General features: G+C 61.1%; 56 protein-coding genes (2 of these 56 cut by a window edge). 34 read left to right on the forward strand and 22 right to left on the reverse strand.

The features are described 5' to 3' along the window. From K0H47_RS15770 to K0H47_RS15800, 7 genes are all read right to left on the reverse strand, one after another. Positions 1–223, reverse strand: partial view of an avidin/streptavidin family protein gene (locus K0H47_RS15770; protein ID WP_219273162.1) — the start only. It extends 1736 nt beyond the left edge of the window; the window shows 223 of its 1959 coding nt (coding positions 1–223); it begins with the start codon at positions 221–223; its stop codon lies beyond the left edge, outside the window. A gap of 168 nt (positions 224–391) precedes the next feature. After that, positions 392–1741: an MFS transporter gene (locus tag K0H47_RS15775; protein ID WP_242488204.1), complete on the reverse strand. Its 1350-nt coding sequence runs from the start codon at positions 1739–1741 to the stop codon at positions 392–394. Between the two features lie 25 nt (positions 1742–1766). After that, positions 1767–2588 carry an aspartate/glutamate racemase family protein gene (locus K0H47_RS15780; protein WP_177070095.1) on the reverse strand — a complete coding sequence of 274 codons (822 nt, stop codon included), beginning with the start codon at positions 2586–2588 and terminating at the stop codon, positions 1767–1769. Positions 2589–2620: 32 nt separating this feature from the next. After that, positions 2621–3511: a hypothetical protein gene (locus K0H47_RS15785; protein ID WP_219273164.1), complete on the reverse strand. Its 891-nt coding sequence runs from the start codon at positions 3509–3511 to the stop codon at positions 2621–2623. Between the two features lie 82 nt (positions 3512–3593). After that, entirely contained in the window at positions 3594–5252 is a 1659-nt protein-coding gene (locus K0H47_RS15790; RefSeq protein ID WP_219273166.1) for a hydantoinase B/oxoprolinase family protein, read from the reverse strand. 13 nt (positions 5253–5265) lie between these two features. Further along, positions 5266–7344: a hydantoinase/oxoprolinase family protein gene (locus K0H47_RS15795; RefSeq protein WP_257626679.1), complete on the reverse strand. Its 2079-nt coding sequence runs from the start codon at positions 7342–7344 to the stop codon at positions 5266–5268. A 171-nt stretch (positions 7345–7515) separates the two neighbouring features. Further along, positions 7516–10170, reverse strand: a complete 2655-nt coding sequence (locus K0H47_RS15800) for a LuxR C-terminal-related transcriptional regulator (RefSeq protein WP_374106759.1) — start codon at positions 10168–10170, stop codon at positions 7516–7518. A gap of 262 nt (positions 10171–10432) precedes the next feature. Here K0H47_RS15800 and K0H47_RS15805 point away from each other — a divergent pair, with 262 nt between their 5' ends. Next, positions 10433–10708 (forward strand): hypothetical protein, encoded by a 276-nt coding sequence (locus K0H47_RS15805; protein ID WP_017477108.1) that lies wholly within the window; start codon positions 10433–10435, stop codon positions 10706–10708. On the opposite strand, the gene K0H47_RS15810 is transcribed toward K0H47_RS15805, so the two are convergent. Continuing rightward, entirely contained in the window at positions 10699–12414 is a 1716-nt protein-coding gene (locus tag K0H47_RS15810; RefSeq protein ID WP_219273168.1) for an amidase, read from the reverse strand. The two genes, K0H47_RS15805 and K0H47_RS15810, sit on opposite strands and share 10 nt — an antisense overlap. Before the next feature lie 152 nt (positions 12415–12566). Here K0H47_RS15810 and K0H47_RS15815 point away from each other — a divergent pair, with 152 nt between their 5' ends. Then, entirely contained in the window at positions 12567–12872 is a 306-nt protein-coding gene (locus K0H47_RS15815; protein WP_177026306.1) for a putative quinol monooxygenase, read from the forward strand. Positions 12873–12958: 86 nt separating this feature from the next. Continuing rightward, a complete protein-coding gene (locus tag K0H47_RS15820; RefSeq protein WP_017477111.1) occupies positions 12959–13213 on the forward strand; it encodes a hypothetical protein in 255 nt (84 codons plus the stop codon). Between the two features lie 14 nt (positions 13214–13227). On the opposite strand, the gene K0H47_RS15825 is transcribed toward K0H47_RS15820, so the two are convergent. Then, positions 13228–14028, reverse strand: coding sequence for an SDR family oxidoreductase (locus K0H47_RS15825; RefSeq protein WP_219273169.1), 801 nt, complete (start codon positions 14026–14028; stop codon positions 13228–13230). Positions 14029–14148: 120 nt separating this feature from the next. On the opposite strand from K0H47_RS15825, the gene K0H47_RS15830 reads away from it, so the two are divergent. Next, entirely contained in the window at positions 14149–14673 is a 525-nt protein-coding gene (locus tag K0H47_RS15830) for a MarR family winged helix-turn-helix transcriptional regulator (RefSeq protein ID WP_177026303.1), read from the forward strand. A gap of 74 nt (positions 14674–14747) precedes the next feature. After that, a complete protein-coding gene (locus K0H47_RS15835; RefSeq protein ID WP_093198585.1) occupies positions 14748–16076 on the forward strand; it encodes an LLM class flavin-dependent oxidoreductase in 1329 nt (442 codons plus the stop codon). A 262-nt stretch (positions 16077–16338) separates the two neighbouring features. Here the strand turns inward: K0H47_RS15835 and K0H47_RS31310 are convergent, their stop codons facing one another. The 3 genes from K0H47_RS31310 to K0H47_RS15850 are packed head-to-tail and all read right to left on the reverse strand — an operon-like array spanning position 16339 to position 17722. After that, entirely contained in the window at positions 16339–16860 is a 522-nt protein-coding gene (locus K0H47_RS31310; RefSeq protein WP_177026302.1) for a hypothetical protein, read from the reverse strand. A gap of 60 nt (positions 16861–16920) precedes the next feature. Beyond that, positions 16921–17559 (reverse strand): helix-turn-helix domain-containing protein, encoded by a 639-nt coding sequence (locus K0H47_RS15845; RefSeq protein ID WP_017477116.1) that lies wholly within the window; start codon positions 17557–17559, stop codon positions 16921–16923. 4 nt (positions 17560–17563) lie between these two features. Further along, a complete protein-coding gene (locus tag K0H47_RS15850; RefSeq protein ID WP_177026301.1) occupies positions 17564–17722 on the reverse strand; it encodes a hypothetical protein in 159 nt (52 codons plus the stop codon). 217 nt (positions 17723–17939) lie between these two features. Between K0H47_RS15850 and K0H47_RS15855 the strand changes: the two genes are divergently transcribed. The 5 genes from K0H47_RS15855 to K0H47_RS15875 all read left to right on the forward strand — a co-directional run bounded on the left by K0H47_RS15855 (position 17940) and on the right by K0H47_RS15875 (position 25679). Next, positions 17940–20087 (forward strand): TonB-dependent receptor domain-containing protein, encoded by a 2148-nt coding sequence (locus tag K0H47_RS15855; RefSeq protein WP_219273171.1) that lies wholly within the window; start codon positions 17940–17942, stop codon positions 20085–20087. A 423-nt stretch (positions 20088–20510) separates the two neighbouring features. Further along, entirely contained in the window at positions 20511–21356 is an 846-nt protein-coding gene (locus K0H47_RS15860) for a DNA/RNA non-specific endonuclease (protein ID WP_219273172.1), read from the forward strand. Positions 21357–21613: 257 nt separating this feature from the next. Then, positions 21614–22159, forward strand: coding sequence for a sigma-70 family RNA polymerase sigma factor (locus K0H47_RS15865; RefSeq protein WP_063031339.1), 546 nt, complete (start codon positions 21614–21616; stop codon positions 22157–22159). Beyond that, the gene (locus K0H47_RS15870; protein ID WP_219273174.1) at positions 22156–23100 is read left to right on the forward strand and encodes a FecR family protein; all 945 of its coding nucleotides are present in this window, start codon (positions 22156–22158) and stop codon (positions 23098–23100) included. The genes K0H47_RS15865 and K0H47_RS15870 overlap by 4 nt, the downstream gene beginning before the upstream one ends. A gap of 89 nt (positions 23101–23189) precedes the next feature. Then, positions 23190–25679 carry a TonB-dependent siderophore receptor gene (locus tag K0H47_RS15875; protein WP_218263424.1) on the forward strand — a complete coding sequence of 830 codons (2490 nt, stop codon included), beginning with the start codon at positions 23190–23192 and terminating at the stop codon, positions 25677–25679. 55 nt (positions 25680–25734) lie between these two features. On the opposite strand, the gene K0H47_RS15880 is transcribed toward K0H47_RS15875, so the two are convergent. The 3 genes from K0H47_RS15880 to K0H47_RS15890 all read right to left on the reverse strand — a co-directional run bounded on the left by K0H47_RS15880 (position 25735) and on the right by K0H47_RS15890 (position 28444). Continuing rightward, positions 25735–26328: a TIGR00730 family Rossman fold protein gene (locus K0H47_RS15880; RefSeq protein ID WP_093198563.1), complete on the reverse strand. Its 594-nt coding sequence runs from the start codon at positions 26326–26328 to the stop codon at positions 25735–25737. Between the two features lie 83 nt (positions 26329–26411). Beyond that, positions 26412–27824, reverse strand: coding sequence for a PLP-dependent aminotransferase family protein (locus tag K0H47_RS15885; protein WP_219273175.1), 1413 nt, complete (start codon positions 27822–27824; stop codon positions 26412–26414). Positions 27825–27841: 17 nt separating this feature from the next. Next, positions 27842–28444, reverse strand: coding sequence for an FMN-dependent NADH-azoreductase (locus K0H47_RS15890; RefSeq protein ID WP_063031329.1), 603 nt, complete (start codon positions 28442–28444; stop codon positions 27842–27844). 195 nt (positions 28445–28639) lie between these two features. Between K0H47_RS15890 and K0H47_RS15895 the strand changes: the two genes are divergently transcribed. The 3 genes from K0H47_RS15895 to K0H47_RS15905 all read left to right on the forward strand — a co-directional run bounded on the left by K0H47_RS15895 (position 28640) and on the right by K0H47_RS15905 (position 30231). Continuing rightward, positions 28640–29086: a carboxymuconolactone decarboxylase family protein gene (locus K0H47_RS15895; RefSeq protein WP_093210093.1), complete on the forward strand. Its 447-nt coding sequence runs from the start codon at positions 28640–28642 to the stop codon at positions 29084–29086. Positions 29087–29154: 68 nt separating this feature from the next. Beyond that, positions 29155–29475: a multidrug efflux SMR transporter gene (locus tag K0H47_RS15900; protein WP_063031327.1), complete on the forward strand. Its 321-nt coding sequence runs from the start codon at positions 29155–29157 to the stop codon at positions 29473–29475. 117 nt (positions 29476–29592) lie between these two features. Next, positions 29593–30231, forward strand: a complete 639-nt coding sequence (locus K0H47_RS15905; RefSeq protein WP_063031325.1) for a hypothetical protein — start codon at positions 29593–29595, stop codon at positions 30229–30231. A gap of 62 nt (positions 30232–30293) precedes the next feature. Here K0H47_RS15905 and K0H47_RS15910 read toward each other — a convergent pair whose 3' ends face one another. Further along, complete coding sequence (locus tag K0H47_RS15910; RefSeq protein ID WP_093198553.1) at positions 30294–30839, reverse strand: hypothetical protein; 546 nt, start codon at positions 30837–30839, stop codon at positions 30294–30296. 213 nt (positions 30840–31052) lie between these two features. On the opposite strand from K0H47_RS15910, the gene K0H47_RS15915 reads away from it, so the two are divergent. From K0H47_RS15915 to K0H47_RS15935, 5 genes are all read left to right on the forward strand, one after another. After that, positions 31053–31382, forward strand: coding sequence for a hypothetical protein (locus K0H47_RS15915; protein WP_219273177.1), 330 nt, complete (start codon positions 31053–31055; stop codon positions 31380–31382). 95 nt (positions 31383–31477) lie between these two features. Continuing rightward, positions 31478–32173 (forward strand): fumarylacetoacetate hydrolase family protein, encoded by a 696-nt coding sequence (locus tag K0H47_RS15920; RefSeq protein WP_008435986.1) that lies wholly within the window; start codon positions 31478–31480, stop codon positions 32171–32173. A gap of 36 nt (positions 32174–32209) precedes the next feature. Further along, positions 32210–33109 carry an AraC family transcriptional regulator gene (locus K0H47_RS15925; RefSeq protein WP_063031321.1) on the forward strand — a complete coding sequence of 300 codons (900 nt, stop codon included), beginning with the start codon at positions 32210–32212 and terminating at the stop codon, positions 33107–33109. Positions 33110–33199: 90 nt separating this feature from the next. After that, entirely contained in the window at positions 33200–33646 is a 447-nt protein-coding gene (locus tag K0H47_RS15930) for a GNAT family N-acetyltransferase (protein ID WP_219273178.1), read from the forward strand. Between the two features lie 4 nt (positions 33647–33650). Next, a complete protein-coding gene (locus tag K0H47_RS15935; protein WP_017477129.1) occupies positions 33651–33911 on the forward strand; it encodes a hypothetical protein in 261 nt (86 codons plus the stop codon). A 287-nt stretch (positions 33912–34198) separates the two neighbouring features. Here K0H47_RS15935 and K0H47_RS15940 read toward each other — a convergent pair whose 3' ends face one another. Continuing rightward, complete coding sequence (locus K0H47_RS15940) at positions 34199–35143, reverse strand: diguanylate cyclase (RefSeq protein WP_063031317.1); 945 nt, start codon at positions 35141–35143, stop codon at positions 34199–34201. Between the two features lie 243 nt (positions 35144–35386). On the opposite strand from K0H47_RS15940, the gene K0H47_RS15945 reads away from it, so the two are divergent. Continuing rightward, positions 35387–35635, forward strand: coding sequence for a DUF1652 domain-containing protein (locus K0H47_RS15945; protein ID WP_017477131.1), 249 nt, complete (start codon positions 35387–35389; stop codon positions 35633–35635). Between the two features lie 4 nt (positions 35636–35639). Here K0H47_RS15945 and K0H47_RS15950 read toward each other — a convergent pair whose 3' ends face one another. Continuing rightward, the gene (locus tag K0H47_RS15950) at positions 35640–35783 is read right to left on the reverse strand and encodes a hypothetical protein (RefSeq protein ID WP_167410160.1); all 144 of its coding nucleotides are present in this window, start codon (positions 35781–35783) and stop codon (positions 35640–35642) included. Positions 35784–36053: 270 nt separating this feature from the next. On the opposite strand from K0H47_RS15950, the gene K0H47_RS15955 reads away from it, so the two are divergent. From K0H47_RS15955 to K0H47_RS15975, 5 genes are all read left to right on the forward strand, one after another. Next, the gene (locus tag K0H47_RS15955) at positions 36054–36374 is read left to right on the forward strand and encodes a YXWGXW repeat-containing protein (protein ID WP_063031313.1); all 321 of its coding nucleotides are present in this window, start codon (positions 36054–36056) and stop codon (positions 36372–36374) included. A 47-nt stretch (positions 36375–36421) separates the two neighbouring features. Continuing rightward, a complete protein-coding gene (locus K0H47_RS15960; protein WP_063031311.1) occupies positions 36422–37003 on the forward strand; it encodes an RNA polymerase sigma factor in 582 nt (193 codons plus the stop codon). After that, a complete protein-coding gene (locus K0H47_RS15965) occupies positions 37000–37431 on the forward strand; it encodes a hypothetical protein (RefSeq protein ID WP_093198538.1) in 432 nt (143 codons plus the stop codon). The genes K0H47_RS15960 and K0H47_RS15965 overlap by 4 nt, the downstream gene beginning before the upstream one ends. Further along, positions 37428–37904 carry a periplasmic heavy metal sensor gene (locus tag K0H47_RS15970; RefSeq protein ID WP_219273180.1) on the forward strand — a complete coding sequence of 159 codons (477 nt, stop codon included), beginning with the start codon at positions 37428–37430 and terminating at the stop codon, positions 37902–37904. The genes K0H47_RS15965 and K0H47_RS15970 overlap by 4 nt, the downstream gene beginning before the upstream one ends. A gap of 237 nt (positions 37905–38141) precedes the next feature. After that, on the forward strand, positions 38142–38351 hold the full coding sequence (locus tag K0H47_RS15975; protein WP_219273182.1) for a YXWGXW repeat-containing protein: 210 nt from the start codon (positions 38142–38144) through the stop codon (positions 38349–38351). 73 nt (positions 38352–38424) lie between these two features. Here K0H47_RS15975 and K0H47_RS15980 read toward each other — a convergent pair whose 3' ends face one another. Continuing rightward, on the reverse strand, positions 38425–39366 hold the full coding sequence (locus K0H47_RS15980) for a LysR substrate-binding domain-containing protein (RefSeq protein WP_063031305.1): 942 nt from the start codon (positions 39364–39366) through the stop codon (positions 38425–38427). Between the two features lie 118 nt (positions 39367–39484). Here K0H47_RS15980 and K0H47_RS15985 point away from each other — a divergent pair, with 118 nt between their 5' ends. Genes K0H47_RS15985 through K0H47_RS15995 form a run of 3 tightly spaced genes read left to right on the forward strand, consistent with a single transcriptional unit; the run spans position 39485 to position 41749 of the window. Then, positions 39485–40489 (forward strand): aldo/keto reductase, encoded by a 1005-nt coding sequence (locus K0H47_RS15985; RefSeq protein WP_063031303.1) that lies wholly within the window; start codon positions 39485–39487, stop codon positions 40487–40489. 16 nt (positions 40490–40505) lie between these two features. Continuing rightward, positions 40506–41303, forward strand: a complete 798-nt coding sequence (locus K0H47_RS15990) for an SDR family NAD(P)-dependent oxidoreductase (RefSeq protein WP_063031301.1) — start codon at positions 40506–40508, stop codon at positions 41301–41303. A gap of 29 nt (positions 41304–41332) precedes the next feature. After that, positions 41333–41749 (forward strand): SRPBCC family protein, encoded by a 417-nt coding sequence (locus K0H47_RS15995; RefSeq protein ID WP_177070124.1) that lies wholly within the window; start codon positions 41333–41335, stop codon positions 41747–41749. 132 nt (positions 41750–41881) lie between these two features. On the opposite strand, the gene K0H47_RS16000 is transcribed toward K0H47_RS15995, so the two are convergent. Together K0H47_RS16000 and K0H47_RS16005 are read right to left on the reverse strand one after the other, a co-directional pair. After that, positions 41882–43279, reverse strand: a complete 1398-nt coding sequence (locus K0H47_RS16000) for a cell wall metabolism sensor histidine kinase WalK (protein ID WP_017477141.1) — start codon at positions 43277–43279, stop codon at positions 41882–41884. After that, positions 43257–43940: a response regulator transcription factor gene (locus K0H47_RS16005; protein WP_003219726.1), complete on the reverse strand. Its 684-nt coding sequence runs from the start codon at positions 43938–43940 to the stop codon at positions 43257–43259. Before K0H47_RS16005 ends, K0H47_RS16000 begins: the two co-directional genes overlap by 23 nt. Before the next feature lie 368 nt (positions 43941–44308). Between K0H47_RS16005 and K0H47_RS16010 the strand changes: the two genes are divergently transcribed. From K0H47_RS16010 to K0H47_RS16030, 5 genes are all read left to right on the forward strand, one after another. Continuing rightward, on the forward strand, positions 44309–45214 hold the full coding sequence (locus K0H47_RS16010) for a hypothetical protein (RefSeq protein WP_003219728.1): 906 nt from the start codon (positions 44309–44311) through the stop codon (positions 45212–45214). Positions 45215–45513: 299 nt separating this feature from the next. Further along, the gene (locus tag K0H47_RS16015; protein WP_219273184.1) at positions 45514–45861 is read left to right on the forward strand and encodes a hypothetical protein; all 348 of its coding nucleotides are present in this window, start codon (positions 45514–45516) and stop codon (positions 45859–45861) included. Positions 45862–45957: 96 nt separating this feature from the next. Then, positions 45958–47196: a TolC family protein gene (locus K0H47_RS16020; protein WP_063031298.1), complete on the forward strand. Its 1239-nt coding sequence runs from the start codon at positions 45958–45960 to the stop codon at positions 47194–47196. Beyond that, positions 47189–48460 (forward strand): efflux RND transporter periplasmic adaptor subunit, encoded by a 1272-nt coding sequence (locus tag K0H47_RS16025; RefSeq protein ID WP_219273186.1) that lies wholly within the window; start codon positions 47189–47191, stop codon positions 48458–48460. Before K0H47_RS16020 ends, K0H47_RS16025 begins: the two co-directional genes overlap by 8 nt. Further along, positions 48457–51570 carry an efflux RND transporter permease subunit gene (locus tag K0H47_RS16030; protein WP_219273188.1) on the forward strand — a complete coding sequence of 1038 codons (3114 nt, stop codon included), beginning with the start codon at positions 48457–48459 and terminating at the stop codon, positions 51568–51570. Before K0H47_RS16025 ends, K0H47_RS16030 begins: the two co-directional genes overlap by 4 nt. Positions 51571–51706: 136 nt before the next feature. Here the strand turns inward: K0H47_RS16030 and K0H47_RS16035 are convergent, their stop codons facing one another. Then, a complete protein-coding gene (locus K0H47_RS16035) occupies positions 51707–52822 on the reverse strand; it encodes a Gfo/Idh/MocA family protein (protein WP_219273190.1) in 1116 nt (371 codons plus the stop codon). A gap of 342 nt (positions 52823–53164) precedes the next feature. Between K0H47_RS16035 and K0H47_RS16040 the strand changes: the two genes are divergently transcribed. Then, a complete protein-coding gene (locus K0H47_RS16040; RefSeq protein ID WP_063031293.1) occupies positions 53165–54205 on the forward strand; it encodes a YCF48-related protein in 1041 nt (346 codons plus the stop codon). A gap of 15 nt (positions 54206–54220) precedes the next feature. Continuing rightward, positions 54221–55647, forward strand: the 5' portion of a protein-coding gene (locus K0H47_RS16045; RefSeq protein WP_063031291.1) for an RND family transporter. The gene runs 949 nt beyond the window's last position; the window shows 1427 of its 2376 coding nt (coding positions 1–1427); the start codon lies at positions 54221–54223; its stop codon lies off the right edge, out of view.

A 55647-nucleotide genomic window follows, 5' to 3' on the forward strand; every position in this document is an offset into this window, starting at 1 on the left:
CTCGGTGGTCAAACCGGCCTGCGGCGAAATGAACGCATTGATCAGCTGGGCAAAGTGTTGAAGTCACCCAACTGATATTGGTGCCTGAATCGATTGCCAGCTTCAACGGTTGACCAGGGCTGCCCAGTGCGATTGTTGAGTACCATGGTGAAGCCCCGTTGTTCTGGAAGGGGCCCCGTTGCATTGGAAATACCAGCCCATTGGCCGGCGATTGTGTGTCCATGATGAATTCCGTTTCTGGGGTGATGTGCAGCGACGTCACGCAGTAATAGAGCTTCCCGGTTGTCCGGGAAGCTGATGCCAACGGCATGCATTCAAACCGACTTGTCTCGAGGCTGATGTCGGGCTGCTTCTTGCTGTCTTGTCCGAAACGGCGGCGACGGTTGGCGGTTCATTGCAAGGCCCTGCCTTCGGTCTCCGGAATAAATGCCACTAACATCACGGTAACCAGCATGAAGGCGTTGATGAGGGTGGTCGTAACATTGAAAGACGCGCCATAAGCCACCAGTGCACCGATCAGTGAGGGCGCCAGAACGTTGGCTACCCGCTGGGCGAAAATCGCCCAGCCGTAACCAATGGTGCGTAGTGGCGTCGGGTACAGTTCGGCGATCCAGGTGCCCCAGACACCCCAGGCGCCAAGGCTGAAAAAAGCCAGGGCAAAGTTGCTCAGGTAGAGCATTTCCAGGGTGTGTGCGTTGGCAAAACCGTAGCCGGCAACCACTGAGGCTCCGATAAAGCCGATGATGATTTTCTTGCGCCCGAAACGATGGGTCAGGAAGGACGCGGCGACGTAACCGGGGATCATGCACAGCGCCGACAGTGCAATGAAGCCGTAGCTTTGCGGCAAGCTCAGACCACGTTGCTGCAATAGGGTCGGTAGCCAAGTCTGCAAACCCCAATAGCCCCATGAGAACGTGAAGTTGACGAGGATTTGCAGGGCGCTGACTTTGAGTATGGCGCCTGCAAACAAATCGCGCTGGCAGCCTCGGGTGCTCTGGTCGACTTGCAGCTGGCAACTTTCAGCTATTTGCACGGCGCCGCGACTCAGTCGCTGGATCACCCTCTTGGCCTGAGCTTGCCTGCCCACACTCGCCAGCCAATAAGGCGATTCCGGAACCCAGAGCGCCACCACCAGCGCCCAGAGGCTTCCCATGGAACTCAGCACGATAATCGCGCGCCAGCCCCAGGGCATCAGCCATACCGAGGCTCCCAGCGCCAGTAGCATCCCGATCGGCCAGCCCGAGGCGAGGTACACCGTGAGCGCGCCGCGATGGCGCACCGGCAGCAGTTCCTGATAGTGGGCAAAGGTGACGACCATCATCCCCACTGCCGCTACGCCCGACAGCAGCCGCAGCACATAAAGGCTGAGGTAGTTCGGGGCGAACGCACTGGCCAGCGAAATCACGCCGTAGATCGCCAGGCTCCAGAGAATCGCGCGTTTGCGTCCAATTCGTTCGGCGACTTTGCCCCAAGCCAATGACCCCAGCAGCATGCCGATGAACATGGCACTGATCAGATTGCCGACTGCGAGCGCGTCGAGGGCCAGGTCTTCTGCTATCAGCGGCGCGGTGTAGACGATGATCATCATCTCCCACGCCTCGATGGCAAATACAAAGAACAACGCGAGGCAGCATTTCAGATGCTCGCGAGTCAAGGGAACATCTCTGAACACATCGCCCACCTGCTGGATGGACGCGTTGCTGCCCGGCGAGGGCGTCTCGGTGACGTTGCTCATACTCATGGAAGATCATCCAAGTGAGGGAGGGTTATGCCTTGACCCGATTGCCGATCGGCACCGGCCCCTGGAACAGGCCGAAGGCCTTGATCTCGGTTTCCGGTGGCGGTTCACAACTGCCAACCCGGCTGGGTGACCAGCCGAAGCGCCGTTTCATGCCTGCCATGGCCTCGGCCATCTTGAAGGCCGCAACCACGGGGTCGATTACCGGTACGCCGACTTCCCGCTGCACCTGCTCAAAGAAACCGAACTCGATGGTGCAGCCGAGCACGATGGCTTCCGCCCCGTCCTCTTCGACGGCCAGCATGGCTTGTTCGATGATTCGGCTGCGGGTGAGGGCGGGGTCCTTCTGGAATTCATCAACCCCCATGCCCAGTGGTCTCATCGATGCCAGCCGGTCCGCCGCGCCGTAGCTGCGAACCCGTTCATGCATCTGCTCCATCCACTTGTTGCGACCGACGATGATCGAGAACCGGTTGGCCAGATGCTCGACCACTTGCAGGCTTGCCTGGCAAGGGGCGACAACGATCGTCTCGCCGGAGATTTCCCGGGCATCTTCCAGCGCGGGATCGTAGAAGCAGCCTATCACCAGCGCATCAATATTCTGTTGCCCGCAGTCACGGGCGATACGGAGTGTGCGTTCATAAGTGAGTGCTTCGTACGCCCGATATTCCAGATGGGTCGGGCTGTGTGCCATGTCAAAGGACACGACTTCGATGTGCGTCGATGGTTGCTTGATGCCGCGGAGCAGGTCGGCGATGGGGGCGTCGAATGTGGAGCAACCAATTGGGTTCAGCCAGCGCACCGTTACGGGTACATCCTGCGGCTGGGGAGCGGGTGTTGTAGTGTGCATGCAATAGTCCTCGGAAATTTTCGCAGGCGCGATTAGAAGAACTTCACCAGTGCCATGGTCAGTTCATTGGCACGGGTCAGGTTGGCGCTGCGGTAGTACTCGAAGTTCATATTGGCGGAGAGGTAGAACCCCTGTTGGGCAAACCCGGTATAGGTCATGGACGGGCCGATCTTTGCAACGCGTGACTCGGCGAAGTCCGACGCGGCTTTGTTGTTGATGTGATAGACGTGATGCACGCCCAACCACAGGTCGTCGGTGACGAGGTACCCGGCGGCAACATTCGCCAGCCATAAGCTGACTCCGCCACGCAGGCGCTTGGGGTTGTCGGTGCCGAGGTCGGTGGTATTGCGATTGCGCGCGGCGTAATGGATGCCCGCCGGGGTAAAGGTCGCGGCAAAGTTCCCGACGCGCACGTAATTGGCGAGGCTGAAACTCACCGCATATCGATTGGCGAACGCGCCGTAGCCGGCGATGTCATCATTGCCATTGGGGAACTCGACCATCAGGGTCGGGTTGGTCCAGAACGTGGTGTAGTCAGCAGAGCCGGGTTCGCTGGTGGGCTCCACCACGTTGTAGTAGTAGGCAAAGCCCAGGTTGGGTGAAGCAACGCCCCAGGGGCTGGTGTCCCGTGCGCCATTGGTGCTGGCGTAACCGGGGACGGCGCCCACCCAGAACTGCAACTGATCACGGGTGGTGTCGGTAAAGCCCGTCTCGGAGAAGTACGCCAACACTGTATTGCCACCGGCGCGGGCGTTACCGTCTGCCGTGCGATTGAACACCGGGAATGACTCCAGTGCCCATTTGCCCGGGATGCCCGGCTGGCCAAAACCAATGAACTGCTCGGCGTTGGCTGATGCGCTGAATCCCAAAACCAAGGCAATCGCGGGCAACACCCAAGGACGTGAAGGGGTGTACGGTTTCATATCAGTTCTCGCTTTTTTGTTGTTGTTCTAAGTACTGAGGGCTGGTGCGTTCGGCGTAATCGTCGTCAGCAGCACCTGTAGGTCAAATCTGCACGCCGTATATCGTTCTGGCCGTTTCGGTATCGACATAGCCGTTCTTCAGGTCATCCAGCACGGCTTGTCGGTTGCGCTCAGAGGGTGACCCGTAACCACCACCGGCTCCGGTGCGCACGCGTACCAAATCGCCTGCGTCGAGGCTGATGCTGCTGGCCATGGCATAACGCTGTTGTGTGCCGTCGCAGCGGGAGACTTCGACATAGTTGGGCGTACCGTCCAGGCCTTGCTCAAGCCCCCACGGTGGTATGACGGCACGGGTGTAGCCGCAGGTCAGGAAGCTGGCATCGGAGCGTATGCGGTAGTCGATGAGCAGGCCTCGCCCGCCGCGGAACTGGCCGTGGCCACCGGGCTCGTCATTGAGTTCCATACGTTCGACGTACAGGCCATAGCGGGCTTCGCACACCTCAACCGGGCAGTTGTAGGTTTCCCCGTGAAGGCCCGAGTACACCGCGTTGTTGCCGTCGCGGCCGGGTTCGGCCCCCCAGCCGCCAATCTCGGGCTCCACCAGGGTGAATACGCGCCCGGTATCGGGATGCACACCACCGATGATGGTGGCGCACACCGAGGCAAAATTGCCGGCGGGCAAGCGATCGGGAAACCGCTGGGCCAGGCAGCGCAGGATCAGGTCGTGCACGCGGATCAGGTTTTCGAAATAGAACCCCTCGGCTGCGGGAGGCTGGGCATCAAACAGCGACCCGGGCCGGGTCAATACCCGGAGGGGGCGGAAGGTGCCTCCATTGGTGACGCCTTGTGGCGCGGTCAAGGCCTTGAAGGCCATCTGCGCCGCGACCACTGCGCCATCTCGGCTAAGATTGGTGGGCCCGGCACATTGGTCAGGGTTGTCGCGCAGGTCGATGATCAGATCGCGTTCGGATATCTGAATCGACACCTGGAAGAGGCTGCCGTCGTCCTGCACTTCTTCTTGATGAAGGTGAGTGGCAGGCAAGTTGCGCAGTGCGCCCAAGGAGATCTTTTCACCCAGGCTCATAAATTCCTGCATGGCCGTGAGGAATACCTCGATCCCGTACTTCGCGCTCAGTGCCTGCAGGCGCAGGGCGCCACTGCGTACTGCGGCGACACCTGCCCATAAATCCCCTTCCATGAAATCCGGCATGCGGGTATTGCAACGCAGGATCTGCAGCACTGAACGAATCGGCTGGCCCCGACTGATGAGTTTGACCGAGGCCAGGCGCAGGCCTTCCTGGAAAATCTCGGTTGCCTCCGTCGACAACGAACCCGGGACCATGCCGCTGATGTCGTTCCAGTGGGCGATGTTGGCGGTCCAGGCCAGTAAACGACCCTCGGCGAACACCGGCATCGCCAGCACCACATCGTTGAGGTGGGTGACGCCGCCACTGTGGGGATCATTGGTGATGAATACGTCACCGTCCTCGATCTCCCCGGGCGTGGGGTGCTGAATCAGAATCTGCTTGACGGCTTTGTCGAGCACACCGACAAACGCTGGAATACCCGCGCCCGAGCTGGCGATTTCGCCATGGGCATCGGTGATGCCGGTGCCCATGTCCAGAACCTCATAGATCACCGGGCTCATGGCAGCCTTGCGCATCGTCTCGAACATTTCATCGGCGATTGCCTGTAGCGAGTTCTGGATGATATCCAGGGTAAATATATCGATTTTGCTCATGGGGGCTGCTCCTTCAGGCGCCGAGGGTGATATGCAGGTTGCCGAGGCGGTCGACGAGTACCTGATTGCCGGGATGGACCACGACGGTGGAACCGGCATCCTCGATGATGGCTGGGCCGCTGAAACTCATCTGCGGCTCCAGGCGGGCGTAGTCGTAGATGGCCGTGTCGTGGATGCCTTCGAGGGCGAAATCCACCGGGCGTTGGCCTTTGTGGGCCTCTGCCAGCGTGCGACCGGTGACGGGCAGGGCTTGCAGGTTCAACTTGCCAATCTGCGCGACGGCCACCAGATGGAAACCGACAATTTCCAACGGCGCCTGTAGGCGGTAGGAGTACTGCTGCTGGTAAATATCGTGGAAACGTCGGGCTATCGCCGGCCAATGCTCTGAGAGGGATTCTTCATGATCCAAGGCGACCTCGACGGCGTGCTCCTGGTTCTGGTAACGCAGCTTGCAGGACACCCGCAAGTCGACCTGATCCGGAGCAATGGCTTCGTCGACAAATTGCTCCCGGGCGTTGTGCATCAGGTCCTGGAGAAATAGCTGGGTAAGTGCGAGCTCGCCTTCGCGTTCGGTTTCGACAAAGCGATTGATGAACAGGTCGCGGCGCAGGTCGGACATGGTCATGCCCCATGCGGAGAACACGGATGCACCTCGGGGCACAATGACTTTCTTGACCCCAAGCTCTTGAGCCAAGGCGACAGCATGCATGGCGCCGCCGCCGCCAAAGGCGATCAGGGTCAACTCCCGGGGATCATGGCCACGACTCAACGACACCAGTTTCAATGCGTTGACCATGTTGTCGTTGGCGATCCGAATGATGCCGCGGGCGATTTCACAGGCGGGTAGCTTCAGGCGCTCGCTCAGTGGGTCGAAGGCCTGCTCGACAGCCGCCATATCCGCGACCAGCTCGCCACCGCAGAAGTAGCCGGGGTTGATCCGGCCCAGGGCCAGGTTGGCATCCGTCGTTGTGACCTGCGTACCGCCGTTGCCATAGGCCGCAGGGCCGGGCAGGGCTCCGGCAGACTCGGGGCCGACGTGCATTTTGTCGAATTCGTCGACCCAGGCAATGGAACCACCGCCATTACCGATTTCCACCAGGTCCACCACCGGTACCATGATCGGGTAGCCCGCATTGAGCCGATTGCGTTCAATCCAATAGTCGGTCTTGATCGACACTTGGCCGTTACGTACCAGCGAGCATTTTGCGGTGGTACCGCCGATGTCCAATGCCAGCAGGTTCGGCTCGTCAAGCAGGCGACCGAGCTCGGCGGCGGCCCAAAAGCCGCTGGCAGGCCCCGACTCGACCATGGTGATGGGAATGTCCCGGGCATGGGTCACACTGTCGACGCCGCAGTTGGACTGCATGATGTACAGCGGTGCCTTGTAGCCACCTTCGCGCAGGCCGGTCTCCAGGTTATCGAGGTAGCGTGCGGCGATGGGTTGGACGTAGGCCGAGAGCACTGTGGTACTGGAGCGTTCGTATTCGCGCCACTCGCGAGTGATCTGATGTGAGGCAACGACCGAGACCTCGGGCCAGAGCCGCTGTACTTCTTTCAGTACCGCCTGCTCATGAACCGGGTTGGCGTAGGCGTGCAACAGGCAGATGGCAATGGCTTGAACCCCGTCGGCGCGAAACGCATCGAGTATGTCCACCAGGCCTGAAAGATCCAGCGGTTCACGCTCGCTGCCGTCGGTATGCAGGCGACCAGCTATCTCGCGCCTCAGGTAGCGAGCCACGAAGGGCGCTGGCTTGACCCATTTCAAGTTGAAGTAGTCCGGGCGATTGGCCCGGGCAATCTCGAGGATGTCGCGAAAGCCTTGAGTGGTGATCAAGGCCGTCTTTACGCCTCGACGCTCGGTCAAGGCGTTAATGACCACCGTGGTGCCATGGGCGAGAAAGTCGACGGTTTCCAGTGCGATGTTCGCTTTCTGGATGACGTTGAGCACACCCTTGGCGAAGTTCGGTGGTGTGGTATCGACCTTGGCGGTGCGAATGATTTGTTGGCCGGTGGCCGGGTTGCTTTCGAAATAGACCAGGTCGGTAAATGTCCCACCGACATCGGTCGCTACACGCACAGTTTTACCGTCCATATCCACAGGGCATCTCCTGATGTGATTGTTGTTATCGGAGCTGGCAGAGCGTTGGGGCTCTCGCTGTTTAGACGGATGCTAGAGGGCGGTGAGCGGGGGTTACTACCTGCGGCACGGGTAGTTCATGGCGCGATTTCCACAGCGCCTACCCGGATGGGTAGGCGGGTGGGCTCAGAGAGAGGAATCAAGAACACCGAGGCGCAACGCTGCACTGATGGCGGCCGTGCGATTGTCTACCGACAGCTTGGCGAAGATGTGTTTAAGATGAAATTTCACGGTGTTTTCAGAGATGTTCAACGCTTGCGCGATCGTCTTGTTTGGCTGGCCGCTGACGAGCAAGGTGAGGATCTGTGTCTCCTTGGCGCTGAATGGCATGCGGGCGCGCACCGGGTGTGCCCGCCAGCCTCGCAGCCGCGTAAGGATGGCTGCCTGACCAGGGAGTATTTCAGGGCAGGCTTCCAGCGCCGGCAGCAGACTTGGACCCACTTCCAGCAGCAGGCCCGGCAAGATCTGCTGAGGTATCGATGCCAGGATCGGTGTCAGATCGTTGGTTTCCAGCGTTGACTGGCCTTTGCCATAGGCGACTAACGCCAGCAGTTGCAGGCGCCACGCAGGGAGGCACAAACCTTTGTCTTGCAGCACTTTGCCTTCTTGATGCAAGCGGGTCAGCGCGGCGGCGGAACGTCCCGAGGCCAGTTGCAGGCGGGCCAGTGCCAAGGTGGCTGCTTCATGGGTACGCCAGTCATCGCGGTCACCTGCAATACGTTCAAGGTCGGCTTGCAATGCCTCCTCGCGAGCCTTTACCAGGGAGCCGCACTGCACCAGCAAATCGACCCGCCATGCGTTGACCAATCGTGTCAGCCGCAGCCATTCACGGGTGTCCGCCAACTGTGCCACCTGTTCCAGTTCTCGCAGCGCCACCTGCATGCCTTGACCGCGCAGCGTGGTGCGCCACGCGATTTCGGCTGTTGTGGCGGCGATATCCAACCAGCCATCCGTCTGTTCGAGGGATGCCCAGCCGTCCCGCCACCAGGTTGTTGCCTCGGACCATGCACCTTGCCAGTAACAGTGTTGCGCCTTAAGGCAGCCGACTAGCGCGTTGACTGAGCTTTCACGGCCAAACTGATCGCCTGAAATGGCCAGCGCCTCGTCGACCATGCGACTCGACTGGGTAATGTTGCCCATCAAGGAAAGTACTTGCGCCTCATGAATACGGCAGTAATTTTCACCGCGCGGAATGTCGACCAGGCGCATCTTGATGTGGGCTGTGCGGATGGTTTGCAGCGCAAGGGGCAGTTCTCCGCGAGTCATGGCGCTCAGGGCCTCTACACAGGCAAGGGTTGCCTGGGCCAGGACTTCTTCGCCCTGCAACTGTACTGGGTCGAACGGACTTGCATGGTTTTCTGCAAAGCGATCGACGTAGGCGTTGGCCAACGTTTGAATGACCTGGAAGTCTCGCTTCAGGCGCCTGTCGTCCTGGATGACGCCTTGCGCCAGCTGTAGCAGTTGAGTGGCTAACCTATGGTCTCCAAGCTTGGCGTGCAGGTACGCTTGGAGCAGCAAAAGGTCAGGCTCGCTGCGCCGTGTTGGCTCATCGAACTGCTGCAACAGGCTTTGTGCATAGCGGATCCCATGCCTCAGTACAGACTCCCATCCCCCTGCGCGCACCACCATATTCACCGCCAGCGCCGTGTCGCTGGCACGTAACGCATGTGACACCGCCTGGATCCAGTCCTTTTCTTGTGCCAACCATTGGGCCGCAGCGCGGTGAATGCGCTGGGCATTTTTGGTGTCACACCGCTTGCTCAGGAAGTCCCGCAGCAGACGGTGGTAGCGGAACCACTGACGCTTGGCGTCCAGCGGGACCAACAGGGCGTCAAGGTGGCTTAATTGTGCAAGCAACTGAGTGCTGTCGGTGCGCTCGCGTATCGCATCAGCGAACCCCGCGTTGAAACGCTCCAGCAATGCGGTATCCATCAGGAAGGATTGACACGCTGGTGGCAAGCGTCCCACGACTTGTTCCGTCAGATAGGCGGCGATATCGGTGACGTGCCCGGAAAACTCGTTCAGGTGGTACAGCGAGCCGTCTCCACTGGCTCGCCACAGCCGAGCCAGTTGCACAGCCACGGGCCAGCCTTCGGTTGTTTCATGTAGATGATGCAGGTCTGACGATGAGAGATCGGGCCCCAGGATCGCGTTGGTTTCGCTCGCTGAAAGTGTCAATTCGCGAGCGGTCACCTCGTGCACCCAGCCCATGGTTTTCCAGCGCGCCAAGGGCCATTGGGGACGAGTACGGCTGGCCACAACCCAATGCAGCCAGGGGGCAGCTTGTTCCAGCAATGCTTGCACAAGGGTATCGAGGTGCTCGTTGGCGGCTGTGTGGTAGTCATCGAGCAGTAGGGTGATGGAGCGGTTCTCCCGCGCCATGCCATGAAGCAAGGCACTGATGGTGCGTTGTGGTTGCGCATCCAGGGATTGAGCTTCTGCCAGCCGTGGCAGGTGCCCGAGATCAAGGCCTGCGTGGTCAAGCGCCAGAATCAGATAGGCCAGGAAACGGTTGGGTTCTGCGTCTGCTTCATCCAGCGATAGCCAGGCAACGATTGCCTGTGGAGAGGTGCGCAGTAGTTCCTGTCGCCACTGCATCAACAGTGTTGTTTTGCCGTATCCAGGGGGAGCCACAAGGAGAATCAATGGCCCATCAATCCTCGTCTTTAATGACGCCAACAAGTCTTGCCGGGGCGTTGAGGTGAGTAACGTCAGCGGCGGTGTCAGTTTGCCGATCCAACGCCAGGTGTACTGGGAGTTACGGGAAGGGTCATGAGTCACGGCAGGAAGGCTCGTGTCGATGGGGTGTGTCTGAACGCTTTATCAGTAATAGGAAAGTAACGTTGAGATGATGAGTAACGGAATGTTTAGATTATGCGGCAGGTTGCTGCTGTGACAGGAGACAGTGCCACTGAGGCCCTGTGAGATTTCGTAAGCCCTTTCCCTGTTTTCCGTAGGAGCAGGGCTTTCTCCCCATGCAGTGCTTGAAACACCACCCCCCGCGGCCATAGCCTCACGTTTTTCCTGACACTGAGGCCCGGCATTGGGTAAGCGAAAAACGGTATGGCCCACGGAGCGGGAAGTTCGACTGCGCTTTATCCTGCTGGCAATCATTGAAACCGCCTCCAATCGAGGCGTTCCCATCGAGCGACTTTTGCTTTCGTACATTCTGCTGCGCAACAAGCCGACCCAGGCGCAGCTGTGGGAGGCCATCAGCGACTGCCTGCTCCTCGATGAGATGAACGGCTTTCGATTTGAACCCGGGTCGGAAGCCGATCGGTTGATGCGCAAAATCAGCAGCGAAACCGATCAGGCCTGACGAACCACCAACACCGGCGTACGCGGCGGTACCAGACGCTTGCTCCCTGTCGACTCATACGCCGACGCCAATCGCAGCAACGCCGAGTCGTCATAAGCCCGTCCGGCAAAGGTCAGCCCCACCGGCATGCCGATGTCCGCCATGATACCCATGGGCACCGTCACTGTCGGCACGCCCAAATGGCGGATGGCGAGGTTACCGTTGGCCACCCATACACCGTTGCTCCACGCGATATCCGCCGACGCGGGATTCACATCCGCATCCGCCGGGCCTACGTCGGCGACGGTCGGGAAAATCACCGCATCCAGCCCCAGCTTATCCATCCAGTCTTCAAGGTCGATGCGCCGAGTTTGTTCCAGGCCGCGTAGGCCATCGGGCACGGTGCTGATCTTGTCCCACGGCGTGATACCGCGCTCGGCCATGCGCACGTATTCGTCCATGCCGGCGGCCAGGTCGTCTTCGCGGTTGGGCAGGGTGCCGGGGTCGTGGGGGAAGATGTTCGGGCCGTCGACATCGGCAAGGCGGTTCAACGCAGGGTCGTTGTTGGCGCGCAGGAAATCATCGAACGCCCAGGCCGACAGTTCCCACAATTCGTCGTGGAGGAATTCTTTCGACACCAGGCCTCGGGTAAACACTTTCGGCGCGCCCGGGCGATCGCCTTCGCAATTGGAAACCAGCGGGAAATCCACCTCGACCACTTCTGCACCGGCCGCTTCGAGTGCCATGCGCGCGGCTTCCCAGAGCTCAATCACCGAGGCGCAGGTTTTGATTTGCTGGCCAGTAGGGCCGCCGATTCCCGGCTCGTTGCTGGTGCCTGCCTCAGGGTCGGCGTTGATGTACATGCGTGGCACGCCGAAGCGTTTGCCGGCGAGTGCATCGCCGGTCGCGGCCAGGTCTGCGTAGGACTGCGGGCGTACCGAGGCGACGCTGGGGATCGGCACCCAGGGTTGCATCCGCCACAGGTCGCCGCGCGTGTCGGGGTCTTCTGCGACCACGACGTCGAGCACTTCAAGCAGGTCGGCCATGGTCCGGGCGTAGGGCACGACCACGTCCATGGTCGGGGTCAGCGGCCAGTTGCCGCGTACCGAGATCACGCCACGGGACGGGGTGTAGGCACACAGGCCATTGTTGGAGGCCGGGCCGCGCCCGCTGGACCAGGTCTCTTCCGCCAGGCCAAATGCCGCGAAACTCGCCGCAGTGGCCGTGCCGGCGCCGTTGGAGGAGCCCGACGCGAACGGCGCGGTCAGGTAGTCGGCGTTGTACGGGCTCTCGGCCCGGCCATATACACCGCGCTGCATACCACCATTGGCCATGGGCGGCATGTTGGTCTTGCCCAGGCAAATGGCGCCGGTGGCGCGTAGCCGCTCAATGGTGAACGCGTCGCGGTAGGCAATCAGGTTCGCGAAAGCCGGGCTGCCGGAGGCGGCGGTGAGGCCCTTGACCAGGTAGCTGTCTTTGGCGGTATAGGGAATGCCGTCGAGCGGGCCCAGGGTTTTGCCGCTGGCCCGACGTGCATCGCAAGCGCGCGCTTCCTCCAGTGCTTGAGGGTTGCGCACCACCACGGCGTTGAGGGCAGTGGCGGTGTTGGGGGCGTCGTAGGCGTCGATCCTGGCGAGGTAGGCCTCTACCAACTCAACTGCCGTGGTCTGGCCGGACTCGAGCGCAGCGCGCAGTTGGGCAATGGAAACTTCGGTTACTTCGATCACGTGGTTATCGCCGGGTGCAGAAAAGGGGGAGGGGTTGAGTGCTGACTCAATCCATTCAGTGAAAGTAGCTTACTGATAGATTTTTCATAGCGCCAGAGAATGGCATCCCTTACTGTGGCCCCTCAATTTCCTTATCGATAACGGTGCGGTTTATGTCCGATGAAGTGCGGCTTGTCGTCATCATTAATACCCAGCCTGGGCGGGGTGCGGACCAGTTGGCCGCGTTTGCCAGACTGGCGCCGCTGGTGCGGGCTGAAGCGGGTTGCATCCAGTACGACCTGCATCCTGTTGAGGGTAAAAGCGACAGTTTTGTGTTGATCGAGACGTGGGCTTCAAAGGCGGCGCTTAAGGATCACCACGCCGCTCCTCACATGCTGGAAGCCGCCAAGCACAACCCGACATTCCGTGCGGGCCCCTCCAACGTATTGGTGCTGGAGCCGCCGGTCCAGGTACGTTGACTTCAACCCGGCGGCTCTAGGGTTTATCATTGGCCCTTCATTTTTTGCTGCCCGGAAAGATTTCGATGTTGTTTACAAGGACTGTCATGGCGAGCGCACTGCTCGCCGTTCTGGCCACCCCGGCCCACGCGTCCAACCTGGACCTGACCTACGAGGCACCGATCCTCAGCGCTGTACCCCTCACGCCGCAGGCTGAGCCGAAGCCGCGTTTCCCGGTCAAAAGCGTTGCGCCCGTGACCGTGGAAAACAGCTGCACCGGCCGCGAGTGCACCTACGAAGGCGACATCAGCCTGCCCCGCGAGGAGCAGACTGTGCGGCGTTTTTCCATCGGTATTCAATAAAACCAACGGGCGCCTCAGACAATCCCATACCGGGGCGCCGGCTTACCCGTCTGCGTTGCCGCAAACAACGCACCACGCGCCACGTCATAGGTGTCCCACAACGAACCATCGGCCACCGATGGCCAGGTGATCGTCTCGCCCTGATCCAGCCCGGCCAGTGCCGCGTCCACCAGGTTTTCGGTGGTCATGACCGACTCCTGTTGCAGTGCCGAAAGCGGAATGCCTGAGGCGTCCCAGATCTCGGTAGCGGTAGACCCCGGCAACACAATCTGCACCTTCACCCCGGTTTCCGCCAGTTCCGCTTGCAGGCCACGGCTGAACGCCAGGACATAGCTTTTGGTGCCGCTGTACACGGAACTGACCGGCAGCGAATGCACGCTCAACACTGACGCCACGTTGATGATCACACCCTCATTGCGCACGAGCATGCCCGGCAGCGCCGCGTGGGTCAGGCGGGTGAGGGCGGTGATGTTCAGGGCGATCTGGGTCGTGGAATCTTCGACCGAGGATTGAGCCAGCGGGTGCAGGCGGGCCAGGCCGGCGTTATTCACCAGCACGTGGATTGCCGGGTTGCTGGCGAGCAGGCTTTCGACACGGGCGAGGTCGGCGGGGTTAACCAGGTCGGCGCCGAGGGTCTGGACCTGGCGCCCGTGGGCTTGAGTGATCTTCGCCGCCAGGGCTTTGAGGCGGTCTTCACGACGGGCGCCCAGGATCAAATCGTAGCCGCGAGCCGCCAATCGGTCGGCATACACAGCGCCAATACCGGAAGACGCGCCAGTGATGAGGGCAATTTTTGTGGAAGCGGGGGTCGACATGAACGGCTCCAATAGATGAGTACTCAACCAATATTGTTGAGGGCTCAAGTTATAGGCTTGGCGTTTGTCCTTGTCAATGGTTTAGTACTCAATCATTCTAGGGGCATGGAGGAGCTGAAAATGCCCATTGAGAAGACTGACAAGCCTGATGATCGCGCCGACCTTTTGAGTCTGCTCGGCGATGTGGCGTGCACCAACAACGCACTGCGCCGTGCCGCCAGGCGACTGGGCCAACTGTATGACGAAGCACTGGCACCGATTGGCCTGAAGGCCACACAGGTCGGCTTGCTGGGTGAAATCACCCGGCTGTCTGCGGTTGACGAGCAGGCGGGGCCGACGTTGCAGGAGCTGGCCGGACGCCTGGCGATCCTGATGTCGGCGCTGACCCACGCCATGAAGCCGCTGGTGCGCGACGGGATCGTCGAGCTACGTCCGGACGCCCTGGACAAGCGCACCAAACGCTGTGTGCTCACGCCCAAGGGCGAAGCGCTGTTCAATGAGGCGCTGGTGTTCTGGGCGTCTGCCAACAACCGGGTGGAGGAGGTGCTGGGGCATGATTCGGCCGCGCAGTTGCGCGGCATGGCAGACCATATCGCCTCCGACGCGTTTTTGGCGGACTACAACAGCCAGTCCGCGCAGGCATAAGCCAGATCCTTTCGTTATTAGACAGACGCCGTTCGCGCATCCGATGCTGAGCCCCTCTCGATCAGGGGCTTTCCATGACCACTCCACGCCAACTGAAACTGGGCGCGTTCATGCGCCCGGTCAGCATTCACACCGGCGCCTGGCGCTATCCCGGCGCTTACCGTGACGCCAACTTCAACTTCACGCACCTCAAGGCTTTTGCCCAAACCCTGGAGAAGGCACGTTTCGATGCCTTCTTCATGGCCGACCACCTGGCCTTGCTCAACATGCCCATCGACGCGTTGAAACGCAGCCACACCGCCACGTCATTCGAACCGTTCACCTTGTTGTCGGCCCTCAGCCAGGCCACCGAGCACATCGGCCTGGTGGCCACGGCCTCGACCACCTACGACGAACCGTTCCACATTGCCCGTCGCTTTGCGTCCCTGGATCACTTGAGCAATGGTCGCGCGGGTTGGAATATCGTCACCACCGCCAACCCGGATGCCGCGCAGAATTTCGGCCTGGAACAGGCCTACGCTCACGACGAGCGTTACGCCCGTGCGCGGGAGTTCTACGATGTGGTGACCGGGCTCTGGGACAGTTGGGCCGATGATGCCTTCATCCGCGATGCCGACAGCGGCGTGTACTTCGACCCGGACAAACTGCACACCCTCAACCATCACGGTCGCTACCTCAACGTGCGCGGCCCGCTGCACATTGCGCGGCCAGTGCAGGGCTGGCCGGTGATCGTGCAGGCCGGTGCCTCGGAGCCAGGCCGGCAATTGGCGGCGGAAACCGCCGAGGTGATTTTTGTCGCGCCGGGCACCCTGGAAGAAGGGCGCAAGTTCTATGGGGATATCAAGCGCCGGATGCTGGCGGTGGGGCGGCATCCCGACCACCTGAAGATTCTGCCCGGGGCGTTTGTGGTGGTCGGCGATACGCGGGAAGACGCGCGGCGGATTCGTGCGCACCTCGACAGCCTGGTGCATTACGAAAGCGCGATTGCCTCGCTGTCGATAGCGCTGGGTACCGACGCGACCAAGTTTGATCCCGACCAATACCTCCCGGCGATTCCCCAAACCAACGCCAGCCAAAGCTCCCGCGAACGAGTACTGGCGCTGGCTGACCGCGAGCAGTTGACGGTGCGCCAATTGGCCCAACGCCTTGGCGGGTATGCGGGCTTGTCGTTTGTCGGCACGGCCCGCAGCATTGCCGATGAGATGCAGCAGTGGCTGGAAGAAGAGGGCAGCGATGGCTTCAACATCATGTTCCCGTGGCTGCCCGGCGGGCTTGATGATTTTGTCGCCAAGGTGGTGCCCGAGTTACAGGGACGCGGGATTTTCCGGCGGGAGTACGAAGGCTCTACCCTGCGGGAAAACCTCGGACTGCCGCGTCCGGCGAACCGCTTCTTCGCCGAATGAGCGGGTATTTTCAGCGTGGTTAGATCGTTTATTTCCTTCTGATTGGAGCCCATTCCCCAATCGCATATCCATCACGCCGGTTCGGCCCTGATAACGGAGCGGGTCGGCGTGATCGCTTCATTAACGCTGTCATCACGGAGTTATCGGCTGTCTCGCTCCGATAAACCCCCATGCAACGTCTATTTCTGCTGCTGGGCCAGCGCCTTGCGCCGTTGCGCCGCATCTCTAGAATCGGCCCCAGAACTTACTCATTTCCTGTCGATTACGGAGTTTCGAACATGATGAACGCCATGCAGATGCCAATGAACAACGCGATGCCAATGATGCCGATGATGGGCATGCCGATGATGATGGCCACCATGACCTGCACGATGACCGACGAGGCCATGATGTGCACCATGAAGCCGGCCGCCGGCATGGACATGGCGATGTTCAAGAACAACGCCGAAATGATGGCGATGATGATGAACTGCGGCATGCCGATGATGATGCAGTGCGCCAACATGTCGATGATGTGCATGTCGAAAGACGGCATGGCGATGATGAACAGCATGTCCACCCTGAACATGCCGATGATGATGCCGATGGGCATGCCCATGCCGATGATGAAGTGCGTCATGGAATGCAAGATGGAAGCCGACTGCATGACCTGCACCATGATGCCGATGCCAGGCATGAGCATGGACATGATGAACAACTGCTGCATGCTGATGATGAAGATGATGAACGACTGCGCCATGCCGATGATGATGAGCTGCAACGGCATGCCGATGATGTGCTGCACCTGCTGATTCGTTTGGCGTGAAACCAGAAAGCCCCGGCGAGTGCCGGGGCTTTTTGCGTTTCAGTCCAGGCGTTCCGGGTAGGTGATTACCAGGAACGCCACCGCCTCACTGTCCGCCGGGTTTCGATAGCGGTGGGGCTGGTCGGCGTAGAACAGGATCGAATCACCGGTGGACAGCAGGTAGCGTTCGTCGTTGACGCTGACTTCCAGCACGCCCTGGGCCACAACCAGATTTTCTTGAATCCCCGGCCCGTGACCTTCAGAAACTTCTTCGCCGAGTGCCTTCAGGCGTATCTCGTAGAACTCCGACTGGCGTGCCATATCGTAGGGAAACAGCGCACGGCTGATGAAACTGCCGTCGGCACTCACCAAGCGTTTGCTCTGTTGTGCCGGCAGCAGTTCAACCCCTTCGAACGCACGGTTTTCCAGGAAGGCGGCCACCGAGACTTTCAAGCCTTTGGCAATCTTGCACAGCACTTTGATCGACGGCACGCTGCGCCCGGATTCAATCTGCGCCAGCATCGCCCGGCTCACGCCGCAATTGCGCGCCAGGGCGTCCAGCGACAGGTAGCGTTTACTGCGCAGGCGTTGCAGGTTCTGCGCGACGCACTGGCCGATGGCGTCATCGTCGCCGCTGTTGCAGTCTTTGGGTTTGGAGGGGAGGTCGGGCACTTCGGGAAGCGCGTGCAGGAAATTCATTGCCTCACGCCCGGCGGGTATCGCTGGAGGTGGTGACTTGTGCGGTAAACACCGCGACCCCGGCCCGTGCCGCGTACATCGCCCACATCAGTTCAGCCGCTGCGCGAGCCTGGCGGCGTTTGCGGTGGAGGGTGAAATCGATGACGGTGGCGGATGTTTGCATGACGTAAATCTCTGGGGACTCAATGGCCCTACAGTAATCCGTGGCGCTTATTTCCATAAATACTGAGTTTGCATTTGGTAATTCGATTTCGGACTTAACGCCGATTGGGGCCTGTACGTCCATCAGTGGTGACCCGTCGGGCTTCACAGGCTTCCCACCACAGACCTTGTGCCGGACCGAGCCCGTCGCAAAAACGAATTCCAAGGATTTACCCCCCATGCCCCCCGCGTTTCCGTTCCCCGCACGAAAAGCCTGGCCCTTGCTGGGCTTTGGCGCCGCCCTGAGCTTCAGCCCTGTCACCCAGGCCGACGACACGCTGCAACTGGCTCCCGTCGAAGTCAGCAGCGCTGAACTCAGCGCCGATGAACTGGCCCAGATCCAGCTCAAGAGCGTTCCCGGCGCCACCAACTACATCGACATGGGCAGCGTCGAGCAAGGGCGGATGAGCACCAACGAGGACGTGTTCAAGTACCAGGCCGGCGTGTACGCCAAGGCCGCGAACAACGAAGGGGTGAAGCTTTCCATCCGTGGCTCGGGCATCAACCGGGGCCCCGGCGCCCATGCGTCCGGCCTGTACGAAACCTTCGACGGCCTGCCGCTGACCGGCCCGGGCGGCACGCCCTACGAACTCAAGGACCCGTTGTGGCTCAGCCGGGTTGAAGTGCTGCGCGGCGCCAATGGTTTTGACCAGGGCGCATTGGCCCTCGGTGGTGCGGTCAACTACGTCACCCACACCGGCTACGACGCCCCAAAATTGCAAGTGCGCTACGAAGCCGGCAGCCATGGCTACGCCCAACGGGAAATCAGCTCGGGGCAGGTGCTGGGGGATGCCGACTACTACATCAGCCTCACCGACTCGCACTACGATGGTTTCCAGAACCACAGCGCCGGCAGCGGCAAAGGCATGGCGGCCAACTTCGGCTACCGCTTCAACCCCGACCTGGAAACCCGCTTCTACTTCCGCTACCGCGAAACCGATAACGATTCCCCCGGCAAGCTGACCCGCGACCAGATCAGCCACGACCCACGCGCCGCCGCCAGCCTCAACGTGACGCGCGACTCCAAGCGCCTGCAACCGGGCTCGACCTGGATCGCCAACAAAACCACCCTGCGCCTGGACGACAGCGCCCGGGTCGAGGTCGGGCTGGCGTATCACGACTATCCGATGGACCTGCGTGAAGGCACCAACCGTCTCAAGGTCGCCTACACCGACGTCAGCGGCACTCTGAACTACATCCGCCAGGACACGTTGTTCGGGCTCGACAGCAAGACCACTATCGGTTTGCGCACGACTCAGGCGATGCCTAACAACGGCGGCTCGGAATTCGTGCGGATCCCGACCGGCAATACGACGGGCTACGCGCCCGGTACCAAGACCCGCGACTACAGCTACCTGGGTTCCGACAGCGTGCTGCATATCGGCAACGACCTGGAGTTGGTGCCGGACCTTTGGCTGACCACCGGGTTGGCGGCGATCTACACCCGCCGTGAAACCGAAGTCAGCTATCCGGAAACCCACACACCGGTCAGCCAGCACGATTGGGATTACGCGCCACGGGTTGGCTTGCGTTATGACTTCAGCCCGCAACTGCAGGTGTATGGCAACCTGAGCCGCTCGGTTGAGCCGCCCCATGCATGGTCGATGATCTGGGGTTCCAACAAGTATTTCCCTAAGGGCAGTGGCCCGGCTGCCGGGCTGCAACGTGAAGGCGTGAAGCTGAAAAACCAGACTGCAACCACCCTGGAAATCGGCGGCCGCGGTGAAGAATGGTTCGGCCAGTGGGACCTGGCGCTGTACCGTTCCGAGGTGCGCCACGAACTGCTCAGCGTCGAAACCCAAGCCGCGACCTCCACCACCTCTGCAATCATCGCCGAATCCAACGCCAGCCCCACGGTGCACCAAGGCGTGGAACTGAGCCTGATCAGCCCGCTGTGGGATGGCGGCCGCACCGGCCAACTCGCCTTGCGCCAGGCCTACACCTACAGCGACTTCCACTACCGCAACGACGACCGCTTCGGCGACAACACCTTGCCCGGCATTCCCAAGCACTACTATCAGGCGCAATTGCGCTACAGCCATCCCAGCGGTTTCTACACCAGCCTCAATGGCGAGCACTCATCGCGGGTGGCAGTGGACTACGCCAATTCCTACTACGCGGCGGCCTACACGCTGCTCGGCGCGACGGTCGGGTATGACGCGCCGAAGCACGACTGGCAAGCCTGGGTCGACCTGCGCAACCTGACCAACCAGCGCTACGCCAATACGGTCACGCCGGGTTATGACGACAAGGGGCTGGACGTAGCGCGGTCCACGCCGGGAGATGGCATGGGCGTGTACACCGGGGTTTCCTGGAGCTGGCGTTAATCAGCCAAGCAAAGATCAACTGTGGGAGCTGGCTTGCCTGCGATAGCATCACCTCGGTGTAACTGAAACACCGAGTCGCGTGCATCGCGGGCAAGCCCGGCTCCCACATTGGATCGGGTTTACGGGCTGATTTTTTTGTTTTTAACGCTGGTTTTTTTGTAACAATTACGTGTATAAGATAAAGCCTGCTCAACCGAAAGATGATTTTTCATGAGCAGTTAGTTGCTTGCGCCACTGGCGTGGGTAATTAAGTGTGTACGCACATGGAATGTCGCGTTACGCGCAAATACAGTTATCCAACTGTCAGCAATCAACTTGATAGCGTAGTCATCTCATCACGAAGTGGCTTTTGCACTGTCGGGACCCGTTGCGCCTGTTTTATCGCCTTAAACTTAATTAATCTGCTGTAAATGGAGTACTACCATGCAAAGGAAAGCACCGTTCAAATACCTGGCATTGTTGTGGGTGCCGCTGATGGCAGGCTGTATCAGCACCCAGCCTTCACGTTCACCGGAGCGCGCCGTCCAGGCGCCGCTCGAACAGGCCGTCACGGTCGATAATTGTTCCCAGGGCTGCCCTTCGGGCGGTGGGCCGCTGACGTTGAATCGCCAGGCCTACAGCCTCAATAACAATGCGTCGACCAAGTTCGCCAACTGGGTGGCTTACCGGATCACCAAGTCCACACCGGCCAGCGGGCGCCCGCGTAACTGGCAGACGGACCCGGCGATTCCGGCGGGTGAAACCCTTGACCCTGTTGACTATAACGGTGCCAACGTGGCGCTCAAGGTCGACCGTGGACACCAGGCGAACCTGGCGTCGATGGCGGGCGTCTCCGATTGGCAGACCCTCAATTACCTGTCCAACATCACCCCGCAAAAGTCCGATTTGAACCAGGGCCCTTGGGCACGCCTGGAGGATCAGGAGCGCAACCTGAGCCAGGACGCGGCGGTGGATGAGGTGTATGTGATGACTGGCCCGCTGTATGAGAAATTTATCGGCACCTTGCCGGGGACCAACAAGGTCCACACGATTCCCAGCGGCTACTGGAAGATTGTTTCCGTGGGCAAGTCGCCGCAAGACGGTCTTTATGCCTCGTTCATCATGAATCAGGAAACTACTAAGGGTGCGAACTTCTGTGATTACCGCGCGACGGTCGAACAGATTGAACAGCGTTCCGGGCTGACATTCTGGAATGAGTTGCCCCAAGCGGTACAAACTGCACTTAAGTCGAAGCAAGGGCAACTTCCGCAGAGGATTGGCTGCAAGTAACCGTCGCACTTTAGACGTTCGTCATTAATTGTCATGCGTCCATTAAGTTGGCAGGTACGCAAGTGCCTGTCGACTTTTGCTGTTTCTAACTAAGTGCAGTGTTAATACTTCAGTTAAAAGGTAGTTGCCCTCTACCTGCATCCCGTTAACCACCCATCACCGTGACGGCTTCGATCGGCGAGCCCCTTGCTCCCCCTCCGTTTTACTGTCATCGTTTGCGCAATTGGTAATCTTTCTTGTTTGAGAAATTTTTGCGCATGCATGACTTTCCTGTAGCCAAGGCTGATACAGCCCGTCGCCAGCAGACCCTCACCGCCCTCTACAGCGACCACCATTCCTGGTTGCACGGTTGGCTGCGCAAGAAACTCGGCTGCTCACAACATGCCGCCGACCTGGCCCACGACGCGTTTATCCGCATCCTGCTGCTGGCCGAACCCCACACCATCAAGGAACCCCGGGCTTTCCTGGCAACGACGGCGGGGCGCTTGATGATTGATGGCGCGCGTCGGCGGCGGATCGAGAAGGCCTACATGGAAGCCCTGGCGATTCAGAGCGAGGACGCCGGTATGCCGGATCCGGCGGCAATTCATGTGGCACTCCAGGCCCTGGAACGAATCGCCGACATGCTCACCGGCTTGCCCGCCAAGGCCCGCGAAGCCTTTCTGCTCAGCCGCCTCGACGGGCTGACCTACAGCGAAATCGCCGCACAACTTCAGGTGTCACCCAGCACCGTGAAGAACTACATCTCCAGCGCGCTGGTGCACTGCTATCACACCCTGCACGGGGCGGACCCGCTGTCGTGAGTTCCGAGCAGATCATCAGTGAAGCCGCCCGTTGGCTGACGTTGTTGCACGACGATCACGTGACTGAAGCCGACCGTGCCGCATTCGATGCTTGGTGCCAGGCCGACCCACGGCATGCTGTCGCAATCGAACGGATGCGCAGCCTATGGGGCAGCCTCGACGCATTGCCCGCCGCTCCGGCGCGCCTTGCCCTGAACCGCGCGTTTGCCCCGCAAAAACCAAGGTTTGCCGCCCGTGGTACCCAGGCCGTTGCGCTGTTGGGTGTATTGCTGTGCGGTTGGGCCGGGATTGAGCGGCTGCCGGTATGGATGGCCGACCAACGCACCAGCGTTGGCGAACGGCGTCAGGTGGCACTGACCGACGGCAGCCAGGTGCAGCTCAACAGCAACTCTGCCCTGGACGTGAAGTTCGACGGCCACCAACGGGTGATCGAACTGTTGCAGGGCGAGATGTGGGTCGAGGTGGCCAAGGACGCGCAACGGCCGTTCGTGGTGCATACCGACCAGGGCACGGCCACGGCGTTGGGCACGCGGTTCCTGGTGCGCAAGGCCGAGAACGGCTCGACCGTAGTCACCGTGATCGAGTCTACCGTGGCCGTCAAAGGCGATAGTGCAGGCGACGTGAAAGTGCCGGCAGGGCAGAAGTCCACACTCAAGGACGGACACGCCAGCGACCCGCAACCCATCGGCAATGCCGACCCGGACGACTGGACCCGTGGCCTGCTCAAGGTCGACGACCAACCCCTGAGCGAGGTGCTGCAAACCCTCGCTGGTTACCGCCACGGGCTGGTGCGCTTTGATCCGCAGGCACTGCAAGGGATGCGCGTGTCGGGAGTATTCAAGCTCGACGACACCCGCGCGGCCCTGGCTTCACTGGCGGATAACCTGCCGATCAAGGTGGAGTACTTCACCGATTTGGTGGTGGTGATCAAGCCTCGGTAAAAAGTCTGAATAAAAACTGCTCTCATTCATACCCGATTTTCCGACATGGCCGTCATGACTAATAGAACCCCCATTTCCCAGGACTTCTCATGTCGCGCCTTGCTCGTCCCTTACAGCCACTGGCCCTTTCAGTGGCGATGGCTTTTGCCGCCGTACCCCTGCTGACCGTTCAAGCGTCCTTCGCGGCTGAAAGCGCCGCGTTTTACATTCCGGCCGGTGACCTGAGCCAGGCCCTCAACAGCCTCGCCGAACAGGCGGGCCTGGTATTGGCCTTTGATTCGAGCCTGACCCGCGGCAAACGCAGCAATGGCCTGAACGGGCAGTACAGCACCGACGCCGCCCTGGCCCAATTGTTGGCTGGCAGCGGCTTGCAAGCCCTGAAGATTGCCGACGACCGCTACCGCCTCGAAGCCATCCCGCACACCGACGGCGCCATGGAGCTGCAGGCCACCACCATCAGCGGTGCGTATCAGTTGGAAAGTCCCACCGGCCCGGTGTCGGGTTACGTGGCCACCCGCAGCCTGTCGGGCACCAAGACCGACACCGCGCTGATCGAAACCCCGCAGTCGATATCCGTGGTCACCAAAGACCAGATGCGCGCGCAGAACGCCGAGAGCCTCAACCAGATCCTGCGCTACAGCGCCGCCGTGATCCCGGAAACCCGTGGCTCCACCGCCTCGCGCCTCGATCAGTTGACCATCCGTGGCTTTGCCCCGGCGACCTACCTCGATGGCCTGCGCATGCCCTCGAGCCGGGATGCCTTGCCGCAAAAAGACGCCTTCGACCTGGAGCGCGTCGAAGTGCTGCGTGGGCCGGCGTCGGTGCTGTACGGGCAGGGCACCCCCAGCGGCGTGATCAACATGGTCAGCAAGCGCCCGCTGGATACGCCGTTCCATGAAGTCGGCGTCGAGTACGGCACCTTCAACAAGAAGCGCACCACCTTTGACTTGAGCGGCCCGCTGGACGATCAAGGCGTGTATTCCTACCGTGTCGCCGGCCTGTTTGACGATGCCGACGGCCAGATCGACCACACCGAAACCCGTCGCCAATCCCTGTCCACCGCCTTCACCTGGAGCCCGGACGACAACACGTCGCTGACCTTGCTTGGGCATTTCCAGAAGGATCCCAAAGGCGCGTCCTACGGTTCAATGCCGGCTTGGGGCTCGGTGCTGCACAGCCCAACCGGGCGCAAGATCGACGTGGATTTCTACGACGGCGAGAAAAGCTTCGAGAAGAGTGACCGCGAGTATTACTCCATCGGCTACGCCTTCGAGCATCACTTCAACGATGTCTGGACCGTGCGTCAGAATGCCCGCTATCTGCGCAGCGAAGGGCAATACCGCAGCCTCTACAGCAACTACCTGGAGAGCGATTACCGCACCATCCGCCGCTCGACCATCGCCAGCGACGTGAACATCGACGCCTATGCCCTCGACAACCAGTTGCAGGCCAAATTCGACACCGGCCCGCTGCAGCACACCGTGCTGATGGGCGCCGACTACCAGAACACCAGCACCGATACCAAGTCGGGCAGTGGCGTGTACACGGCAGGGCCTACGCTGGATATTTTCGACCCGGTCTACGGCGCGGCCGTGCCGGTACCGGCCTACACCAGCGACGCCACCTCGCGCAGCGAGCAAACCGGCGTGTACTTGCAAGAGCAGATGAAGTGGGACAAATGGGTGCTGTTGATGGGCGGGCGTTATGACTGGGCCAGCACCGACAACAGCACCCTGGCCATGACGACCCAGAAGAAGACCAAATCCAGCCAGGACAGCAAAGCCTTCACCGGCCGCCTGGGCCTGGTCTATCTGTTCGATAATGGCTTGGCGCCGTATGTCAGCTACTCGGAATCTTTCCAGCCGCAATCCGGCACGGGCTATGGCGGCTCAACGTTCCAACCGACTGAAGGCAAGCAGACCGAAATCGGCATCAAGTACCAGCCGCCGGGCAGCAACAGCTTCATCACGGCGGCCATCTTCGACCTGCGCCAGACCAACGTGCCGACACTGGACCCGGACGCTTCCCACCTGTGCAACGGCTCGCGCTGCCAGATCCAGGACGGTGAAGTGCAATCCCGAGGGTTTGAACTCGAAGGCAAGGCCAGCCTGAACGACAACCTGGATATCACGGCGGCCTATGCCTACCTGGATAACCGCATCAGCAAGTCCAACAACACCGTGCGCTATGCGCCCATCAGTGACATCGGCGTCGGCCCGGCCGTGGCTGCCGAAGGCACTACCACCTATGCCGTACCGCGTCATACCGCATCGGCCTGGGCGGATTACACCCTGCATGACGGCACGTTGAAGGGCTTCGGTGTGGGGGCCGGTGCGCGGTATGTCGGTTCGTCATGGGGCGATACCGCCAACACCTTGAAGGTACCGGGCTACACCTTGTTCGATGCAGCGGTGCACTACGACATCCCGCATATTAATCGCCAGGGTGACAACCTGCGCCTGGCGGTGAACGCTACCAACCTGGCGAATAAAGAGTACGTCGCGTCCTGCTATTCCTACTCGTGGTGCTGGTATGGCTCACAGCGCACCGTGCAGGCCAGCGCGACGTATCAGTGGTAAATAAAAAAGCCTTGGCGAAAGGATTCGGGAGCAGCATCGCCAAGGCCAAAAACAGTTAGTTCGCCATCGGCCCAATCAGTTTGGAAACCACCGGCGCCTGCCACTGCTCCAGGGCATCAATCAGGGCGCCGGGGTCTTCGTTGAAGATCAGCATCTGGCTGTGCTCGACCTTCATGAAGCCTTCCTTCACGGTGTGATCCAACAGGGCGCGCACCGGGTTGAAGAACCCCTCCGTATTCAGGCACGCCACGCCCTTTTGGTGTTCGCCTACCTGGGTCAGCGTGGCTGCTTCAAACAATTCTTCCAGTGTTCCCAGCCCGCCGGGCAAGGCAATGAACGCGTCGGCGCAGTCGCTCATACGTGTCTTGCGGCTGCGCATGTCGTGGGTCACTTCATGATGGGTGAGCCCGGCGTGGGAGTGGCCGCGCTCATGCAGCAGCCGGGTGATGATGCCGACGACCTCGCCACCTTCCGCCAACACCGCATCCGCCATCACGCCCATCAAGCCTTTGTGGGTGCCGCCGTAGACCAGGCGAATGCCGCGCCGGGCGATTTCCCGGCCCAGGGCCTGGGCGCCTTCCGCGTACTGCGGGTTGAAGCCGAAATTGGTACCGCAGAAAACCGCAAGGCTGCGCAGGGGAGTGGGCATGGAGATTCCAGGCTGGTGAGTACAAGCCGTCCAGCATGGCGGCCCCGTCTTGAGGGCGAAAGAGCCAAGAACCGGCTTGCGGATCAGGCCATGAGTGCCTCCAGGATGCGTTTTCCAAGGACCTCGGCGACGGTCTCCGATTCGATATTGGCAAAGCCCAGCAGCAGGCCGGGGCCGGTCTGGCCCTGAATATTCCAGTCGCTCAAGGCTTCGGCATAAATGCCGGCCTGTGCCAGTCGCTCCACGCACAGGCGGTCGGACTGGTGCGCGTTGAGTCGCAGGATCAAATGCATCCCGCCCGGTTGGGCATCAATCGAAATACGCTCGCCCAGCGCTTTGCGCAGGCCCCTGGCCGTGGCTTCCCGACGCTCGCCGTAGAGTTTGCGCATGCGTTGGATATGCCGCGCAAAATGCCCTTCGGCCATAAACGTCGCGACGATCGCCTGGGTCAGTTCCGGGCAACCACCGAGGAAGGTCTGGCTGACGTGTTCGAAGCGTGCCACTTGAGCCGCAGGCACCACCAGATATGCGAGGCGGATGCCGGGAAACAACACTTTGCTGAAAGTCCCGGCATAGAGCACCCGGCCGACGCGGTCCAGACTCTTGAGGGCCGGCAGTGGGCGGCTGACGTAACGGTATTCGCCGTCATAGTCGTCCTCGACGATCCAGGCCTGCTGGCGGCTCGCCCAATCCAGCAGTTCCAGGCGCCTGGGCAAGGACAGCGAGACACACAGCGGGCTTTGATGGGCCGGCGTGACCACCACGGCGCGGGCGCCTTTGCCCTGTTGCACGGCTCGGGACACCTGCATGCCGTCCTGATCCACGGGTACCGGTATGGCCTTGATATTCAGGTAATCCAGCAATGGCCGGGTGAACAGGTAGCCCGGGTCCTCCACCAGCACCCGATCGCCCGGTTCCAGCAGTGCGTGGGCGATCAGCCCCAGCGTGTTGCGGTAGCCCGAGGTGACGAAGACTTGTGCCGGCGAGCAGTGAATACCCCGGGCAACCTGCAAGTAGCTGGCAATCGCCGTGCGCAGCGAGTGCAGGCCGAACACGCAGGGGTTGGCCATGTCGGCGACCTGGGTGGCCCGCACGCAACGGGCGGCGATTTTCGACCAGATCTTGCGCGGGAACGCATCCAGCGCCGGCAGGCCCATTTGAAACGGCAACACGGCGGCCTTGTGCCGGACGGCATTGTGGTCGCTGGCCGTCATGGGGCGTTCCGGCAGGCTGGACTTGATCCCTTCCGCCACCACGGTGCCGGCCTGGCCACGGGCCTGGATATAACCTTCGGCCGCCAGCAGCGAGTACGTTGTGTCGATGGTGCCTCTGGCCAGCCCAAGTTCCTTGGCCAGGGCCCGGGCTGCGGGTATGCGTTCCCCCGGTTTGAGCAAACCTTCGGCAATCGCGCTGCGGAAGCGCCAGTAAAGTTGCCGGTAAATCGGCTCGGCAGCGCCGGCGTCCAGCGGTGAAAAGGCCTTGATCGAGGTGCTCATCCGGCGGCGGGTCCTGTTCAGGTGGCGAAATAGTCGTGCAGCGCCTGGTCGGTCTGGCGGCGCGTCTGGGCCAGTGCCTCCGGGCGTGAAGCGGTGCCTTCAACGGTGAAGAAGGTCACGTCATGCAGGCCGATCATGCCGAGTAGGGTTTTCAGGTACGGCGTCAGGAAATCCGGCTGATGCGCACGCTCCCCGGAAAACCGTCCGCCCGAGGCGATGGCGACAAACACCGGGCGGTCCTGCAACAGGCCGATCTTGCCCTGGGCCGAGATATCGAAGGTGCGGCGTACCCGCGCAATATGATCAAGCCATAGCTTGAGGGCTGCGGGTACCGAGTAGTTATGCATGGGGGTGGCGATCACCACAATGTCGGCCATCTCCAATTCCCGCACAAGCCGCTCGGACTGGGCCATCGAACCTTCGGACGAGACATCCATGAGGGACTGCTGGGACGTCGCATAAGGCTCGTCCAACGGTGCCAGGGCGTTCCCGGCGATGCCGCGCTGGATCACCTCGGCGGCCGGGTTCCGCTGGCGCAGGCATTCAATGATCTTGAGGGAGAGGGCGTTGCTTTCTGACGCTGGCCCGCGAGGGCTGGCACTGACATGGAGGATATTCATGGTGCGCTGCTTCCTGGATGGATGGCCTTCAGTCTACGAACCTCATGACCCAGGCCAAAGAGCCAAGAATCAAGATTCAGAGTAGGCCATGTCCGCGCATTCATGGTCTGGTGTTCAAGCCAGATCATGGATCTTTTGGGGTAGGCCATGGCGTCGCAAGATGGCGGCTTCATCCAACCGCTACAGGACTTCACCATGACAACGCGTCTCGACTACTCCAAAGCTTCCCCTGAAGGTTACAAGGCGTTCGGCGGGGTTTACGTCTACCTGCAGAACAGCGGCCTGTCCAAGGAACTGATCGACCTGGTCTACCTGCGGGTTTCGCAAATCAACGGCTGCGCCTTTTGCATCGATATGCACTCGCGGGACTTGCTCAAGCAAGGCCTGGCCGTGGGCAAGCTGGTGCTGGTGCCCGTATGGCATGACGCTGGCGCGGTCTTCACCCAGCGTGAGCGCGTGGCACTGGCGTTTGCTGAAGCAGTGACCGCCAGTGATGTTTCGGACGCTGACTACGCGGCAGCGACCGGCGAGTTCAGTGACAAGGAACTGGCCGATCTCACCTACGGCATCGCACTGATGAATGCCTTCAACCGCCTGGGCATCACCTTCCGCACCACGCCGGCGGCGGCCGCCAAGGCATAAGCCAACGCGGATTCGTTGTGGCGGGTCTCCTCGCCACACACCCACTGTATTTCCTGAGGGTTCACCCCATGGCATGGCTACTGCTCGGCTTGGCCGGCATTCTTGAAATCGCTTTCGCGTTCGCGATGAAGGCTTCGGATGGCTTCACCCGATTCACCCCCGGATTGCTCACCGTCGTGACCGGCGTCTCCAGCGTCATCCTGCTGTCGACGGCGTTGCGCACGCTGCCGGTGGGCAGCGCCTACGCAGTGTGGACCGGAATCGGCGCAGCGGGCACCGCAATCCTCGGCATGGTGTTGCTGGGCGATTCCACCGCACCGTTACGAGTGCTGTGCATCGTACTGATCCTGGCCGGCGTGATCGGCCTGAAACTGGTCTCCGCCAACTAGTGCTGCCTGCGAGCGGGTATTTCTCGGAGATGGCCTTTTAACATTGTTGCTCACTCTTTATCATCCGCCCCCAGCAACTCCGGCCATGGAGACGCTCCATTCACTAAGGAAGTCGTAATGCACATTGGAAAAATGCTGGGGTTGGCCCTGATCACGTTGTCGATGGGCGGCTGCGCCAGCTTCACGAAGGACGAAGTCGCACCTGTCACGCTGCCATCGAAGGCCAGCTACGCCAACAAACCGAACGTCTACGTAGACTTCAAGTTCTACCAGGGCGAGCCGACAAACGCCGCCGCTACGGAATTCCCACAAGCGCGGGACATGCTCAAGCCACAGCTGCAGAAAGTCCTGACCGACTCCGGCCTGTTTGGTCGTGTGACCCTGGATGAGTTCCAGAAACAGCCCGGCGATTACAGCCTGCGCCTGAAGGTCTACAACCATCCACCGGGTGGCGGCCAACTGGCACTGGCCTTTATCAGCGGCTTTACCTTCACCATCATCCCGGCGCTGGGCACTGATCAATACACCATGAAGCTGGAGTCGGTGGACCCGCAAGGCCAGGCGCTGAGCACCGGCACCAACCACGACTCGATCAATACCTGGATGGGCATCTGGTTTATCCCGTTGATGGCCAACACGCCGAAAGAGGCGGTGACCGATACCTTCACCCGTCAGGTCAATGCCCTGCTCAAGCAAATGGTCGACGGCAATAACCTGAAGTATTCGGCACTGGATGCCGGCGTGCCACGGGCGTGACACGTAACTGAAGGTTTGAAACAGCTGCGAGGGCAGGGCGACCCGCCCTCGCAGCCTGGGCCTTACTTAAGCGCCTTGATGAACAGCGGGTCGCTGTACAACGACTTGAGCAAATCCCGCACCATCGGGTTGTAGGCGTTGGCGGCGTTCGGGATCGCAATGAACCCGAAGAACGAACTGGACCAGGTGTGATTCACTTCCTTGGTCGCGTCGTACACCACGTCATTGCCCTTGAGCAGGGTAAACCGCGCGGCCAGCGTGCCGTTGCCGGAGCCCATGCCTGCCGACAGCGAATTCTTCACCACCAGCACTTGTAGATGACGTTCCGCTTGCGGGTTCAGCAGGCCTGCGAGTTGCAGTTCTTGGGTGATCGCAGCCTGGATATGCGCCGGGATGCTGCCACTGGGCGAGCGGATCGGGTTGGCACGTACGGACAACGAGCCTTCGCCCGACGCAGCCGTCACCTGGGCATTGCTGACGGGTTGCAGCGGCGCTGCGCGCTTGAGGACCTGGACGTTGTCGAAGTTCGGCTCGTATTGCGTCATGGTGACGCCGCAACCTTGCAACAGCAGCGCGAGTAATGGGGTCAACAGTAGAAGCTTTTTCACGGCGTTTCCTTGCGTGAGTGTGGGAGAGCGCGGCGATTATCGTCAGACGCTGGCAGGTCGGCAACAAATAGTGGCAAAAGGCCTTAGGGGATGCGTAGCTTTTTGCCTCTGGTACCTGTCGGAAAAATCATCAAGAAGGCAATTTGCTGGCCCCTTTGTAACAAAATTATCGCCAAAATCACTTTTATTTTCAGGTGGTTAGGCGGGATGCAAATGCGCAATGTTGGAATCATGCTGATCGCCTGCGCAATAGCGGGTGGGGCGGTTTCGGTTGAGGCACGGGAGCTGCGGGATAACGACAAGTACATGTGCAGCTGGGGCGCGGGCACCGCGGCCCGGGCCCAGGAGTTGAAGCTGTCGGGCGTCTCGCTGTACGCCGCGCGTCAGAAGCTCAAGACCTACCAGTTCAAGAAGCCCTGGATGCACATGATGGCCATGGGCATCACCGAGCAGACCTACGACAGCCGCTCGCGGGTCAAGCCCGAGGTGATTCGCCAGAGTTTTTATCAGGACTGTTTGCGCTACAAGCTGGCGCGTAAATGATTGCACCGCCCAGTACAAAATCTGCGTAAGCCTGTCCAACTTCGCCCCGGAGCCCGTCCGCATACTGGCCCCAGGTAATCGAAGAGGCACATGCCATGACCCGCTACGTCATCACCCCCAACGAAACCCCGTCCCTTGCCATCCACGGTGACGACGCTCGCTTCCCGCTGCGCCGTGTGTTCTGTGTCGGGCGCAACTACAGCGAACATGCCCGCGAAATGGGCCACGACCCTGACCGCGAGCCGCCGTTCTTTTTCATGAAGCCGGCGGATGCCGTGGTGCCTGCCGAGGGCGTGATCGCCTATCCGCCATTGACCGCCGACCTGCACCATGAAGTCGAGTTGGTGGTGGCCATCGGCAAGGGCGGCGTGGACATCGCCCCGGAAGATGCGTTTGCGCATATCTGGGGTTACGGTTTGGGCATCGACCTGACCCGCCGCGACCTCCAGGCCCAGGCGAAAAAGCTGTCGCGGCCGTGGGAATGGGCCAAGGCCTTTGATGAGTCGGCACCTTGCACTCCGCTGCGGCCGGTGAGTGCCGTCGGCCATCCGGTCAGCGGGCGTATCTGGCTCAAGGTCAATGGCGAGCAACGCCAAGTGGGCGACCTGGCGGACCAGATCTGGTCGGTCAGCGAAGTGATCAGCCATGCTTCCAAATCGGTGGCATTGAAGGCCGGCGACCTGATCTTCACCGGCACCCCGGCAGGTGTCGGCGCCTTGCAGCCGGGCGATGTGGTGACCGCCGGAATCGACGGTCTGGCGGAGCTGAGCTTCACCCTCGGCCAGGGTTGACGCTACAGTGGTGCCCAGGCCCTCCGAGAAGTACGTATGCCCGGCACCCGCATTACCACCTATGGCATGGAACAACGCAGCGACCGCTCCGACTTCTACATCCGCGACAAGCGGGGCAGGGCGGCGCTGACCAGTCCCCATCGCCACGAATACTTCCAGATTCAGATCAACCTGGGCGGCGACACCGTGCAGCACATCGGCGGTGCGGTGCGCCCGTTTCCGAAAAAGGCCCTGGCCTTTATCCTGCCCCATCGCCTGCACGTGATTCCCCATCCCGAAGACGGCGACTTCATGCTGATCAATTTCAGCCAGGGCTTTTTCCTGCCGCAACTGACCTGCGACCCGCTGGACCTGGAAGACATCCCCATCGGCCAGGCCCCGGAGCTGTCGCCGTTCCGCTTCCAGGAGCAGCTGGATTTCATCCTCGACGACGCGGCCTTCGAAGAAGTCAAAACCTGGCTGGAACACATGCGCAGCCTGGACGCCCACCGTAGCTTCGGCGCCCGGGAGCGGCTCAAGGGTTATCTGTTCCAGTTGATCGGGCTGGTGTGCCAACAGTACGCCGAACCGCTCCAGGCCTTCGCCGCCAACAACGCCACCCGCCGTGGCCGCAAGGACGCCCTGGCTCGGGTGCAAGGCTACATCCGTGAGCATTTGCACGAGCCGTCGCTGAACCTGACCGATGCGGCGGCGGCAGCCTTTCTGTCACCTAACTACCTGACCCACCTGTTGCGCAAGGAAACCGGCAAACCCTTCTCGCAACTGGTGCTCGACCGGCGCATGCAACTGGCGCGCACGCTGCTGCTCAACAGCCCGCAGATGATCGGCGCAATTGCGCACCGCTGCGGGTTTACCGACGAGGCCTATTTTTCCCGGTGTTTTCGCAAGGCCCACGGGCTCGCGCCGGGGCAGTTCAGGCGGCGTGAGCAGAATTAACGCGCAATCCGGTGAGTGTTTTACAAATCCAACACAACCGATGTGTTTCAATTTACATACAATTGAGCGTCTCACCGGGAGGCGGTGCACATGGGTACGGTTATACGGTTGGCAACGCCGGGCGATATCAATGCTATTTTCGATATTCGCACCGCGGTGGTGCAAAACCATCTAAGCCGCGAGCAGATGGCTGAGCTGGGGATTACCCCGCATTTCGTCGCTGACTGCATGGGTGAAGCGCCCTGTGTGTGGCTGGCCGAAGTGGACGGTGCGCCTGTGGGGTTTTCAATGGTCGATCTTGCCGAAGGCGAGGTGTTCGCGCTGTTTGTGTTGCCGTCCCACGAAAACCTCGGGTTGGGCCGCCAACTGATGGCGGTGGCGGAGGCGGCGCTGTTCGAACGCCACGACACACTCTGCCTGACCACTGACGGGCGGGAACAGATCCGGGCCAATGGCTTTTACCAACGGCTTGGCTGGTCGGTGGTCGGCGCGGCTGAGGGCGACGACGTTCGCTATCAGAAACACAAGGTGCAATGAGTGTATGAGTGAGCTGGAACCCCCTCAATCCAACGCCTTCCGCTATTTTGTCGTCGGGGTTCTGTGTGTCGCAGTGTTGTTGGGGGCCTATTTCGTTCGGCTCAATGCCCAGGTAGACCGGCAGCGGGAAGAGGCGGCGGAGCGCCTGGCGTTATGCCGCCAGGCAGCCAGCGTTTCGCGCGGCACGGCTCAGAACGAACTTGTGCTGGTGGATCCCTGCAAGCACCTGTTTGAGCATTATTTGAAGAAGCCCACGCACTTCTAATCAATAACCTTATTTTTATCGCGGAATTAAACCGAGCAAGTGTGTTTAATGCAGGGCGTTATTGCACCAAAAAGTGGCACTTTCAATAATCGGATCCATTAAAAATGTGTGGTTATTGAATGACTTAGCGCTGTTTTAATCCGACGAAAGGTTGAAAATTATCTTGTTACAAGTTTTGCCGCTCGGTAATATAGCCGGGCGTTCACCTCCCACGGTTTATGCATTTTTAAATCCCAAGTTTCCATCAGCTACTTGGGATTTTTTTTGCCCGCGATTTGAGGGATGTATCAATCCTCTACGTCGGCAAACTCTGCGCGCATCCGGCCATTGCGCTTGGCCTGGTACAGCAACTTGTCGACGTCTTCGACAAAGGCCAGCGCCGCGCTGCCCGGCTTTACCGTGCAAGTGCCCACCCCCAGGCTCAATGTCAGCAGGTTCGACACCGCCGAATGCCCGTGCTCGATCTGCTGCTGGCGGATCAGGTGCAGGCAGCGTTCTGCCACACGGCGGGCGGATTCGGCATCGGTTTCCGGCAGCAACCACACAAACTCCTCACCGCCGATACGCGCGATGAAGTCCCGTGGCCGGTTGGCCGCCCGGGAGAGCGTATGCGCCACTTGCCGCAGGCATTCATCACCCTTGATATGCCCGTAGAGGTCGTTGTACTGCTTGAAATAGTCGATATCCAACAGGATCAACGACAGCGGCAACTGGCTGCGCTGGGCACTGGTCCATTCCCGCGCCAGCACGGTGTCGAACATGCGCCGGTTGGCGATACCGGTGAGGCCGTCCTGGAACGAATATTCCTCCAACTGTTTTTGCAGACGGATCAGGTGTTCCTCGGTCTTCTTGCGCTCGCTGATATCGAACATGAAGCCGATCAGCGCCTGCACCTCGCCGTCCTTGCGCTCCACGTGCACCACGTCGCGAATCCACACGTACTCGCCGCTGGCGGTCAGCGCCCGGTAATCGGCTTCGTGGTCGACCCCGGCCCGGGACTGGGAGACGCAGAAGTTGACCACATACTCGCGGTCGTCCGGGTGCATGCGTTCCACCCAGTCATCGACGGTGGCCCAGCTCTGCGGCGTCCAGCCCAGCAGCGCCTCGATCTGCGGGCCGATGTAGCTGAAAGTCATGGTTGCCCAGTCGATACGCCAGGGAATGGCCTTGGTCGATTCCAGCAACGTCTTGTACACAGCACTGTCGGGTTCGATCAAAGGTTCGATGCTCATGCGGAGTGCTCTCGGTGTCGGAAAAAACCAGAGCATCTGGCCATCATCACCAGGAAGCAAGCCCTTCGCGCGGCATCGGATAAGAGGGTGTCGGTGTGGTTTTTTTGGCGTCAGCCGGCCAGCGGTTTTAGCCGAAATGCGCACCAAGTATCACTTTTGCATTAATTCCCGGGCAGTTTGAAAAAGCTCATCTACCCTAGACGGATCACGTCCTCCGAGCCCCGTACAGGGAAGGGTGCCCGCATGGTTTCGATCGCCGAGTTTCGCCACATCATGGAGTCCGGCTTCCTGCCGCTCGCCTGCGACTGCTCGCTGAACAGCGATGGTTCGCTGCGCATCAACATCTTCGACCCGGCGTCCGGGCGCGTCGACCTGCTGCTGACCCGCGTGTCCCCCCAAGGTCTGGACAGCATCCGTTCCATCTCAAACCTGATTGGCGAACTGCGCACCGAGATCAAGGCCGGGCGCAGAGGGTTTGCGGCGGTCAGCTAGAGGCTCAGGAAATGGCCTGTGCTGTCGGGGTCGTTACCACCCCGTAACCGCGCCAGCAGCAGTGATCACGGTGGCCCGGCAGGAACACGCAACCGCCAAGGTTCATGAGCAGGACTGCGGCAACCAGCAGTGAAATTCGACGAGTCATGGTGATTTCCTCAAGGTAGTGAACGTTGCCAATCGACAAAAAGTGCTTGCCGATTGCCAACGGTTAACCCTTGAACGCGACCGCCTGGCCAAATCCGTCGCAGCTTTTTGCATATTTCATCAATCCCCCGTAAACCCTGGGCAATACTGGCCCTGTCTGCTGTCCTGAACGGTCGCGAAAAAAGTTGATGTTGACGCGACGGATTATTCGGACACCCGCCGTTCAACCCTACAGCTGCGATCACTGGCGATCGCCGATGAAGGAGTTGTCATGAGACTTGCACGACCGCTGGCCAAATTACGTTATGCCCTGTTGATCCCGCTGGCACTGGCCGCCCTGGTCAGCACGCCGACCTTTGCCCAGACCGAAGTGATCATCCGCGAAGCGCCACCGCCGATGCGCGTCGAGGCCGTTCCCGTCGAACGCCCTGGCTATGTGTGGGACCGCGGGCACTGGCGCTACGAAGGGCGCGGTTATGCCTGGGTGCCGGGCCACTGGCAGCCGGTGATGCGCAACGCCCGTTGGGAACCTGGCCACTGGGAGTCGCGCGGCCCCAACTGGTACTGGATCGAAGGGCACTGGGTCCGCTGACCATCCCGTCAACCTGACCCTTAGCCACCGGACCGAGACTTGCCCTATTGAAAGACACTGATCCGGACGTTGAGCTGTTGGCCCGCATCGGAAACAACGAACCGGCGGCCATCAACGAAATGGTGACGCGCAAACTGCCGCGTTTGCTCGCGCTCGCCAGTCGGATTCTCGGGGATGCCGACGAGGCCAGGGACGTGGCCCAGGAAAGCTTCCTGCGTATCTGGCGCCAGGCTGCGAGCTGGCGCAGCGGCGAAGCGCGTTTCGACACCTGGTTGCACCGCGTGGTGCTCAACCTGTGCCATGACCATTTGCGTCGGCGCAAGGAGCGCCCGTTGAACGATGAGGAGGCCATGAGCGAAGTGGTCGACACGGCGCCTGCGCCCGATGAACAACTGGAAGCCGCCGCCCGCAGTGAGCATATGGCGGCGGCGCTGGCGTCGCTGCCCGAACGCCAGCGCGAGGCGATTGTGTTGCAGTATTACCAAGAGCTGTCGAATATCGACGCTGCGGCGCTGATGAACATCAGCGTCGAGGCACTGGAGAGCTTGCTGTCACGGGCCCGGCGCAACCTGCGCAGTTACCTTGACGACACACCCGGGCCCGCCCGCCCAGGAAGGGGAAAACCATGACGCCTGAACGATTTGCCCAACTGGCCGAGGCTTACGGCGGCCACCTGCACCGTTGGCCCCGTGCCGAACAGGCGCAGGCCCAGGCACTGCTGGACGCAGGCGAGGCCGGCGTACGTGAGGTGCTGCACCAGGCGCGATGGCTCGATGGCCAGTTGGACGCCTATCAACTGGCGCCCGTCGACCCGGCGCTGGCGCGGCAGATTCGCCAGTCGTTCCCCCAGCGCCAGTCCTTTTGGGCACGCTACGCCGGCTGGCTATCGCCCGCCGGCTTCGTCGGCGTGGGCATCGCCGGGATTGCCGCCGGCATCCTGGTAGCGTCCTTGAGCGTCCCGCTGCCCACGCTCGGTCCTGAAGTACTGCCCAGTGTCTTCGACCAGGGCGACGCCGAAGTCGTCTTCACCGTCAACGCCGAGGAAAGCGAGCAATGACCCCGTCACCCAAGTACCTGAAGCCGCTGCTGGTTGTGTCGGTGTTGTTCAACGTGTTTTTGATCGGTGGTGTCGGCGGTGGCCTGTACCACTGGCTGGCGAATACCAAGCCCGCCGAAGCGGTGGTGAACCAACATGGCCTGCGCCAGGCGATGGTCAAGCTGCCGCCGGAACGGCGCAAGGAACTGCGCCAGTTGCTGCGCCAGAACCGCGCCGACAGCCAGCCGCTGGTGCTTGCCGGGCGTGAGGCGCGGCTGGATGTGATCAAGCAACTGGAAGCGCCGACCCTGGATCATGCGGCGCTGGTGACGGATCTGGGCAAGGCCCGGGAGGCGGACATGGCGCTCCGGGCGCTGGTGGACAACACCCTGGCGCAGTTCGCCAACACCTTGCCCCGGGATGAACGCCAGCGGCTGGTGGAAGCGTTGTATATGAAGGGGCAGACGAAGGGCAAGGCCGCCAAGAGCCACTGATGATCGTTCCCCCGCTCTGCGTGGGGAAGCCGCCCCGGACGCTCTGCGTCGAGTTGGCGATGCAAGGTTCAAGTCTTGCACAGTGGTGACGCGGATCGTCGCGGGATGCGTGCCCACGCAGAGCGTGGGAACGAGCATTAATCACCGAGACGGGCGACGGATTTTCCCGGTTGGCCGCGTTTAACCCGGGTAGGCCCGCCACTCAGGCGAAGGCCAGTCTCATTGGGGAACCGTGCCATGTTCCGCATATTCAAGGCCACGCTGGCCGCCACGTTGATGGCGGCGGCGTTATCCGGTTGCATTGTTGAACCTGTTCATCCGCGGCGCCCGCCGCCGTTGGTTGAGGTAGTGCCGGTGGCGCCGGCGCCGGGGTATCAGTGGGTGCGGGGGCACTATCGCTGGGGGAACGGGCAGTGGTTATGGGTGCCGGGGCATTGGCGGTATTGAACCCTCCACATTTTCGACTGAGACACTGAAACCCTGTGGGAGCTGGCTTGCCTGCGATGGCATCACCGCGGTTTTACTGACAGACCGAGCTGCCTGCATCGCGGGCAAGCCCGGCTCCCACATGTGATAGGGGCTCTGTCAGGACTTTCCTGAACGTCTCCACCAACGGCCGCAAATTGATCCGATGCCACGCCGCCCACAGCGGCGTGGTGTAGGTCAGCCACGGCAGTTCCCGCAGCACCACGCCCGGTGGTGCATTGCGGCTCAAACCCTTTTGCACCATCGCCACACCCAACCCCGACGCCACCAATCCCAACGCGGTAAACGGCTCGCTGGCTTCCATCGGAATCTGCGGGGTAAACCCTGCCCGAATGCACGCCGCAACAAAGTCATCCGCCGGGTTCGCCCCGGGTTTGCGTTGCACGCCAATCCATTGCTGCTCGGCCAGATGTTCGGGCAGTAATTCGCTGACGCTGGCCAGCGGATGATGTTCGGGCAGCGCCAGCAGCATCGGGTCGTCCAGCACTTGCAGCGCCATCAGGTCCGGGTCATCCGCCGCCGGTGGCTCACCCACCAGGGCGATGTCCAGGCTGCGTTGGCGCAAGCCTTCCAGTTGCTCAGCGGAGGGCAGGTTGTACAGCGCGATATGCACGTTGGGCCGCGCATCGCGCAAGACTTTCAAGGCATTCGGCAACACGCCCGCGTGCATGGCGTTTTCGATGTAGCCGATGCACAGACCGCCTTCTTCGCCTTTGCCCAATCGCCGGCCCAGGGATTCCAGGCGGTTGGCGTGGGTCAGCAGCGCCTTGGTTTCGGCGAGGAACGTCTGGCCGTCGCGGGTCAGGCGGATGCGTTGTTGGCTGCGTTCGAACAGGGTCAGGCCCAGGCGCTCTTCGAGTTGGGCAATCTGTCGGCTCAGGGGCGATTGGGAGATGTGCAACCGTTCGGCAGCACGCCCCACGTGTTCTTCTTCAGCGACTACAACGAAGTAGCGCAATTGGCGGAAATCGATCATGTCAGACCTTCAGGGACTCAAGTTGGTCGCAGTATGTCTTGGACGGTCCGATCTCTGCAATCTACGATCTGCTCAACGGTCAACACAGCGACCTTGAACAATCTTGAGGATTCACCCCATGAGCTTGAAAGACAAACTGCCCGGCGTGCTGGGTTTTGGCACCGCCCCATTGGGCAACATGTTCCGCGCAATTCCGGAAGAAGAGGCGCAAGCCACCGTTGAAGCAGCCTGGAACCAGGGCGTGCGCTACTTCGACACCGCACCGTTCTACGGTTCGGGCCTCTCGGAAATTCGCCTGGGCCAGGCCCTGTCGAAATACAACCGTGACGACTATGTACTGAGCACCAAAGTCGGCCGCCTGATTCTCGATGAAGTGGAAGAAAGCGCCCGCGACCTCGGCGAGAAGAGCGGTGTGTTCGAACACGGCCGGCCGAACAAGATGGTCAACGACTACAGCGCCGACGCCACCCTGCGTTCCATCGAAGACAGCCTCAACCGCCTGCAAACGGATCGCCTCGACATCGTATGGATTCATGACATCGCCCAGGACTTCTACGGGGACCAATGGCTGGACTACTTCAATCAGGCGCGCACTGGGGCTTTCAAAGTGCTCACCCGCCTGCGTGAAGAAGGTGTGATCAAGGCCTGGGGCCTGGGCGTCAACCGTGTCGAGCCGTGCGAGTTGACCCTGGACCTGACCGAAGCCCAGCCCGACGGCTTCCTGCTCGCCGGTCGCTACACCTTGCTCGACCACGAACGTGCCTTGCAGCGCCTGATGGACGCGGCCCTGGCGCAGAACGTCGAGATCGTGGTCGGCGGCCCCTACAGCTCGGGCATCCTGGCGGGCGGTGCGCATTTTGAGTACCAGAAAGCCAGCCCGGCGATCATCAGCAAGGTCGAGCAGATCAAGGCGATTGCCGCTGCTCATGGCGTCAGTGTGAAAGCCGCTGCACTGCAATTCTCCCTGGCCCATCCGGCAGTGGCGGCAGTGATTCCGGGTGCCAGTCGTCCGGGTCGAATTGCTGAAGACGTCGCGGCGTTGTCAGAGAAGATTCCCGCAGCCTTTTGGCAGGCCCTGCGCGACGCCCGATTGATTTCGGCCCGTGCACCGCTGCCGCTCTAACCACAGGAACGCGAACATGAAAATTGATATCAGTGGCAAAGTCGCAATCGTCAGTGGCAGCACCGCCGGGATCGGCCTGGGCATCAGCCAGGCCCTGGCGCAATCCGGCGCCACGGTGGTGGTGATCGGGCGTGAATCGGGCAAGGTCGACGAGGCGCTGGCGACGATTCGCCAGGCAGTCCCCGGCGCCGAGCTACGTGGATTGGTGGCAGACCTGGGCACGGCCGAGGGTGCGGAAAAGCTGTTCGCCGCCGAGCCGCGGGCCGACATCCTGGTGAACAACCTCGGAATCTTCAACGACGTCGATTTCTTCGACGCCCCCGACAGCGAGTGGACGCGCTTCTACGAGGTCAACGTGATCTCCGGCGTGCGTTTGTCGCGGCACTACACGCCGGGCATGGTCGAGAAGGGCTGGGGACGAGTGATCTTTGTATCGTCGGAATCGGGTGTGGCAACGCCCGCCGACATGATCAACTACGGCGTCACCAAAAGCGCCAACCTGGCGGTGTCCCATGGCTTGGCCAAACGCCTGGCGGGCACCGGGGTGACGGTCAATGCGATTCTGCCGGGGCCGACCTTCACCGATGGCCTGGAGCACATGCTCAAGGACGCCGTGGCCAAGTCCGGGCGCAGTGCGCGGGACGAGGCGGATGTGTTTGTGCGCAATGCGCGGCCGACGTCGATCATCCAGCGCGCAGCGAATGTGGATGAAGTGGCGAATCTGGTGGCGTACATTGCTTCACCGCTGTCCTCTGCCACCACCGGTGCCGCGTTGCGGGTCGACGGCGGTGTTGTCGACAGCATGGCGATCTGATTTTTCTTGAATGGTTTGGAGTGTTAATCGTGGCAAAAGCATCTGCTGTTATTGAAATCCCGGCTTCGGCCGAACAGGTTTGGCAATTGGTCGGCGGCTTCAACTCGCTGCCGGACTGGCTGCCCTTTATCGCCAAGAGCGAGCCGAGTGAAGGCGGGCGTGTGCGCCATCTGCAAACGGCGGATGGTGGTGTGGTGGTGGAGCGGCTGCAAGGCTTTGATAACGCGGCACGTACTTACAGCTACTCCATCAGCGAGTCACCGTTTCCGGTGAGTGAGTATCTGGCAACGTTGAAGGTTGAGGCGTTGACGGACAGCACCGCCAAGGTCACCTGGTCGGGTGTGTTTACTCCGGTGGCCGGTGTGACGGATGCGGCGGTGGAGGAGCTGTTTACCGGTGTCTACAGCGGCGGGCTGGAAGCGCTGCGGGGCAATTTCCCAGGCTGAAGTATTGGCTTGGGGTCAATGAGGTCAAATGTGGGAGCTGGCTTGCCCGCGATAGCATCAACTCGGTGTAACTGATAAACCGAGGTGCCTGCATCGCAGGCAAGCCAGCTCCCACATTTACAGCGGTGTTCTTCAGGCTTCAGGCATCAACTGCTGGCGGCATTCGAGGATCAGCTTCGCGCCGCCTCGTTCGCTGCTGCCGACTTCCAGTTTGAACCCGTGCAGGTTGATGATCGCGGCCACAATCGACAGTCCCAAGCCAAACCCGCCTTGCTGTTGATTGCCTTCGTCCACCCGATAGAAACGCTGGAACACCGCGGCCCGTTCCGCTGCCGGAATCCCGGGCCCGGAGTCGAGCACTTCGATGCGGGTGCTACCGGCATCGTTTACGCCTCGCAGGATCACTTCGCCGCCCGGCGGGGTGAATTTGATCGAGTTGCTCAGCAGGTTGGCCAAGGCTTCGAACAGCAGCGCGCGGTCGCCGGTGATCCAGGGCAACGAGTCCGGCACTTGCAGCAGCAGTTCCATCTGGCCTTCTTCCGCCAAGGGCAGGTAGAAGTCGTGGAGTTCCTGCAGCAAGGGCAGGGGATCAAGCACCAGGAAGCCTGAACGGCGCTGATGGTCTTCCAGTTCGGAAATCCGCAGCAGGCCGCGAAAGCGCGCCATCAAGGTGTCGGTTTCGGCGATGGCCGCGTCCAGTTGCAGGGCGTGGGGGGCGTCTTCGTCGGCCTGCTGCTGGATCCGGTACAGCTGCGCCCGCAGACGGGTCAGCGGGGTGCGCAGGTCGTGGGCGATGTTGTCGCACACGCCCTTGACCTCGTTCATCAGCTTCTCGATGCGGTCGAGCATCGCGTTGACGATGGCCGCCAGCATGTCCAGTTCGTCGCGCCGATCAGACAACGGTAAACGGTGGGTCAGGTCGCCGGCCACGATGGCTTCGGCACTCGCCTGGATCCCGCGAATCCGCCGCAACGGGCGCCGGCGCAGCAGGTGCCAACCCGCGGCCCCGGGAATGATCGTCAGGGTGATCCCCCACAGCAAGGCGTGCAGGATGATCCGGGTCACGCCAAAAAGCGAGCCGTTGGCGCGCACCAGGATCAGCCAGCGGCCGTCTTCGGTGTGGGTGGCTACGGCGTCGCAGCTGTCGCGGGGCAGTTTCGGATCATCGGAGTCGATGCAATTGGCCAGGGCGTGGATGTGCCCGTCCATTGGCAGGTCCGGCGGTATCACGCGGATCGGGCCGCTGATGGGGTTGAACTGGTCGTCGAACAGGCCGTAGGCGTCAACGCCCTTCATGTCGAAGGTCATGCTGGTGGTCAGGGCTTCTACCAGCTCTTCGCCGTCAAAGCGCTGGAACAGGTGCTGGCGCTGCATCAGGGAGTGGCGCGAGAGGTCGCCCAGGTAACCGGAGACCTCGTAGTAGAGCACACCCATGAGGATGCAGCTCCAGGCCACGAACAACGAACTGTAGAGCGCCAGCAGCCGGCTGCTGGAAGAGCGCCAGCCTTTAGAGGGGTTCAGCAATGACATACCCGGAACCTCGTACCGTGCGGATCAGCGGCGTGAGGCCCGGCGGGTCGATTTTTTTACGCAGGCGACCGATGTGCACGTCGATCAGGTTGGTGCCCGGGTCGAAGTGATAACCCCAGACTTCCTCGAAGATCATCATCCGCGAGAGGATTTGCCCGGTGTTGCGCATCAGGAATTCCAGCAGCTTGTATTCCGTCGGCAACAGGCTCAGGGGTTGTTCGGCACGGCTGGCCTCACGGCTGATCAGGTTCAGTTCCAGATCCGCTACGCGCAGGGCGGTTTCGAACTCCTTGACTGTGCTTTTGCGCCGCAGCAGCACTTCGACGCGGGCGGCCATTTCGTCGGAGGCGAACGGTTTGGTCAGGTAGTCATCACCGCCGGCGCGCAGGCCGCGTACCCGTTCATCTACGTCGGAGAGGGCGCTGATCATCAGGATCGGTGTGGATACGCCGATGGTGCGCAGGGTGGTGACGATGGCCAGGCCATCCAGTTCCGGGAGCATGCGGTCGAGGGTGATCAAGTCGTAATCACCGCTGACGGCACGGACCAGGCCTTCGCGGCCATTGTCTACCCAGTCTACGTCCAGTCCATGGCTACTCAGCTCTGCAACGATCTCGCGGGCCGTTACGGCGTCGTCCTCGATGGTCAAAATGCGGGTCATAAGGATTACCTGGTGAGCGATTCACACTGAAGTGCGGGCATTTTGCCAAGAAATGATAGCGCGCTTCCTAAATAAAAATTTATGTAGGTACAAACGACACAATTCACCTTACCCCGCTGAATCTGAACGAACGCTGTGCATGTAGGATTTTTTGCACACCACCGCTTGCTCAAGGATTGTTTCCTACAAGGAATGCATTACGCCCGCCGCTTCAGGGCATTTCTTGCAAGTTGCATGGTTCAAATTAGTTCAAATTACTTAACTAATTGAAATATATGAGTTTTTAATTTTATGGCTTCTGGCACGTCGCCTGCACTGTCCCTTTTGAGACTTGTAACACTATTTTTCATGCCTGGAGCAAAACAACAATGATCACATCCTCATCCACGCTGCAAGAGTCGAGCACGCTCTCCGGGGTTTCCTGGGGCGCGATCTTTGCCGGGGCTGCTGCCGCGGCTGCGCTGTCCTTGATCCTGGTGCTGCTGGGCTTCGGCCTGGGCTTTTCGGCGGTGTCGCCGTGGGCCGACAGTGGTATCAGCGCCAAAGGGCTTGGCATTTCCACCATTGTCTGGCTGGCGGTTACGCAGATCATCGCATCGGGGATGGGCGGTTACATCGCCGGTCGCCTGCGGGTGAAATGGGCCAATATGCACGGCGATGAGGTGTACTTTCGCGACACCGCCCATGGCTTCCTGGCCTGGGCCGTGGCGACACTGGTGACGGCGGTGCTGATCGTCGGTTCGGTCAGCAGTGTGGTCAGCGGTGGTGTGAAGGCCGGTGCCAGTGTGGCATCGGGTGCCGTCAGTGGCATGAGCCAGGTGGCTGGCGCTGCCTCCAAGGGCGAAGACTTCGGCTACTACGTCGACAGCCTGTTCCGTGATGACCGCCCGGCAGCCGTCAGCGATGACGCCGTGCACGGTGTGGTCGCCCGCATCTTCGCTCGCACCGTGAGCAACAACGGCCAGTTGGCACCTGAAGACCGTGCGTACCTTGCACAGTTGATCAGCCAGCGTACCAACCTCAGCCAGGCCGATGCCGAGGCGCGTGTTGACCAGGTCTACGGCCAGGCTCAAAAAGCGCTGGATGACGCCAAGTTGAAAGCCAAGCAGGCTGCCGACACGGCTGCAAAAGTGGCTGCCTACACCTCGCTGTGGACCTTCGTGGCGCTGTTGATCGGTGCGTTTTTCGCCAGCCTCGCTGCAACCTTTGGCGGTCGCCGCCGGGATGCCGTGGTGTACCTGGAAACCACTCCCCACACCACTTCCGTTCGTTAATTCAAGGAGAACCTCATGCGCTCATTACTGCTGTTTTTCCTCGGTGTGCCTATCCCGGTCATCATCCTGATCGCGATCTTCATGCACTGATCCTGAGTCTTGCTCGGTCCCATGTGGGAGCGGGTTTGCTGGCGAAAAAGGCGATGTATCAGTCATATATGAATTGGCTGATACACCGCTTTCGCGAGCAAGCCCGCTCCCACATTTTGTTTTGTGTCGTTGCTGCCTTCCGGGCGAAGGCGAAATCTCCGGATTTTGTTAATTGTTGCTTAACCTCCTTTTGGCTAAGCTCCCGTCCCATGAGCCGCTATCTGCGTTTTTTCCTGGTCCTGCTGTTGAGTCTTGCGCTTCCCCTGACCGGGATGGCGGGTGTGCCGTCGAGCACTGAGCCGTGCCCGATGCAGATGTCCGGCATGCAGATGATGAGCGATATGCCCCCTGACTGTTGCCAGGACGGCGCCACGCCCGCTGACCACGGCAAAAGCTGCAAACCCGGCCAGGAGTGCAAGACTGGCGGCATGCTGCAATTGTCGATACCGGTGCTCAAGGCACCGGTGACTGTTTCCAGTGCGCAGCTGGTCAGCGTCTCTTCTGACTTCATCCCCGACCGCACGCCGTCCGGCGTCTGGCGTCCGCCCCGCACCTGATTCCTGTTGCACCTGAAGACTCGTCCCTGACCCGGGACGGCCTTGCTGTGGGCCGCGTAAAGCGGTGCGCAGCGCAACAGAACAGGACACTTCAAGATGAATTTCCTATGCGTGCGTGCCCTGGTGATGGGCGTGCTGGCGTGGCCGACGCTGGCGTCCGCGCTGACCCTGGATGAAGCCTTGCGCCTGGCGCAAAACAACGCGCCGTCGCTGACGGCTGAATCCTCCAAATTGCAGGCTGCCAGCCAGGCAGCGATTCCGGCCGGCGAACTGCCGGACCCGAAACTGGTAGTCGGTCTGCAGAATTTCCCCATTGGCGGGCCCAATCGCGGCACGCTGTATGGCGATGACATGACCGAGCAAATGATCGGTATCCAGCAACAGGTGCCCAGCCGCGACAAGCGCAAGGCGCGGGTTGAGTTGGCGTCGGCCACCGTGGACACGGCAGCCGCCGAAGGCCGGATCGAACGTTTGAACGTGCGGCAGGCCACCGCCCAGGCGTGGATTCGCGCCTATGCGGTGGAACGCAAAGAGGCACTGTTCAAGGACTTCTATCAGCAGAATCGCCTGCTGCAAGACACTGTGCGTGCGCAATTGGCCGGTGGTCGCGGGCAGCCTTCCGACGCTGTGATCCCGAAGCAGGAAGCGGCTGACCTGGCCGAGCGCGAGGATGAGCTGACCCAGCAACGCGCCCAGGCTCGGGCGGCCCTCAAGCGCTGGATTGGCCCGGCCGCCAGCGAAGCCCCCAGCGGGCAATTGCCGAACTGGAAAATCGACACCACCGGCTTCACCCACAACCTGCACCAGCACCCGGTTCTGCAAGCCTTTGCACCGCGCACCCGCGAGGCCGAAGCCCGGCTGAACGAGGCCAAGGCGCAAAAGACGTCGGACTGGAGTTGGGAAGTCGACTACCAGCACCGAGGCCGTGAGTACGGCGACATGGTCAGCCTGCAATTCACCTTCGATTTGCCGATCTTTCCCGGTCGCCGGCAGAACCCCGGCATCGCCGCCAAGCAGGCCGAACTCGACCAACTGGACGCCGAACGCGAAGCCAAGACCCGTGAACACACCCAGGAACTCGAAGACGACCTGGCCAACTACCAGCGCCTGGACCGCGCCGTGCAGCGCAGCCAGGACAGCCTGGTGCCGCTGGCCGAGGAGAAGGTGTCCCTGAGCCTGGCGGGGTATCGCGCGGGCAAGGGCGACCTGATGAACGTGGTCAGCGCCCGCCGCGAGTGGGTCGAGGCGCGCTTCAAACAGATTGATGCCATTGAGCAGCGCGCCCTGATCGGCGCCCAGCTGTATTTCGCTTACGGGGAACCCTCCAATGAATAACCGAATCGTGAACGTGGCCCTGCTGGGCGGCGTGCTGCTGTTGGGCCTGGGCGGCGGCTACTGGCTGGCGCAGATGCGCGAGGCACAGCCGGACATGGCCGGGACGATGCAGGCGCCGGACGATAAAAAGGCGCTGTACTGGTACGACCCGATGTACCCGCAGCAGAAATTCGACAAGCCGGGCAAATCGCCCTTCATGGACATGCAACTGGTGCCGCGCTACGCCGGTGGCGCCGAGGAGAGTGCGGCAATTCATATCGACTCGAGCCTGACCCAGAATATCGGTGTGCGCCTGGCGAGCGTCAGCCGTGGGGTGCTGGCGTCGAGTCTTGAGCTGTCGGGAATCCTGACCTTCAACGACCGCGATGTGGCGGTGGTGCAGTCGCGGGCTGCGGGGTTTGTGGAGCGGGTTTACGCCCGTGCGCCGGGGGATGTGCTCAAGGCTCAGGTGCCCCTGGCTGACATTCTGGTGCCCGAATGGGCCGCCGCTCAGGAAGAGTTCCTTGCGCTGCGACATAGCGATCCAGGTTTGTTGGCTGCCGCCCGCCAGCGCCTGCGCTTGAGCGGAATGCCTGCCGGGTTGATCACGCAAATGGAGCGCAGCGGCCGGGTGCAATCGGTGATGACCATTACCACCCCGTTAGGCGGCGCGTTGCAAACCCTGGATGTGCGCGAGGGCATGACCGTTGCGACCGGACAAACCCTCGCGCGGGTCAACGGCCTGGGCACCGTATGGCTGCAAGTCGCGGTGCCGGAAGCCCAGGGCGCCGCGTTGGCCGTTGGGCAAACCGTCGAGAGCCGTTTTGTCGGGCTGCCAGGCCAGGTATTCAAAGGCACTGTCGCCGCAATCCTGCCCGCTACCGCCATGGATAGCCGCACCGTGCAGGTGCGAGTCGAACTGCCCAACCCTGACGGCGCGTTGCGTCCCGGCATGACTGCCCAAGTACGTTTGGCCCAATCGACTGGGCAATCGGTGCTGTTGCTGCCGAGCGAGGCGTTGATTCGTACCGGCAAACGCGTGCTGGTGATGGTGGCTGAAGAGGGCGGACGTTATCGACCGGCGGAAGTCCAGGTCGGCGCGGAGAACCAGGACCAGACCGTCATTGTTTCAGGCCTGCAGGAAGGCCAGCAGGTAGTCGCCTCGGGTCAATTCCTGCTGGACTCTGAAGCAAGTTTGAAGGGAATTACCACTCAGGCGTCCGACGGTTTTTCAAGTGAAGACTCCATGGGCGGCATGAGCATGCAACCGGGAGCTCGGCCATGATCGCCCTGTTGATTCGCTGGTCGGTGGCCAACCGCTTTTTGGTGTTGTTGGCGACTTTGTTCGTGACCGCCTGGGGCCTGTGGTCGATCCAGAACACCCCGGTGGACGCCTTGCCGGACCTGTCGGATGTGCAGGTGATCATCCGCACGCCATACCCGGGCCAGGCGCCGCAGATTGTCGAGAACCAGGTCACTTACCCGATGACCACCACGATGCTCTCCGTGCCGGGAGCGAAGACCGTGCGCGGCTTTTCGTTCTTCGGCGACAGCTATGTCTATGTGTTGTTTGATGAAGGCACCGACCTGTATTGGGCACGTTCGCGGGTGCTGGAATACCTGAGCCAGTTGCAGGCACGCTTGCCGGCATCTGCCAAGCCGGCGCTGGGCCCGGATGCCACCGGTGTAGGCTGGATCTACCAGTACGCGCTGGTGGACCGCACCGGCAAACACGACCTGGCGCAACTGCGCTCGCTGCAGGACTGGTTCCTCAAGTTCGAACTCAAGACCCTGCCCAACGTCGCCGAGGTGGCGACCATCGGCGGTCAGGTCAAGCAGTACCAGGTGCAGATCGACCCGCTGGCCCTGGCCAGTCGCGGCATTACCCAGGCGCAAGTGGTGGAAGCCATCGGCAAGGCCAACCAGGAAACCGGCGGCTCGGTGCTGAACATGGGTGAGTCGGAATACATGGTGCGTGCGTCCGGCTACCTGAAAACCCTGGAGGACTTTCGCGGCATTCCCCTGCGGCTCGACACCCACAACGTGCCGGTGACCCTCGGCGATGTAGCGACAATTCAACTGGGCCCGGACATGCGCCGGGGCATCAGCGAGCTGGATGGAGAAGGCGAGGCGGTAGGCGGCGTGGTGATCCTGCGCAGCGGCAAGAACGCCCGCGAGGCCATCGCGGCGGTCAAGACCAAGCTGGAGCAACTGAAAACCAGCCTGCCCCCCGGTGTGGAAATCGTCACCACCTACGATCGCAGCAAACTCATCGATCGCGCCGTGGACAACCTCAGCCACAAGCTGCTCGAAGAGTTTCTGGTGGTGGCGCTGGTGTGCGGGATCTTCCTGTGGCACCTGCGCTCGTCCCTGGTGGCGATCATCTCGTTGCCGGTGGGGGTGTTGATTGCCTTTATCGTCATGCGTTTCCAGGGCATCAACGCCAACATCATGTCCCTGGGCGGGATTGCGATTGCCATCGGCGCGATGGTCGATGGCGCGGTGGTGATGATCGAGAACGCCCACAAGAAAATCGAGGCCTGGCACCACGCGCATCCGAACCAGGCATTGAAGGGTGAAGAACACTGGAGGGTCATCACCGATGCGGCGGTGGAGGTGGGGCCGGCGCTGTTTTTCTGCCTGCTGATCATCACCTTGTCGTTTATCCCGGTGTTCACCCTGCAAGCCCAGGAAGGCCGCTTGTTCGGGCCGCTGGCCTACACCAAGACCTACGCCATGGCCGCTGCGGCGGGGTTGTCGGTGACCTTGATCCCGGTGCTGATGGGCTACTGGATTCGCGGGCGTATTCCGGATGAGCAACGCAACCCGCTGAACCGCGGCCTGATCAAGCTCTATCAACCGGCCCTCGAAGCGGTGCTGCGCTGGCCGCGCATGACCTTGCTCGTGGCGCTGCTGATGGTCGCCAGTGCACTGTGGCCGGTGTCGCATCTGGGCGGTGAATTCTTGCCGCCGCTGGATGAAGGCGACTTGCTGTACATGCCTTCGGCGCTGCCGGGGTTGTCGACGCAAACCGCAGGCGCGTTGCTGCAGCGCACCGACCGCTTGATCAAGAGCGTGCCGGAAGTCGCCCATGTGTTCGGCAAGGCCGGCCGTGCAGAAACGGCCACTGACCCGGCACCGCTGGAAATGTTCGAAACCACCATCGAGTTCAAGCCACGAGATCAATGGCGCCCCGGCATGACCCCGGAAAAACTGGTGAAGGAACTCGACCGGGTGGTGCAGGTGCCGGGGCTGACCAACATCTGGATTCCGCCGATCCGCAACCGCATCGACATGCTCGCCACCGGGGTAAAAAGCCCGATCGGCGTCAAGGTCGCGGGCACCGGCCTGATGGAAATCGACGCGGTGACCCAGGCCGTGGAAAAGGTCGCCAAGCAGGTGCCTGGCGTCAGTTCGGCACTGGCGGAACGCCTGACGGGCGGGCGCTACATTGACGTGGATATCGACCGCCCGGCCGCCGCGCGTTATGGCCTGAACATCTCCGATGTACAGTCCATCGTCTCCGGGGCCATTGGCGGTGAAAACATCGGCGAGACGGTCGAAGGGCTGGCGCGTTTCCCCATCAACCTGCGCTACCCGAAGGAGTGGCGCGATTCGGTGAGTGCCTTGAGCAACCTGCCGATCTATACGCCGTCGGGCAGCCAGATCACCTTGGGCACCGTGGCCAACATCAAGGTTACCGAAGGCCCGCCGATGCTCAAAAGCGAAAACGCCCGACCTTCCGGCTGGGTGTACATCGACGTGCGCGACCGTGATTTGGCGTCGGTGGTGAAGGATTTGCGCGAGGCGATCAACCAGCAGGTGCAGTTGCAACCGGGCATGAGTCTCAGCTACTCGGGGCAGTTCGAGTTCCTGGAGCGGGCCAATGAACGCCTGAAGCTGGTAGTGCCAGCGACCTTGCTGATCATCTTCGTGCTGCTGTACCTGACGTTCCGGCGGGTGGATGAGGCGCTGCTGATCCTCGCCACGTTGCCGTTCGCACTGACGGGTGGGGTGTGGTTGCTGTACTGGCTGGGCTTCAACCTGTCGGTGGCTACGGGTGTTGGATTTATCGCGTTGGCGGGGGTGTCGGCGGAGTTCGGCGTGATCATGCTGCTGTATTTGAAAAACGCCTGGGCCGAACGCCAGGGAGGAGGGGACCAGGCCTTGCTGGAAGCCATCACCGAAGGTGCCGTATTACGCGTGCGGCCCAAGGCGATGACCGTGGCCGTGATCATCGCCGGCTTGCTGCCGATCCTGTTGGGCGGCGGCACCGGCAGCGAAGTCATGAGCCGAATTGCCGCGCCCATGATTGGCGGCATGCTCACAGCACCCTTGCTCTCCCTCTTCGTCATCCCGGCGGCCTACCGCCTCATGCGCAAAACTCAAAGCTGACAAAAATCAAATGTGGGAGCTGGCTTCTGTGGGAGCTGGCTTGCCTGCGATAGCGGTGTATCAGTCACCGAATATGCTGACTGACACACCGCTATCGCGGGCAAGCCCGGCTCCCACATTTGACCTCCTCTATCCTTCAAACCTCATTCAGCTTGACCCACCGCTCTTCCCGAGCCGCCACCCGAATCGCCGTCGCCAACCGCTCAACCTCCCAAGCCGCCGCAAAATCCGTCCCGTCGCTGCCCTTGCCAGCCAACGCCATCATCAACTCATGCACCTCCAGCGTCTTCAACTCGTTGTACCCCAACTGATGCCCCGGTGCCGGGCTGAACGCCGCATACCCGGGCAGCGAAGGCCCCGCCAGCAGCCGCTGAAACCCCTCCTGCCCAACCCGAAACAGCTGCAATTCATTCAACCGCTCCTGATCAAACAACAACGTGCCCCGGGTGCCACTGATCTCAAAGCTCAGGTGATTCTTATACCCATGCTTCAGCCAACTGCTGCTCACCGTCCCCCGCGCACCATTGGCAAATCGCAGCAACGCATGCACCTGATCATCCACCGCAATCTCCCGCAGTGCTTCACTCCCCGCCGTAGCAGGCCGTTGCCCATGCACCGTCTGCGTATCGGCGCACACACTCAGCACATCCCCCACCAAATACCGCGCCATGGACAGCAAGTGACTGCCCAAGTCCGCCAAGGCACCGCCGGCATGCCCCACCTCACAGCGCCACGACCACGGCGACGATGCATCCGCCATGAAATCCTCGCTGAATTCCCCCTGAAAACTGATGATCTCTCCCAACTCACCACTGGCGATCAACTGCCGGGCCAAACCAATCATCGGGTTGTGCTGATAGTTATAACCCACCCGCGTCACCACCCCGGCCTTGCTCGCCGCGTCACGCATGGCGGCCGCCTGCTCCAGGCTCACCGCCAGCGGCTTCTCGCAATACACCGCCTTGCCCGCCGCCAGCGCAGCCATGGCCATCGGGAAGTGCAAATGGTTAGGGGTCGTGATGGCGACGACATCGACCTTGGGATTGTCGATCAACTGCTGCCAGTCGCCATGGGCCTGGGCAAACCCCCAGTCCGCGGCGCAGCGTGTCGCGCGTTCGGTATCGGCATCGGCCAGGGCGGCCAGTGTGAGCTTCACCGGCAGTTCAAACACCGCCCGAGCGTTATTGAATGCCAGAGCGTGGGCACGCCCCATAAAGCCTGTGCCAATCAGGCCGATTCCGAGTTCGCGCATAGCCGGGTTCCTTCGAATTATTGTTTTGAGAGGGCTATTTATGGAATAAATATTCCCAAAACTCAACACGTAGAATAAAAATTCATTCCAGGGCTCCCCATTCACCCTGTGGCGAGGGAGCCCCCCTCTACGATCACCGCTGCTGATAGCGCTACATTCAGCACTGGCTCAAACCCCCTCCAGTTAACAAAACATAACGTAGCGCCGATTGTCAGACGATTCCAAAGCCCGCTAGGATGGCCCAGCTTGCTCAAGGCGCTCTAGATTGCAGGTTTCAGGGCTCCCCACGGCAAGACGACCTAACAATAATAAATGGGAGAAAGGTCTATGAGTGAGCCTGTCATGGGTGTGGTATTTTTCCGCCCGAAGGCCACGCGCAGGGTCGCATTGCTGGCCACAGCGCTCTCGTTGCTGGGGGTTGTCGCGTTGTCGACACCGGCCCACGCCGCCACTGAAACCACCGCCGCAGCGGTGTTTGCCATTGAATCCCCCAAGGCGGCCAAAAGCCTGATGATCGACGTGGTGCACGCAGGCAAACGCCTGGTCGCGGTCGGTGATCGCGGGCACATCCTCTATTCCGACGACCAGGGCACCACCTGGACTCAGGCCAAAGTCCCCACCCGGCAACTGCTGACCGCCGTATTTTTCGCCGACGACCAACACGGCTGGGCGGTGGGCCATGACGCACAGATCCTCGCCACTACCGATGGCGGCGTGACCTGGACGCAACAATTCCAGGACTTGAAGCGCGAAGCGCCGCTGCTCGACGTCTGGTTCAAGGACGCCAGCAACGGCTTTGCCGTGGGCGCCTACGGTGCACTGATCGAAACCACCGACGGCGGCAAGACCTGGGATGACGTCAGCGACCGCCTCGACAACGAAGACCAATTCCACCTCAACGCCATCGCCCAGGTGAAAGACGCCGGGCTGTTTATCGTCGGCGAGCAGGGCAGCATGTTCCGCTCCCATGACGAGGGGCAAACCTGGGAAAAACTCGAAGGCCCCTACGAGGGCTCGCTGTTCGGCGTGATCGGCACCGCCCAGGCGCAGACCCTGTTGGCCTACGGCCTGCGCGGCAACCTGTTTCGCTCCACGGATTTTGGCAGCACCTGGGAACCGGTGGAGCTGAATGCCACCCGTGGCGCGCTGGAGTTCGGCTTGTCGGGGGCGACCCTGCTGGACGACGGCTCCATCGTGGTAGTGGGCAACGGCGGCAGCGTGGTAGTCAGCCACGACGACGGCCTGACCTTCAGCGTATTCAATCGCCCGGACCGCATTTCGCTGTCGGCGGTCACGGCGGCGGGCAACGGCAACTTGATTCTGGCGGGGCAGGGCGGCGTTCGCGTGGCCAGTCCAACCGGCGCCGAGCCGACAAAACAATAAGAAGGCGGGGACACCATGAGCAGTCATCACAACGACAAGGCCACGTTTCTCGAGCGCCTGATTTTCAATAACCGCCCGGCAGTGATCACGATCTGCCTGCTGGTGAGTATTTTCCTGTTCTGGCAGGCGACGTTGATTCGCCCGTCCACCAGCTTCGAAAAAATGATCCCCCTCAAGCACCCCTTCATCGAGAAGATGATGGAGCACCGCAATGACCTGGCGAACCTGGGCAACACGGTGCGCATCTCGGTGGAAGCCAAGGACGGTGACATCTTCACGAAGGAGTACATGGAGACCCTGCGCCAGATCAACGACGAGGTGTTCTACATCTCCGGCGTCGACCGCTCAGGGCTCAAGTCCCTGTGGAGCCCCAGCGTGCGCTGGACCGAAGTCACTGAGGAAGGTTTTGCCGGCGGTGAGGTGATCCCCCAGAGCTACAACGGCTCGCCGGAAAGCCTCGACCAGTTGCGCAACAACGTGCTCAAGTCCGGGCAGGTCGGGCGGCTGGTGGCCAACGATTTCAAATCGAGCATCGTCGACATCCCGCTGCTGGAGTCCTACCCGGACCCGCAAGACCAGGGCAAGCTGCTGGCGCTGGACTATCGCAAGTTCTCCCATGAACTCGAAGACAAGATCCGCGACAAGTTCGAAGCCCAGAACCCCAACGTCAAGATCCACATCGTCGGGTTTGCCAAGAAGGTCGGCGACCTGATCGACGGTCTGGTGATGGTGGTGATGTTCTTCGGTATCGCCTTCGTCATCACCCTGGTGCTGCTGCTGTGGTTTACCAACTGCCTGCGCAGTACCGTCGCGGTGTTGAGCACCACGCTGGTGGCGGTTATCTGGCAGCTTGGGTTGATGCATGCCCTGGGTTTCGGGCTCGATCCCTACTCGATGCTGGTGCCGTTCCTGATCTTCGCCATCGGTATTTCCCACGGTGTACAGAAGATCAACGGGATCGCCCTGCAATCCAGTGATGCCGACAACGCCCTGACCGCCGCCCGGCGTACGTTCCGCCAGTTGTTCCTGCCGGGAATGATCGCGATCCTTGCCGATGCGGTCGGCTTTATCACCCTGCTGATCATCGACATCGGCGTGATCCGTGAACTGGCCATCGGCGCCTCGGTCGGTGTGGCGGTCATCGTATTCACCAACCTGATCCTGCTGCCGGTGGCGATCTCCTACGTGGGCATCAGCAAACGCGCCATCGAGCGCAGCAAGAAAGATGCACACCGCGAACACCCGTTCTGGCGCCTGCTGTCGAAATTCGCCAGCCCCAAAGTCGCGCCGGTGTCGATTGCGTTGGCACTGGTCGCCTTCGGTGGCGGCCTCTGGTACAGCCAGAACCTGAAGATCGGCGACCTCGACCAGGGCGCACCGGAGCTGCGCCCGGACTCGCGCTACAACAAGGACAACAACTTCATCATCAACAACTACTCCAC

Origin of the sequence: Pseudomonas sp. Xaverov 83 (assembly GCF_019352905.1) — a bacterium.
Taxonomy (GTDB): domain Bacteria; phylum Pseudomonadota; class Gammaproteobacteria; order Pseudomonadales; family Pseudomonadaceae; genus Aquipseudomonas; species Aquipseudomonas yamanorum.

What these genes read in the sequence shown, in the direction of transcription:
- K0H47_RS15980 (WP_063031305.1), bottom strand. Translation starts at nt 39,366, where the DNA reads ATGATCGATTTCCGCCAATTGCGCTACTTCGTTGTAGTCGCTGAAGAA.
- K0H47_RS15975 (WP_219273182.1), top strand. Translation starts at nt 38,142, where the DNA reads ATGTTCCGCATATTCAAGGCCACGCTGGCCGCCACGTTGATGGCGGCG.
- K0H47_RS15830 (WP_177026303.1), top strand. Translation starts at nt 14,149, where the DNA reads ATGCCCATTGAGAAGACTGACAAGCCTGATGATCGCGCCGACCTTTTG.
- K0H47_RS15880 (WP_093198563.1), bottom strand. Translation starts at nt 26,328, where the DNA reads ATGCCCACTCCCCTGCGCAGCCTTGCGGTTTTCTGCGGTACCAATTTC.
- K0H47_RS16000 (WP_017477141.1), bottom strand. Translation starts at nt 43,279, where the DNA reads ATGTCATTGCTGAACCCCTCTAAAGGCTGGCGCTCTTCCAGCAGCCGG.
- K0H47_RS15785 (WP_219273164.1), bottom strand. Translation starts at nt 3,511, where the DNA reads ATGAAACCGTACACCCCTTCACGTCCTTGGGTGTTGCCCGCGATTGCC.
- K0H47_RS15815 (WP_177026306.1), top strand. Translation starts at nt 12,567, where the DNA reads ATGTCCGATGAAGTGCGGCTTGTCGTCATCATTAATACCCAGCCTGGG.
- K0H47_RS15900 (WP_063031327.1), top strand. Translation starts at nt 29,155, where the DNA reads ATGGCATGGCTACTGCTCGGCTTGGCCGGCATTCTTGAAATCGCTTTC.
- K0H47_RS16035 (WP_219273190.1), bottom strand. Translation starts at nt 52,822, where the DNA reads ATGCGCGAACTCGGAATCGGCCTGATTGGCACAGGCTTTATGGGGCGT.
- K0H47_RS15970 (WP_219273180.1), top strand. Translation starts at nt 37,428, where the DNA reads ATGACCCCGTCACCCAAGTACCTGAAGCCGCTGCTGGTTGTGTCGGTG.
- K0H47_RS15835 (WP_093198585.1), top strand. Translation starts at nt 14,748, where the DNA reads ATGACCACTCCACGCCAACTGAAACTGGGCGCGTTCATGCGCCCGGTC.
- K0H47_RS15845 (WP_017477116.1), bottom strand. Translation starts at nt 17,559, where the DNA reads ATGAATTTCCTGCACGCGCTTCCCGAAGTGCCCGACCTCCCCTCCAAA.
- K0H47_RS15885 (WP_219273175.1), bottom strand. Translation starts at nt 27,824, where the DNA reads ATGAGCACCTCGATCAAGGCCTTTTCACCGCTGGACGCCGGCGCTGCC.
- K0H47_RS15985 (WP_063031303.1), top strand. Translation starts at nt 39,485, where the DNA reads ATGAGCTTGAAAGACAAACTGCCCGGCGTGCTGGGTTTTGGCACCGCC.
- K0H47_RS16025 (WP_219273186.1), top strand. Translation starts at nt 47,189, where the DNA reads ATGAATAACCGAATCGTGAACGTGGCCCTGCTGGGCGGCGTGCTGCTG.
- K0H47_RS15905 (WP_063031325.1), top strand. Translation starts at nt 29,593, where the DNA reads ATGCACATTGGAAAAATGCTGGGGTTGGCCCTGATCACGTTGTCGATG.
- K0H47_RS15890 (WP_063031329.1), bottom strand. Translation starts at nt 28,444, where the DNA reads ATGAATATCCTCCATGTCAGTGCCAGCCCTCGCGGGCCAGCGTCAGAA.
- K0H47_RS15795 (WP_257626679.1), bottom strand. Translation starts at nt 7,344, where the DNA reads ATGGACGGTAAAACTGTGCGTGTAGCGACCGATGTCGGTGGGACATTT.
- K0H47_RS16030 (WP_219273188.1), top strand. Translation starts at nt 48,457, where the DNA reads ATGATCGCCCTGTTGATTCGCTGGTCGGTGGCCAACCGCTTTTTGGTG.
- K0H47_RS15825 (WP_219273169.1), bottom strand. Translation starts at nt 14,028, where the DNA reads ATGTCGACCCCCGCTTCCACAAAAATTGCCCTCATCACTGGCGCGTCT.
- K0H47_RS15940 (WP_063031317.1), bottom strand. Translation starts at nt 35,143, where the DNA reads ATGAGCATCGAACCTTTGATCGAACCCGACAGTGCTGTGTACAAGACG.
- K0H47_RS15935 (WP_017477129.1), top strand. Translation starts at nt 33,651, where the DNA reads ATGAGTGAGCTGGAACCCCCTCAATCCAACGCCTTCCGCTATTTTGTC.
- K0H47_RS15950 (WP_167410160.1), bottom strand. Translation starts at nt 35,783, where the DNA reads ATGACTCGTCGAATTTCACTGCTGGTTGCCGCAGTCCTGCTCATGAAC.
- K0H47_RS15925 (WP_063031321.1), top strand. Translation starts at nt 32,210, where the DNA reads ATGCCCGGCACCCGCATTACCACCTATGGCATGGAACAACGCAGCGAC.
- K0H47_RS15850 (WP_177026301.1), bottom strand. Translation starts at nt 17,722, where the DNA reads ATGCAAACATCCGCCACCGTCATCGATTTCACCCTCCACCGCAAACGC.
- K0H47_RS15780 (WP_177070095.1), bottom strand. Translation starts at nt 2,588, where the DNA reads ATGCACACTACAACACCCGCTCCCCAGCCGCAGGATGTACCCGTAACG.
- K0H47_RS15955 (WP_063031313.1), top strand. Translation starts at nt 36,054, where the DNA reads ATGAGACTTGCACGACCGCTGGCCAAATTACGTTATGCCCTGTTGATC.
- K0H47_RS15965 (WP_093198538.1), top strand. Translation starts at nt 37,000, where the DNA reads ATGACGCCTGAACGATTTGCCCAACTGGCCGAGGCTTACGGCGGCCAC.
- K0H47_RS16020 (WP_063031298.1), top strand. Translation starts at nt 45,958, where the DNA reads ATGAATTTCCTATGCGTGCGTGCCCTGGTGATGGGCGTGCTGGCGTGG.
- K0H47_RS16010 (WP_003219728.1), top strand. Translation starts at nt 44,309, where the DNA reads ATGATCACATCCTCATCCACGCTGCAAGAGTCGAGCACGCTCTCCGGG.
- K0H47_RS15990 (WP_063031301.1), top strand. Translation starts at nt 40,506, where the DNA reads ATGAAAATTGATATCAGTGGCAAAGTCGCAATCGTCAGTGGCAGCACC.
- K0H47_RS15860 (WP_219273172.1), top strand. Translation starts at nt 20,511, where the DNA reads ATGCAAAGGAAAGCACCGTTCAAATACCTGGCATTGTTGTGGGTGCCG.
- K0H47_RS15855 (WP_219273171.1), top strand. Translation starts at nt 17,940, where the DNA reads ATGCCCCCCGCGTTTCCGTTCCCCGCACGAAAAGCCTGGCCCTTGCTG.
- K0H47_RS15895 (WP_093210093.1), top strand. Translation starts at nt 28,640, where the DNA reads ATGACAACGCGTCTCGACTACTCCAAAGCTTCCCCTGAAGGTTACAAG.
- K0H47_RS15915 (WP_219273177.1), top strand. Translation starts at nt 31,053, where the DNA reads ATGCGCAATGTTGGAATCATGCTGATCGCCTGCGCAATAGCGGGTGGG.
- K0H47_RS15820 (WP_017477111.1), top strand. Translation starts at nt 12,959, where the DNA reads ATGGCGAGCGCACTGCTCGCCGTTCTGGCCACCCCGGCCCACGCGTCC.
- K0H47_RS15920 (WP_008435986.1), top strand. Translation starts at nt 31,478, where the DNA reads ATGACCCGCTACGTCATCACCCCCAACGAAACCCCGTCCCTTGCCATC.
- K0H47_RS15775 (WP_242488204.1), bottom strand. Translation starts at nt 1,741, where the DNA reads ATGAGTATGAGCAACGTCACCGAGACGCCCTCGCCGGGCAGCAACGCG.
- K0H47_RS15930 (WP_219273178.1), top strand. Translation starts at nt 33,200, where the DNA reads ATGGGTACGGTTATACGGTTGGCAACGCCGGGCGATATCAATGCTATT.
- K0H47_RS15945 (WP_017477131.1), top strand. Translation starts at nt 35,387, where the DNA reads ATGGTTTCGATCGCCGAGTTTCGCCACATCATGGAGTCCGGCTTCCTG.
- K0H47_RS15865 (WP_063031339.1), top strand. Translation starts at nt 21,614, where the DNA reads ATGCATGACTTTCCTGTAGCCAAGGCTGATACAGCCCGTCGCCAGCAG.
- K0H47_RS15790 (WP_219273166.1), bottom strand. Translation starts at nt 5,252, where the DNA reads ATGAGCAAAATCGATATATTTACCCTGGATATCATCCAGAACTCGCTA.
- K0H47_RS16015 (WP_219273184.1), top strand. Translation starts at nt 45,514, where the DNA reads ATGAGCCGCTATCTGCGTTTTTTCCTGGTCCTGCTGTTGAGTCTTGCG.
- K0H47_RS15875 (WP_218263424.1), top strand. Translation starts at nt 23,190, where the DNA reads ATGTCGCGCCTTGCTCGTCCCTTACAGCCACTGGCCCTTTCAGTGGCG.
- K0H47_RS16040 (WP_063031293.1), top strand. Translation starts at nt 53,165, where the DNA reads ATGGGTGTGGTATTTTTCCGCCCGAAGGCCACGCGCAGGGTCGCATTG.
- K0H47_RS16005 (WP_003219726.1), bottom strand. Translation starts at nt 43,940, where the DNA reads ATGACCCGCATTTTGACCATCGAGGACGACGCCGTAACGGCCCGCGAG.